Below are 57,671 nucleotides of genomic sequence, written 5' to 3'. Positions count from 1 at the left end.
ACCCTCGCGTCGCCGTCGTCGGCGGCGGGCTCGCCGGCATCACGGCCGCCCTGCGGCTGGCCGACGCCGGCTGCCGGGTCACCCTGCACGAGGCGAAGCCGAAACTCGGCGGCCTGACCCACTCCTTCCCGCGTGACCTGGGGGACGAGCGGCTGTGGGTCGACAACGGTCAGCACGTCTTCCTCCGCTGCTGCACCTCCTACCGCGCACTCCTCGACCGCCTCGGCGTCACGGGTCAGGTCACGATCCAGGACCGTCTCGACGTCACCGTCCTCAGCGGTGCGTACGTCGGCACCGGCCGTCTGCGCCGGAGCGGGCTGCCGGCGCCGCTCCACCTGGGCGCCGCGCTCGCGACGTACCGCTGGCTCTCGCCGCTCGACCGGCTCAAGGTCGTCCCCGCGGCGCTGGCGCTCGGCCGCGTCGACCGGAAGGCGCCGGTCACCGACGACCAGAGCTTCGGCGACTGGCTCGCCCGGCACGGACAGAGCGACCGCGCCGTCGAGGCGGTCTGGGACCTCATCGGCGTCGCGACGCTCAACGCGCCCGCCGCGCGGTCCTCGCTCGCGCTGGCGGCGACGGTCTTCCAGCTCGGGCTGCTCGACGAGCCGGGCGCCGCGGACATCGGCTGGTCCGACGTCCCGCTCCAGCAGCTCCACGGTGACGCCGCCGCGAAGGCGCTCGCGGACGCGGGGGTCGACGTACGCCTGGGGGCGAAGGTCGTCTCCCTCGACGACCTGGACGCTGAGGCCGTCGTCGTCGCGACCACCGCCCCGGAGGCCGCGCGCCTGGCCGGTGACGTCATCCCCGACGCGCACCCCGCCGACTGGGCCGACGAGCTCGGCAGCGCGCCGATCATCAACCTCCACCTCGTCTATGACCGGACCGTCCTGGACGAGCCGTTCGTGGCCGCCGTCGACAGCCCGCTGCAATGGGTCTTCGACCGGACGGCGCACGCCGGGCTGAGGCAGGGGCAGTACGTCGCGGTCTCGATCTCGGCCGCGGACCAGCTCGTCGACCTGCCGGTGGCGACGCTGCGGGAGCGCTTCGTGCCGCACGTCGAGGCGGTGCTGCCGCGTGCCCGGGACGCCGAGCTACGCGACTTCTTCGTGACGCGCGAGCGTCACGCGACCTTCCGGCCGGCGCCCGGCAGCGGGCGGCTACGGCCGGCGACGCGCACGACGAGTGCGCGGGTGTATCTAGCCGGAGCATGGACGGCCACCGGGTGGCCGGCCACGATGGAGGGTGCCGTCCGCAGCGGTGAGGCTGCCGCCGACGCCCTTCTGGAGACGAGGAGTCCGTTGGAGGTGGGCGCATGACGACGGCCCGTGCATGGCTGACCGCGGCGAAGGGTCTGTGGGACCCGGGGCTGCGCGCGGCCGTCGACCGGCTCGACCCGCACATGCGGACGGTCGCGGCCTATCACTTCGGTTGGGTCGACCGGGACGGCAACCCGGCGGACGGCTCGGCGGGCAAGGGCCTGCGCCCCGGACTCGCACTGCTCGTGGCCGACGCGCTCACCGGCGCGCCGGAGAAGGCACTCGCGGGTGCGGTCGCGGTGGAGCTGGTCCACAACTTCTCGCTGGTCCACGACGACCTCATCGACCGCGACGAGGCGCGCCACCACCGGCCGACCGTGTGGAGCGTGTGGGACGACACGACCGCGATCCTCGTCGGTGACGCGATGCTCTCGCTGGCTCACGAGGAGCTGGGGCTCAGCGGGTCGCCGTACGCCCTTCCCGCGAGCCTCGCGCTGACCGCCGCGACGCGGGAGCTGATCCGCGGTCAGGCCGAGGACGTCCTCTTCGAGTCCCGCGCGGACGTCACCCTCGACGACTGCCTCGGCATGGTCGCCGGCAAGACCGGCTCGCTGCTCGCGGTCAGCGCCGCGATCGGGGCGATCCTGGCCGGCGCCGACCAGCGGACGGTCGACGCCTGCCACACCTTCGGCTTCGAGCTCGGCCTCGCCTTCCAGATCGTCGACGACCTGCTCGGGATCTGGGGCGCCACCGAGGTGACCGGCAAGCCGGTCTTCGCGGACCTGGCGGCCGCCAAGAAGACGCTGCCCGTCGTCTGGTCCCTCGACCGGGGCGGTGACGCGGGGGAGGAGCTCGGTCGGTGGTTCTCCGGGCGCACCGCCCGGGACGCCGCCGATCTCGCCGAGCTGCAGTACGCCGCCGACCTGATCGAGAAGGCCGGCGGCCGCCGCTGGGCGGCCGAGCAGGCCGACGCCCATGTCACCGCGGCGCTCGCCGCGCTCGACCCGGTGGGGATGTCGGAGGACGGTCTCGCGACGCTCACCGATCTCGCCCATTTCGTCACGGAGAGGAAGTCATAAATGACCGCTGAGAAGCTCGAGCCAGCCGAGACGCCTTCGGTCGACACCCCCTCCGTCGCCCCGAAGGCCGATCGCCCGGTCCGCGCGGCGCTCGACGCCGCGGTCGCCCATCTCCGCGCGCGCCAGCACGCCGAGGGCTGGTGGAAGGGTGAGCTCGCCACCAACGTGACGATGGACGCCGAGGACATGCTGCTGCGGCACTTCCTCGACATCGTCGATCCCGACGCGCAGGAGCGCAGCGCCCGCTGGATCCGCTCCCAGCAGCGCGAGGACGGCACCTGGGGCGACTTCCCGGGAGCGCCGCCGACGCTCTCGACGACCGTTGAGGCATGGGTCGCGCTGCGGCTCGCCGGCGATCCGGCCGACGCCGACCACATGGAGCGCGCGGCGGAGTGGATCCGCGCCAACGGCGGCCTGGAGAAGGCCCGAGTCTTCACCCACATGTGGATGGCGCTCGTCGGCCTCTGGTCGTGGGACGACTGCCCGACGCTCCCGCCGGAGATGATCTTCCTGCCGTCGTGGGCGCCGCTCAACATCTATGACTGGGGCTGCTGGGCCCGGCAGACGATCGTGCCGCTCATGATCGTCAGCGCGAAGCGGCCGGTCCGGCCGGTGTCCTTCGACGCCGAGCCGATCCGCACCCACGCGACGCCGGACCGCTTCGACCCGCTGTGGAGCATCGCGGGCGTCTTCCAGCGGCTCGACATCGGCGTACGCCTCTTCGGCAAGCTGCCGTTCAACCCGGTCCGCAAGCTCGCCCTGAAGCACGCCGCGGAGTGGATCCTGGCGCGCCAGGAGTCCGACGGCGGGTGGGGCGGCATCCAGCCGCCGTGGGTCTATTCCGTGCTGGCGCTCAACCAGCTCGGCTACTCGCTCGACCACCCCGCGCTGCGCGCGGCGATGAAGGGTCTCGACGACTTCTTCGTCGAGGTCGAGCACGGGCCGGAGGGGCCGATGCGCTGGCTCGAGGCCTGCCAGTCGCCGGTGTGGGACACCGGACTGTCGCTCCAGGCGCTCCTCGAGGCGGGAGTCGCACCCGACGACCCGGCGGTCCTCACCGCTGCCGACTGGCTGCTGGGGGAGCAGGTCACCGCTGACGGCGACTGGCAGGTGCGCCGTCGCGACCTGCCGTCGGCCGGATGGTCCTTCGAGTTCGCCAACGACGTCTACCCCGACACCGACGACACCGCCGAGATGGTGCTCGCGCTGCGCGGTGTGCGCCACCCCGAGCCGGAGCGTCTGCGGGCCGCCCTCGACAAGGCCGTCACCTGGACCGCCGGCATGCAGTCGAAGGACGGCGGCTGGGGGGCCTTCGACGCGGACAACACCCGTGAGCTGGCGACCAAGCTGCCGTTCTGCGACTTCGGCAACGTGATCGACCCGCCCTCGGCGGACGTCACCGGCCACGTCGTCGAGATGCTGGCCGCCGAGGGGCTCGCCGACTCCGCCGAGTGTCGCCGTGGCGTCGCCTGGCTGCTCGACCACCAGGAGGCGGACGGCTCGTGGTTCGGGCGTTGGGGCGCCAACCACCTCTACGGCACCGGCGCCGTGGTCCCCGCGCTCGTCGAGGCGGGCGTCTCGCCGCAGGACCCGCAGGTCCGGGCCGCGGTGCACTGGCTCGAGCAGCACCAGAACGTCGACGGCGGCTGGGGCGAGGACCTCCGCTCCTACACCGACGACGCCTGGATTGGGCACGGCGACTCCACTCCGTCGCAGACCGCCTGGGCGCTGCTCGCGCTCCTCGCCGCCGGGGAGGAGTCTGAGGCCGTCGAGCGCGGCATCGCCCACCTCGTCGAGACCCAGCGTCCCGACGGAGGCTGGGACGAGGACCTCTACACCGGCACCGGCTTCCCGGGCTACTTCTACATCGGCTACGAGATGTACCGCCAGGTCTTCCCCATGTGGGCGCTGGGCCGCTACGTGCGACGCGCCGAGAACCGCGGGGGAACGGCATGAGCGAGCGTCAGCGAGCGACCGTCGGTGCTGTCGTGCCGCCGCGTCCGTATCGTTGTTCTTCTGGCACGGAGGCGGGGGCATGACGGGAGTCGTCTGCACGCCGCTGCGCACCGAGTGGCTGGCGGTCTCGCCCGGGCTCTCCGGGGGTGCGCTCCGCACCGGCCGGTCGCGCGCCGGACACGACCTGCCCGTCGCGCCGCGTCTCATCACCGGTGTCGCCGGTTCCCTGCGCCCCGACGTCGCGCCCGGCGACCTCGTCGTCGCGAGCGAGGTGCGCCACGCCGTCGACGGCACCGTGACGCCCTGCCCGGCCTCCGCGCTGCTCGTCGGCGCGCTCCGCCGCGCCGGCCACACCGTCCACCACGGCCCGGTCGTCACGACCGAGCGGGTCGTCGACGACCCGCTCGAGCGGGCCGCGCTGGCCGCGGACGGCGCACTCGCGGTCGACACCGAGTCGGCGCTGCTGCTCCCCGGTGTCCCGGAGGGCCAGGCCGTCGTCGTACGCGCGATCGTGGACACGCCCGAGCAGCGGCTCTTCTCCCTCGGCACGGCGCCGCGCGGGATCAAGGCGCTCCTCAGTCTGCGCAAGGCCGCCCCCGTCCTCGAGGACTGGGTCCGTGCCACGGCCGACCGGGAGGTCGTGCTCGCCTCGCCGCGGTCCTTCTGCGCCGGCGTCGAGCGGGCCATCGACATCGTCGCGGCCTCGCTCGACAAGTTCGAGGGGCCGGTCTACGTGCGCCGCCAGATCGTGCACAACCGCCACGTCGTGGCGGAGCTGGAGGCGAAGGGCGCGATCTTCGTGGAGGAGGTCGAGGAGGTGCCCGAGGGCAGCGTCGTCGTCCTGGCTGCCCACGGCGTCACGCCGACCGTCCGTCAGGACGCCGCCGCGCGCCACCTGCGGGTGGTCGACGCGACCTGCCCCTTGGTGACGAAGGTGCACAACGAGGTACGCCGCTTCGCGGGCCTCGACCACACCGTCTTCCTCATCGGGCACGCCGACCACGAGGAGGTGGTCGGGACGTACGGCGAAGCGCCGGGCAACGTCGTCATCGTGGAGGGCCCCGACGAGGCCATGACCGTCGAGGCCACCGACCCCGCCAAGGTCTCCTACGTCATGCAGACGACCCTCGCGGTCGACGAGGCGGAGAAGACCGCCACGATCCTGCGGGAGCGCTTCCCGGCGCTCAGCGCCCCGCGCAAGGACGACATCTGCTATGCGACCACCAACCGCCAGCAGGCCGTGCGGGCCGTCGCCCGCGACAGCGACCTGGTGATCGTGCTGGGGTCGCGCAACTCGTCCAACAGCCAGCGACTCGTGGAGGTCGCCCGCGGGGAGGGCACGCCGGCGTACCTCGTCGATGACCTCTCCGAGGTCGACCTCGGTTGGCTGTACGGCGCCGGTCGGATCGGCCTCACCGCCGGTGCGTCCGCGCCACCCCACCTGGTCGACGAGGTCGTCGCCGGTCTGGCCGGCCTCGGCCGGCTCGATGTCCACCAGACCGAGGTGGTCTCCGAAAGCGTGCGGTTCACGCTGCCCCGCGAAGTGATCTCCGAAGTGATCCGAGAGAAGTGAGCTGATTCCATGTCAATGCCTCTGCATCAGTCCATCAAGATCGGCACGTATCTGATGAAGCAGAAGGTGCTGCGCAAGAAGAAGTTCCCGCTCCTCATCGAGCTCGAGCCACTCTTCGCCTGCAACCTGAAGTGCAACGGATGCGGCAAGATCCAGCACCCGGCGTCGGTGCTCAAACAGCGCATGCCGGTCGAGCAGGCCGTCTCCGCGGTGGTCGACTCGGGTGCCCCGATGGTCTCGATCGCGGGCGGCGAGCCGCTCATGCACCCGCAGATCGACGAGATCGTCCGGCAGCTCCTCGACCGCGGCAAGATGGTGTTCCTGTGCACCAACGCGGTGCTGCTGCCCAAGCACGTCCACAAGTTCACGCCCCACAAGAACTTCGCCTGGATGGTCCACATCGACGGCCTCGAGGAGCGCCACGATGCCTCGGTGAGCAAGGAGGGCGTCTTCACGCAGGCGGTCGACGCGATCCGACTGGTCCAGGAGAAGGGCTTCCGGGTCATGACCAACACGACCTTCTTCGACACCGACAGCCCGCAGGACGTCATCGACGTGCTCGACTACCTCAACGACGAGCTCAAGGTCGACAACATGCAGATCTCGCCGGGCTTCGCCTACGAGAAGGCGCCCGACCAGACGCACTGGCTCGGCACGACCCAGACCAAGGAGCTGTTCAAGAAGGCCTTCTCCGACGGGCGGCGCAAGAAGTGGCGCCTCAACCACAGCCCGCTGTTCCTGGACTTCCTCGAGGGCAAGGTCGACTTCGACTGCACGGCCTGGGCGATCCCGTCGTACTCCCTCAAGGGCTGGCAGAAGCCCTGCTACCTCATGGAGGACGGCTACGTCGACACCTACGACGAGCTGATCGAGACGACCGACTGGGACGCCTACGGCCGTGGCAAGGACCCGCGCTGCGCCAACTGCATGGCCCACTGTGGCTACGAGCCCACCGCGGTCCTCGCCACCATGTCGTCGCTCAAGGAGTCGATCCGCGCCGCAGTCTCCGTCTGAGCCGAGAGGTCACCCGTTCCCCGCGAGAGGTCACCCGTTCCCCGCGAGAGGTCACTCGCTCCGCGCGAGAAGTCGGTCACTCCGCCCGAGAGGTCATTCGGTACGCCGCCGGGTGGCCTCTCGGCGTCAATGAGCGGCCTCTCGGCGGAGGGCCGGGCGGAGTAGCGTGGTCCCATGACCAATCTGGAGACGCGCCCCGCGGAGGTCGTCTGCGAGGGCAAGGAAGGGGCCGACGTCCAGGTCATCGGCCCGCGTGACGTCCCTCTCGGCGGCCCCCGGGCCATGAACGTACGCCGGACGCTCCCCTCCAAGGAGAGGTCACTCGTCGGCGCGTGGTGCTTCCTCGACCACTACGGTCCGGACAACGTCGCCGAGACCGGAGGCATGGTCGTGCCGCCGCATCCCCACACCGGTCTCCAAACCGTCTCGTGGCTCTTCACCGGCGAGATCGAGCACCGCGACAGCGCCGGCAACGTCGCGATGGTGCTGCCGGGCGAGGTCAACCTCATGACCGGCGGCCGCGGCATCAGCCACTCCGAGAACACCCTCGAGAACGGCAACCCGGTCCTCCACGGTGCCCAGCTGTGGGTGGCGCTGCCCGAAGACGCGCGCGACACCGCACCGGCGTTCGCCCACCACAAGCCGGAGCCGATCAAGGGCACCGGTTGGCAGGTGCGGGTCTTCCTCGGCTCTCTGCTCGGCGACACTTCGCCGGTCGAGACCTTCACGCCGCTGCTCGGCGCCGAGATCCTGCTCCAGCCGGGCGTCATCCTCGAGCTTCCGGTCGATGAGACCTTCGAGCACGGCGTCCTGGTCGACACCGGCAACGTCGCGCTCGGCGTCGACGGCCACGAGGGGACGCTCGTCCACAAGGACTCGCTGGCCTACACCCCGCCCGGCTCGGCCACCCTCACCCTCGAGGCCACCGAGCGCACCCGGCTCCTGCTCCTCGGTGGCCCGCCGTTCGGTGAGTCGATCGTCATGTGGTGGAACTTCGTGGGCCGCACGCACGAGGAGATCGTGGGCTACCGCCAGGAGTGGCAGGACCAGATCACCCGTGGTGGCTCGGACGCCGACGTCGTCGACGACTCCCAGGACGTCCTCGACGGCCGGTTCGGGATCGTGAAGGACAACCACCAGCGCCCCATCCCGGCGCCGCCGCTGCCCAACGCCCGGCTCCGCTCACGGCAGTAGCGCCGGCCTCTCGGCGGAGAAATGTGAGCACGATCACCTCTCGCCATTGCGTCCGCCCCTCGCACGCCCTAGCGTTCCATGGAACAGAAGATTGATTCCACGATGCGAAATACCGCAGGTTGGAGTGCGAGATGGATGTTCCCGCAGGCGTCGAGATCGCCGGCACGATCGGTGAGCGGTACGACGAGATCCTGACCCCGCAGGCGCTGGAGCTGATCGCCCTGCTCCACCGCGAGCTCGAGAAGCGCCGCGAGGACCTGCTCGCGCGCCGTGGGCAGCGGGTGCAGGGGCTCGCGGCCGGCGGGACGCTCGACTTCCTCCCGGAGACCAGGGAGATCCGCGAGGACCCGAGTTGGCGGGTCGCGCCGCCGGCGCCCGGCCTGGTCGACCGCCGGGTCGAGATCACCGGCCCGACCGAGCGGAAGATGACCATCAACGCGCTCAACAGCGGTGCGAAGGTGTGGCTGGCCGACCACGAGGACGCCAACACCCCGCTGTGGGAGAACGTCGTCGGCGGCCAGCTCAACCTGCTCGACGCGATCCGCGGCACGATCAGCTTCGACGACGCCAAGAGCGGCAAGCACTACGAGGTCACCGCCGCGGAGCAGCCGACGATCGTCGTACGCCCACGGGGCTGGCACCTGCCGGAGAAGCACCTCCTCGTCGACGGGGCACGCACCAGCGGTGGGTTGGTCGACTTCGCGCTCTACCTCGCGACCTGTGGGCAGCTGCAGATCGACCGCGGGCAGGGGCCCTACTTCTACCTGCCGAAGATGGAGTCCCACCTCGAGGCCCGGCTGTGGAACGACGCCTTCAACCTCGCTCAGGACTTCCTCGGCATCCCGCGCGGCACGATCCGGGCGACGGTCCTCATCGAGACCTACCCCGCGGCGTTCGAGATGGAGGAGATCCTCTACGAGCTGCGCGACCACTCCGCAGGGCTCAACGCCGGCCGCTGGGACTACATGTTCAGCGTCATCAAGTGCTTCCGCACCCGCGGCACGGAGTTCCTGCTCCCCGACCGCAACAGCGTGACGATGACGGTGCCGTTCATGCGCGCCTACACCGAGCTCCTGGTCCGCACCTGCCACAAGCGCGGCGCGCATGCCATCGGCGGGATGGCCGCCTTCATCCCCAGCAAGGACCCGGAGGTCAACGAGGTCGCGTTCGCCAAGGTCCGTGACGACAAGACCCGGGAGGCCAACGACGGCTTCGACGGCTCCTGGGTGGCCCACCCGGGCATGGTGGCCACCTGCAAGGAGGTCTTCGACACGGTGCTCGCCGAGCGGGGCCTCGGCGAGAGCCCGCACCAGCTCGACCGGCTCCGCGAGGACGTCCACGTCACCGCCGAGCAGCTGCTGGACGTGAAGGCCACCCCCGGGGACATCACCGAGGCCGGCCTGCGCAGCAACATCTCGGTCGGCATTCAGTACGTCGAGTCGTGGCTGCGCGGCATGGGCGCGGTGGGCATCAACAACCTCATGGAGGACGCCGCGACCGCCGAGATCTCCCGCAGCCAGGTCTGGCAGTGGCTCCACAACGGCGTGACGCTCTCGAACGGCACGACGGTCACCCGCGAGCTCGTCGAGCGGCTCATCGACGAGGAGATGGCGAAGATCGCCGAGCGCACCGACACGACGCAGGGGCGCTGGGCGGACGCGCGCAGGACCTTCACCGAGATCTCCCTCGCTGAGGAGTACGCCGAGTTCCTCACCCTGCCCGCCTACGAGCAGATGCCGTGATCCCCGTCGAGCCCCGCGAGGCGGCGATCGGGCGGCTCACCGCCCGGGCGCGGGAGCTGCTGCGCCCCGAGGGGGTGATCACCGACCGGGCGCGGCTGCGCACCTACGAGTGCGACGGGCTCGCGCACTACCGCGTCACGCCGGCCCTGGTCGTCATCCCCGACGACGCCACCCAGCTCGCACAGATCGTCCGGGCCTGCGCCGAGCTGGGCGTCCCGTACGTCGCCCGCGGCTCCGGCACCGGGCTGTCGGGAGGGGCCCTGCCGCATGCCGACGGCGTGCTGATCGTCACCTCGCGGCTGCGCGCCATCAAGGAGGTGCGGGTGGAGGACCAGCGGGCGGTCGTCGAGCCGGGTGTGGTCAACCTCGACGTGACGCGCGCGGCGACGCCGTACGGCTACTACTACGCCCCCGACCCGTCCTCCCAGCAGGTCTGCTCGATCGGCGGCAACGTCGCGGAGAACTCCGGCGGTGCCCACTGTCTCAAGTACGGCTTCACCACCCATCACGTCACGGGCGTCGAGATGGTCACGCCCGACGGCGAGGTCGTCAGGCTGGGCGGGGACGCGCCGGACACGCCGGGCTACGACCTCCTCGGCGCGGTCGTCGGCTCGGAGGGCACGCTCGGTGTCGTCACGGAGGTGACCCTGCGGCTCACCCGGCTGCCGGAGAAGGTCGTCACGGTCCTCGCCGGGTTTCACTCGACCGATCATGCGGGCGCGGCGGTCTCGGCGATCATCGCGGCGGGCGTCGTCCCGGCCGCCATCGAGATGATGGACGCGCTCTCGATCGAGGCGGCCGAGGCTGCCGTCCAGTGTCACTACCCGGTCGGGGCCGGCGCGGTCCTCGTCGTCGAGCTCGACGGGCCCTCGTCCGACGTCGATGCGGAGTACGCCGACATCACGCGGCTCTGCGAGGAGAACGGCGCCTTCGAGGTGCGCACGGCGACCGACGCCGTCGAGCGGGCGCTGATCTGGAAGGGCCGGAAGTCGGCGTTCGCCGCGGTGGGCCGGATCAGCCCCGACTACATCGTGCAGGACGGCGTCATCCCGCGGACGGCGCTGCCCGAGGTCCTGCGCCGGATCGCCGCGCTCGCGGAGAGCTCGGGGGAGTCCGGCGTGCGGGTCGCGAACGTCTTCCACGCGGGCGACGGCAACCTCCACCCGCTCGTGCTCTTCGACGACGCCGTCGCAGGGGCGGGCGAGGCGGCCGAGGCGGTCAGCCGCGCGATCCTCGATCTGTGCATCGAGCACGGCGGCTCGATCACGGGCGAGCACGGCGTGGGGCACGACAAGGCGCCCTCCATGGCCCGCATGTTCGGCGAGGACGACCTCGACACGATGCAGCTCGTCCGATGCGCCTTCGACCCCGACCGGATCTCCAACCCGGGCAAGGTCTTCCCGACCCCGCGGTTGTGCGGTGAGCGTCCCGGCCGCCGCCAGGGCGTCCATCCGCTGCAGGAAGCCGGCCTCGCGGAGGTCTTCTGATGGAGCGGACGGCCGGCCGGCTCGGGACCACCGCGGTCGACGGTGTCCCTGCCGGGCGCGTCGAGCGGCCGACGAGCACGACGGAGGTGTCCGCGCTGCTGCGCGAGACCGCGGCCGCCAAAGAGACGCTCGTGCCGTGCGGTGCCCGGACCAAGCTCACCTGGGGGCTGCCGCCGGACTCCGCCGACGTGCTGCTCGACCTGTCCGCGTTGCGCGGCGTGGTCGAGCACCAGGCCGGCGACCTCATCGTCACCGCCCGTGCGGGCACCCCGCTCCGCGAGGTCCAGGAATGCGTCGCCGCGACCGGCCAGCGGCTCCTCGTCGACGAGACACTCCCGGGAGCGACCGTCGGCGGCACCCTCGCCACCCATGCGAGCGGCCCCCACCGGCTCGTCGGTGGCACGATGCGCGACCTGCTGATCGGCGTCACGCTCGTGCGCGCGGACGGCGTCGTCGCCAAGGCGGGCGGGAAGGTGGTCAAGAACGTCGCCGGGTACGACGTCGGCAAGCTGCTCGTCGGGTCCTACGGCACCCTCGCGGTGGTCACGGAGTGCACCTTCCGCCTTCACCCCGTCCCCGCGGCCCGACGCTGGCTCACCGCGCGGGTCGGCTCGGCCGAGGAGGCGCAGGAGCTCACCCGGGCGGTGGTCCACGCGCAGGTCGTGCCGGCGGCGGTCGAGATCGCGCTCGACCCGGCCGGCGACGGGGCGCTCTCGGTCCTCCTCGAGGGGCGGCCCGACGGCGTGGCGGGCCGGGCCGGCGTCGTACGCGAGCTGTGGGGAGGGCCGGCCGAGTCCGGCGACGCGCCGGAGGGCTGGGGCGCCTACCCGTGGGACCCGAGCGTGACCGGCGAGGACCGCGCGGTCGCGCTCAAGCTGGCCTTCCGGCTCTCTGGGCTCCGCGATGTGCTCACCGAGGCGCGTGGGCTCCGGATCCGCGGATCGGCCGGCGCCGGCGTGCTCTATGCGGCGCTCGGGGTCGAGGCGGGCCGGGGGAGTCACGAGGAGGTCGCAGCCACCGTCGAGCGGCTCCGCGGCGTCTGCGCCCACCACCACGGCAGCCTCGTCGTCCTCGACGCCCCGGGCTCGCTCAAGCCGGCGCTCGACATGTGGGGACCGGTGCCGGCGCTCGGACTGATGCAGCGGGTCAAGGACGAGTTCGACCCCGACCACCGGCTCTCCCCGGGCAGATTCGTAGGAGGGATCTGATGACCGCCGTGGACCCCGTGCCGGGTGAGGCCGGGTCGATCGCCGACCCGCGCAGCTACGCCTCGGGGGCGTTCGACGACCACCGTCCACCGGACGCCGCGCTGCTCGGTGACTGCGTCCACTGCGGGTTCTGCCTGCCGACCTGTCCCACCTACGTGCTGTGGGGCGAGGAGATGGACAGTCCCCGCGGGCGGCTCTACCTGATGAAGGAGGGCCTCGACGGCGCTCCGCTCGACGACGCCATGGTCGAGCACTGGGACAACTGCCTGGGCTGCATGTCGTGCGTGACCGCCTGCCCCTCGGGCGTCCGCTACGACACCCTCATCGAGCAGACCCGCGCTCAGGTCGAGCGACACCACGAGCGCCCGATGAGGGAGAAGGCACTGCGCGGACTGGTCTTCGCGCTCTTCCCCCACCCGGGTCGCCTGCGGCTCCTGCGCGGTCCGATCCGCGCCCTGCAGCGGACCGGGCTCGACCGGGCGCTGCGCCGCAGGGTCACCAAGCCGGGGGGCCTCCTCGAGCGGATGGCGCCCCACCTCGCCGCCATGGAGCGACTCACCCCGCCGCTGCAGCCCGCGGAGCGGATGCCCGCACGGATCCCGGCCCAGGGGACGAGGCGGGCCACGGTCGCGATGATCACCGGCTGTGTCCAGGACGCGTTCTTCCCCGAGGTCAACGCCGCGACCGCGCGGGTCCTCGCCGCGGAGGGGTGCGAGGTCGTCGTACCTGCCCACCAGGGCTGCTGCGGTGCGCTCTCGGTCCACAACGGCCGCGAGGAGGAGGCCCAGCGCTACGCACGGGCCATGATCGACACCTTCGAGAAGGCCGACGCGGCGCACGGGCTCGACGGGGTCGACTACGTCGTCATCAACGCCGCCGGCTGCGGCTCGACGCTCAAGGACTACACCCGACTCCTGGCCGACGACCCGGCCTACGCGTCGCGGGCGGCCGCCTTCCAGGGCAAGGTCCGCGACATCGCCGAGGTCCTCGACGAGCTGGGACCGGCGGCCGAGCGTCACCCACTGCCGCTGACCGTGGCCTACCACGACGCCTGCCACCTCGCGCACGCCCAGGGCGTGCGGGCGCAGCCGCGGCGGCTGCTGGCCGGCATCCCAGGCCTGGAGGTCCGCGAGATCGCCGACCCGGAGATCTGCTGCGGGTCGGCGGGGGTCTACAGCATCCTCCACCCCGAGGCGGCCGCGGAGCTGGGCAGGCGCAAGGCCGCCGCCATCGTCGACACCGGCGCGGAGGTCCTCGTGACCGCCAACCCGGGCTGTCTCCTGCAGGTCGCCTCGTCGATCCCGGCCAGTGCTGACCTCGGTGCGCACGCCATGGGCATGGCCCACCTGGTCGAGGTGCTCGACGCCTCGATCCGGGGCCTCGCTCCCGACCGGCTCAGGTCCGCCCGGTCGACGGACACCTCCTAAAAGAACCATCCCCGCAAGGGAGAGTCACCATGTTCCAGCAAGATCTCGACCCGGTCGGTGGGTCGCTCGGGCTCAGCGCCCTGTGCGCCGCGATCCCGCTCCTCGTGCTGTTCGTGCTCCTCGGCGGCCTGCGCATGCGCGCCTGGCTGGCCGGGATCATCGCCCTGGTGGTCTCGCTCGTCGTGGCGGTGGCGGCCTTCGACATGCCCACGACGCAGGCGCTCCTCGCCGGCAGCGAGGGCGCGGCGTACGGATTCTTCCCGATCCTGTGGATCGTCGTGAACGCCATCTGGGTCTACAACCTCACCGTCGCCACCGGCCACTTCGCGGTGCTGCAGCGGACCTTCGCCAAGGTCAGCCCCGACCAGCGGATCCAGGCGATCATCGTCGCGTTCTGCTTCGGGGCGCTCCTGGAGGCGCTCGCCGGCTTCGGCACGCCCGTCGCCATCACCGTCGTCATGTTGATGGCGCTCGGCTTCAAGCCGCTCAAGGCGGCCGTCGTGGCCCTCGTCGCCAACACCGCGCCGGTGGCGTTCGGCGCGATGGCCGTGCCGATCACGACGCTCTCCTCGGTCGCCATGGGGGCCAACAACGACCCGCGCCTCGACGTCGACACGCTCGGCTCGATGGTCGGCCGTCAGACGCCGATCCTGGCGGTCATCGTCCCGCTGTTCCTCGTCCTCATCGTCGACGGCCGCCGCGGGTTGGCGCAGACCTGGCTGCCGGCGCTCGTCACCGGTCTCGCCTTCGGCGTGGGCCAGTTCGTCTCCGCCAACTTCGTCTCCGTCACGCTGGCCGACATCGTCGCCTCGCTCTTCTCCGCGCTGGTGCTCGTCGGCTTCCTCCGGGTCTGGCACACGCGGGAGGTCGTCGCCCCCACCGTGCACGCCCCGGTGCCGCGCGGCGGCGACCGCGTCGTGGTCCCTGACGGCGTCGCGATGGCCGGCAGCAGCATCGGCGGTACGACGGCCGCCAGCGTCCCGGGTCGCACGGGTCGCACGGGTCGCGCCGGTCGATCCGACGGGGCCGGCGGTGGCCGCCGCGTCGGCGGTACGCCGGACGCCGGGTCGGGCACGGGCGGCGCCCATGCCGCGGCGGCGGGCACGGACGGCGCCCCGGGTGACAGCCGGCGCGACGTGCTGCTCGCCTATGCGCCGTACGCCGTCATCATCGTGCTGTTCGTGGTCACCAACATCACCGCGGTCAAGGAGCAGCTCGCCAAGGAGCCGTGGACCCATCCGGTGCACTGGCCCGGCCTCAACGTGCTCAACACCGCCGGCGACCCGGTGTCGACGACGACGTTCGCCCTCAACTGGCTCCCCGCGGCGGGCACGATCCTGCTCATCTCGGGCCTGATCACGACCGCGATCCTGCGGATCACGCCGACGGTGGCCGCGCGCACCTACGTGAAGACCTACGTCGACCTGCGCTCGGCGATCATCACGGTGATGGCGGTCCTCGGGCTGGCGTACACCATGAACCTCTCCGGCCAGACCGCCTCACTCGGGTCCTGGCTGGCGGGCGCGGGCGGGGCGTTCGCGGTGATCTCGCCGGTGCTCGGCTGGATCGGCGTGGCCGTGACGGGGTCGGACACCTCGTCGAACGCGCTCTTCGGGGCCCTGCAGGTGCAGACCGCGTCGAAGGCGGGCCTGGACCCGCTGCTCATGGCGGCCGCGAACTCCTCCGGTGGTGTCCTCGGCAAGATGATCAGCCCGCAGAACCTCGCGATCGCCGCGGCCGCCGTCGGCCTGGGCGGCCGGGAGGGCGACATCTTCCGGCGGGTGGTCGGCTGGAGCCTGGTGATGATCGCGTTCATGTGCGCCCTCGTGGGGCTCCAGGCCACCGGCGTCCTGGCCTGGATGGTCCCGTAGGGTCGGGCCATGGTCGAGAGCATGTCCCGCCCGGCCGGGGCGGTGCAGTCGCTCGACCGTGCGCTCGACCTCCTCGAGGAGCTCGCCCGGGCCGAGGGCCCTCGGGGCGTGGGCGAGCTCAGCGAGCTCACCGGGCTGGCGCAGGGCACGGTCCATCGGCTCCTCCAGGGGCTGCACGTGCGGGGCTATGTCCGCCGGGACGCCGCCCGGAAGTACTCCCTGGGGACCGCCTCGCTGCGTCTCGCCGACGCTGCCCACCGCTCCCTGGTCCGCACCGCCCGGCCCTATCTCGCCGAGCTCGTACGGCTCTCGGGAGAGACCGCCAACCTCGCCGTCCTGGAGGGCGACGACGTCGTCTACGTCGGTCAGGTCCCCTCGCCGCACACGCTCCGCATGTTCGCCGAGGTCGGGCGGCATGTCCCGCCCCACTCCACCGCGGTCGGCAAGGTCCTTCTCGCCGACCAGCCGGTCGACCGTACGACGGCGCTGCTGCGCCGCACCGGCCTGCCGCCGCGGACACCGACGACGATCACCGACCTCGCCGCCTTCCTGACTGAGCTGGCGCAGGTCCGCGAACGCGGCTGGGCGGTCGACGAGCAGGAGCAGGAGACCGGGGTGCGCTGCGTCGCCGTCCCCGTCGGTCCGCCGGGCAGCGTCGTCGCCGCGCTCTCCGTCTCGGGGCCGGCCGACCGGTTCGCCGAGGAGGCGACCGACGGGCTGATCGCGACGATGCAGCGGATCGGACAGGAGCTGGGAGCAGGATGAAGGACCTGGTCAGGTGCGCATGGGCCGGGAGCGCGGGCGTCATGCAGGACTACCACGATGCCGAGTGGGGCGTGCCGGTCACCGGCGAGGCGGCGTACCTCGAGCGCCTCACCCTCGAGGCCTTCCAGTCCGGGCTGTCCTGGTCGACGATCCTCCACAAGCGCCCGGCCTTCCGGGCCGCGTTCGAGGCCTTCGAGGCCGACGCGGTCGCGGCGTTCACCGACGAGGACCAGGCGCGGTTGATGCAGGACGCCGGCATCGTCCGCAACCGTCTCAAGATCGCCGCAGCGGTCACCAACGCCCGCGCGACCGTCGCGCTCCGCGAGGACGGCGGACTGGAGCGGTTCGTGCTCTCCTTCGCGCCCGAGCGGGAGGTGGCGGCGACCGAGACCGTCTCGCCGGAGTCCACCGCGCTCTCCAAGGCGCTCAAGAAGCGCGGCTTCGTGTTCGTCGGACCCACCACCATGCACGCGCTCATGCAGGCGATCGGCATCTTCGATCCGCACGACCCCGCCTGCTTCCGGCGCGGGTCGTGAGGCCGCCGCGGCGCGCGGTCGTCTAGGGATGCAGACGAATGCGCACTCCCCGTGCGGAACTCCGCTAGGGGAGCGACCGTTCGGCTGCATCCCTGGCTGAGCAGTCGTCGGCGTCTAGACCTGAGCGTCGCGCACGCCGCGCCTCCTCAGCGCAGCGTGGCCGCCTCGTGCGCGAGCACGGTGACCCGCGCCCAGTCGCCGGCCGCGAGGACGTCCCTCGGCGTGAGCCAGGAGCCGCCGACGCAAGCGACGTTGGCGAGGGAGAGGTACGCCGGCGCGTTGGCCGCGCTGATGCCGCCGGTCGGACAGAAGACGGCGTCCGGGATCACCGTGGGCAGCGTGGAGAGGTAGCCGACGCCCCCCGACGCCTCGGCCGGGAAGAACTTCATCGTCCGGTAGCCCGCCTCGAGCACGGCGATCGCCTCGGAGACGGTGGCGGTCCCCGGCAGGAAGGGCAGGCCGGTGTCGGCCATGGCGGCGAGCAGCGTCGGCGTGCAGCCGGGGGAGACGAGGAACTGGGCGCCGGCGTCGAGCGCCTGCTTCGCCGCGCCGGGCGAGGTGATGGTCCCGGCGCCGACCGCCACCTCGGGCACCTCGGCGGCGATGGCGCGGATCGCGTCGAGGGCGACCGGGGTGCGGAGGGTGAGTTCGACGAGGGGCACGCCGCCGGCGGCGAGCGCGCGAGCGACCGGCACGGCCTGCTCGACGGCGTCGACCACGACGACGGGGACGACCGGGGAGAGGGCGAGGACGTCAGACGCGCTGGGCAACGGGGGACTCCTGGGGCTGCGTGAGGGCGGTGAAGACGGAGGCGCCGGTGTCGGCGGAGCCGACGGTGGCGCGGAACGCCGAGAAGAGCTCCCGTCCGGTGCCGGTGAGCTCCTCGTCGTGGGGCGCGCGACCGGTCGAGGGCCGGGCGGCGAGCTCCTCGGTGGCGACGTGGAGGACGAGCCGGCCGGCGTCGGCGTCGACGGTGATGAGGTCGCCGTCGACGACCCGCGACAGCGGGCCTCCGAGAGCGGCCTCGGGCGTCACGTGGATGGCGGCCGGGACCTTCCCCGACGCGCCCGACATCCGCCCGTCGGTCACGATCGCGACCCGGAAGCCGCGGTCCTGCAGCACGCCGAGCGCCGGGGTGAGCTTGTGGAGCTCGGGCATGCCGTTGGCCGCCGGGCCCTGATAGCGGATCACCGCGACCAGGTCGCGCCCGTCGCACTCGCCGTCCTGGAAGGCGGCGAGGAAGTCGGCCTGGTCGTCGAAGACCATCGCCGGCGCGGTCACCACGCGGTGCTCCGGCGCGACCGCGGAGGTCTTGATGACCGCCGTACCCAACTCGCCGTGGAGGACGCGAAGCCCGCCGTCCGGGGAGAACGGGTCGTCGGCGGGGCGGAGGACCGCACGGTCGCCGGACACCGACGGGCCGTCGACCCAGGTGACCTCCCCGTCCGCGGCGAGGCGCGGTTCGCAGGCGTACGCCGCCAGCCCGCGCCCCAGCACGGTGCGGACGTCCTCGTGGAGGAGGCCGTGCTCCAGCAGCGTGCGGATCAGGAAGGCGATGCCGCCGGCCGCGTGGAAGTGGTTCACGTCGGCCTGCCCGTTGGGATAGATCCGGGCGAGCAGCGGCACGACCGCCGAGAGCTCGGCCAGGTCGTCCCAGGTCAGCACGATCCCGGCGGCGCGGGCGATGGCGACCAGGTGGAGCGTGTGATTGGTCGAGCCGCCCGAGGCGAGCAGCGCGACGCAGGCGTTGACGACCGCCCTCTCGTCGACGATCTCGCCAATGCCGGGCGCACCCTCGAGCGACAGCCGGGTGACGCGCGCGGCCGCGGCCCGGGTGAGGGCCTCGCGCAGCGGCGTGTCGGGGCTGGTGAAGGAGGCGCCCGGGAGGTGCAGCCCGAGGACCTCCATGAGCAGCTGGTTGGAGTTGGCGGTGCCATAGAACGTGCACGTCCCGCGCGAGTGGTACGACGCCGACTCCGCCTCGAGCAGCTCCTCGCGCCCGACCCTGCCCTCCGCGAAGAGCTGCCGGACGCGCGCCTTCTCGGCGTTGGGCAGCCCGGACGCCATCGGCCCGGCCGGGACGAACACCGTCGGCAGGTGGCCGAAGGAGAGCGCGCCGATCAGCAGGCCGGGGACGATCTTGTCGCAGACGCCGAGCATCAGCGTGCCGTCGAACATGTCGTGGGAGAGCGCGATCGCGGCCGACATCGCGATGACGTCGCGGCTGAAGAGCGAGAGCTGCATGCCGTCGCGGCCCTGGGTGATGCCGTCGCACATCGCGGGCACTCCGCCCGCGACCTGGGCGATGCCGCCGGCCTCGAGGACGGCCTGTTTGAGGACCGGCGGGTAGTCGGCGTACGGCGCATGCGCGCTGAGCATGTCGTTGTAGCTCGTGACGATGGCGACGTTGGGCTTGAGGCCGGCGCGCAGCGCCGCCTTCGCGGTCGGGTCGGCCGCGGCGAAGCCGTGGGCGAGGTTGCCGCAGCCGAGTCGGCCACGGGCGGGGCCGCGCGAGGCGGCGGCACGGACCCGGTCGAGGTAGGCCGAGCGACCGGCCGCCGAGCGGTCGGCGATGCGCCGGGTCACGGCCTCCACGACGGGGTGCACAGGCGAGGGTGGGATCACAGATACTCCTGCCACGAGCGGCCGTCGCGCTCGATGAGCGTGAAGGCCGCGGACGGACCCGGCGTCCCCGCCGGGTAGGGCTTGGGTGGCAGCCCGGAGGCTGCCCAGTGCTGCAGGATCGGCTCGCACCACGCCCAGGCGGCCTCGACCTCGTCGCGACGCATGAAGAGCGTGGGGATGCCGCGGATGACGTCCATGAGCAGTCGCTCGTAGGCGTCGGGGGAGCGGTTGGCGAAGGTGGTGGCGTAGCTCAGGTCGAGCGACACCGGCCGCAGCCGGTAGCCGCCGGGGCCGGGCTCCTTGGCGGTGAGGTGGAGCTGCATCCCCTCGTCGGGCGAGACCCGGATGGTGAGCTTGTTGGGCTCGGTCAGGCCCTCGCGGTGGGGGAAGACATCGGTGGGGGTGGCCTTGAAGACGATGACGATCTCGGAGAGCCGGCGGTCGAGCCGCTTCCCGGTCCGCAGGTAGAACGGCACCCCGGCCCAGCGCCAGTTCGAGACCTCCGCGCGCAGCGCCACGAACGTCTCGGTGGTGCCGTCGCCGGCCTCGAGAGCCGCGATCTCCTCGTCGTACGCTGGCACCGGCCGCCCCTCGACGTAACCGCTGCGGTAGCGGCCGCGCACGACGTCGTGGTCGACGTCCTCGGGCGTCATGGGCCGGAGCGCCTGCAGCACCTTGAGCTTCTCGTCACGCACGTCCTCGCGGCCGACCTCGAGCGGCGGCTCCATCGCGACGAGGCAGAGCAGTTGGAGCAGATGGTTCTGCACCATGTCGCGCAGCGCCCCGGACGCGTCGTAGTAGGCCGCGCGGTCGCCGACGCCCAGGGTCTCGGAGACCGTGATCTGGACGTGGTCGATCCACTGGCTGTTCCACAGCGGCTCGAGGAAGGTGTTGGCGAAGCGGGTGACCAGCAGGTTCTGCACGCTCTCCTTGCCGAGATAGTGGTCGATCCGGAAGATCTGCGACTCGGCGAACACGCTGCCGACGGCGTCGTTGACGACTCGCGCGGAGGCGAGGTCGTGGCCGATCGGCTTCTCCAGGACGACGCGGGACGGATCGGCGGCCACCCCACCGCTGCCGAGGTGGCGGCAGATCGTCTCGTAGAGCACGGGCGCCACGGCGAGGTAGAAGACGCGGACCGTCCCCGCGAAGTCCCGGCGGTCCTTGAGTCGGCCGTAGAGCGCGTGCCAGTCGTGGTCGTCGGTGACGTCGAGGGTGAGGTGGTGGAGCCGGCCCAGGAGTCGCTCGACGACGGTGAGGTCGTGCTGCTCCGCGGGGACGTGCTCGGCGAGGGCCGTGCGAGCGATCGCGCGGTAGGCGTCGTCGTCGTACGCCGCCCGGCTCAGCGCGAGGACGCGGGTGTCCTCGGGCAGGCGGCCCTCGCGGTCGCACTGATAGAGCGCCGGCAGCAGCTTGCGGAGCGCGAGGTCGCCGGTGCCGCCGAAGACCGTGAAGTCACAGTGCTCGGGAAGCGGATGGCTGGCCGGGGCAGCGCCGCGGGTTCGGGTCATGTGACTACCGTCGCATCGATATTTGATCGATACAAGCACCAGAAAGGTATTTTTAAGGCAGAAGTCACCACCTTATGATGCGCGAGTGACCGAGATGTCGACCGCTGGTGACGTGCTCCAGCTGATCCGTACCGGCCAGGCCGCGACCCGCACCGACCTGCGCCGTCTCACCGGCCTCTCGCGCACCGCCGTGGTCGCGCGGGTCGCCTCCCTCGTCGACGCCGGGCTCGTCGTGCTCGGCGAGGAGCTGGCCTCGACCGGTGGTCGTCCGCCGGGGGCGCTCGTGTTCAACCAGGACGCCGGTGTCGTCCTGGCCGTCGCGGTCGGGCGCAGCCGCAGCCAGCTGGCGATCTTCGACCTCGACGGCCGTGAGCTGGTGGGGGACACCCGCGACCATGCGGTCGGCATCTCCGCGGAGGAGCTCATGCCTCAGCTGGTCGAGCGGCTCCACAAGATGATGGAGAGCGTCGACCCGCCGGTCCTCGGCATCGGCATGAGCCTGCCCGGCATCGTCGACCCGGTCCGTCGGGTGAGCGTCGACTCGCCCGTCATGGGCGGCTGGGACGGGGTCGAGCTGGCGCCGTACTTCGCCGAGCTCACCGACGCGCCCCTCGTGCTCGCCAACGACGCGGAGACGCTCGCCCGCTCCGAGCTCTTCGGTCCCGGGCCCCATCCGCGGGACGCGCTCGTCGTGAAGGCCTCCACCGGTCTCGGTCTCGGTCTCATCGCCGAAGGGCAGGTGGTCCACGGTCATCTGGGCGCGGCCGGCGAGATCGGCCACACCCGGCTCGAGGCCGCCGGCGACCGGCCCTGCCGGTGCGGCTCGTCCGGCTGTCTCGAGACCGTCGCCGGCGGATGGGCCCTCGTCCAGCGGCTGGTGGAGTCGGGGGTCGACGCCGGCCACGTCCGCGACCTCGTCACCTCCGCGCTCGCCGGTGACGCCGTCGCTCGCGGCCTGCTGCGTGAGAGCGGCCGGTACGTCGGCGAGCTGCTCGCCATTGCGATCAACCTGCTCAACCCGGAGGTGGTCGTGATCGGCGGCGACATGGGGGCCGCATTCGACCTCTACACCGCCGGGGTCCGGGAGAGTGTCTATGCGCGCTCCACCGCCCTCGCCACGCGGGAGCTGGTCTTCCAGCCCGCCCGTCATGCGGACTCGGCCGGGCTGGTCGGCTGCGCGGCGATCGCCATCGAGCACGTCCTCGCCCCGGCCACCATCGACCGCCGCCTCAGCGCGTCGCTCTGAGGAGTCGCCCGTTCCGCGCGAGGAGTCACCCGTTCTGCGCGAGGAGTCACCCGTTCCGCGCAAGAGGGCGCCCGTTCCGCCCGAGAGGTCACCGATTCTCCGCGCGGGGTCGCCGTCCGGCGTACTGACTTCTCGGGACGATCCGGCGGCCTCTCGCCGGGCGCTGGCGTCGGGTCGCTAATTTGTCGACATGGCTCGTGTGCATGCGTTCACGGACGATGCTCTCGGCGCGCTGGACGCGGTCGGCGTGTGCGAGGCGATCCAACGCCGCGCGATCTCGCCGAGCGAGGCCGTGGAAGCGGCCATCGCGCGGATCGAGCGGGTCGACCCGGAGCTGGGTGGGATGGCCTATCGCACCTTCGACCGGGCCCGCGTGGAGGCCGCGGGCCCGAGGACCGGGTTCTTCGCCGGCGTGCCCACGCTCATCAAGGACAACGTCGACGTCGCCGCCGTGCCGACGCGGCACGGCACCGACGCGTACGCCGCCCGGCCGGCACGCCGCAACGGCGAGCTCACCAAGATGCTGATGAAGATGGGCCTGGTCTCGCTCGGCAAGAGCCAGCTCTCGGAGTACGGCTTCTCCGGGACGGCCGAGCATCCTCGCCTGGGCGCCGTGCGCTGCCCCTGGGACACCGACCGGGTGGCGGGCGCCTCGTCGGCGGGCGCCGGCGCGCTCGTCGCGGCCGGTGCCGTCCCGATCGCCCACGGCAACGACGGTGGCGGCTCCATCCGGATCCCGGCGAGCGTCAACGGACTCGTCGGCCTGAAGCCGACGCGCGGCCGGGTCGCTCAGGACCGGTTCTTCCAGCTGCTGCCGCTGCGGATCGTCGCCGACGGGGTCCTGACCCGCACGGTCCGCGACACCGCCGTCTTCCTGCGTGAGGCGGAGAAGGTCCACCGTGACCTCTCCCTGCCGCCGGTGGGCGACGTCGCCGGTCCCGGCCGCAAGCGGCTGCGGGTCGCGGTCTTCACCGAGGCGCTCGGCCGCAGTGCGAGTCCGGAGGTCGCCGACCTCGCGCTCAAGACCGCCGCGCTGCTCGAGGAGCTCGGTCACGTCGTCGAGCATGCCGTCGCACCGCTCCCGCCGACCCTGCCGGAGGACTTCGTCCTCTTCTGGGGATCCCTCGCGCTCACGCTCGTCAGCACCGGTCCCGTCCGCGGCCGGACCTGGGACAAGGCCAGGCTCGACAACCTCACACTGGGGCTTGCGGCCCACTGCCAGCGCAACCTGCGCCACCTCCCGGGCGCCGTACGCCGGCTCCGGGCCATCGAGGCGGCGATGGAGGACTTCCACCAGACCTACGACGTCGTCCTGACGCCGACCGTCGCCCATGAGACGCCGGAGGTCGGCTACCTCGCTCCGACCCGCGACTACGAGACCGTGATGGGGAGGCTCATGGACTGGGTCGCCTTCACTCCGCTGCAGAACGTCACCGGCGGGCCGGCGGTCTCGCTGCCGCTGCACACCACCGCGGCCGGCCTGCCCCAGGGGATGATGCTGGGTGCGGGGCGTGGACAGGAGGCGACCCTCCTCGAGCTGGCCTTCGAGCTCGAGCAGGCGCGTCCGTTCGCCACGCTCGCGCCGTGACCGAGACGGGGTCGGTGCGGGCCGGAAAGCACCTCTGACCTGGGCGGACGACGTCGAGTGCGGCTCGATTTGTCGCCCTCGCGGGACCCCTGTAATGTTCTCGCCCGTCGCCCCTTTAGCTCAGTCGGCAGAGCGTCTCCATGGTAAGGAGAAGGTCTACGGTTCGATTCCGTAAAGGGGCTCGAAGCAGGCGGTCCGCCGGTTCGTTCCCGCAAGGAATAGATCGGCGGTCGCAGGCTGTTAGAGGCGGGGTAGCTCAGGCGGTTAGAGCGCACGACTCATAATCGTGAGGTCGCGGGTTCGATCCCCGCCCCCGCTACCAGCCCAACCGCACCGATCAGCAACAAGAGGACTTCCCGTGGCCAGCAAGAGCAGCGACGTTCGCCCCAAGATCACTCTCGCCTGCGTTGAGTGCAAGGAGCGCAACTACATCACGAAGAAGAACCGCCGCAACGACCCCGACCGGATCGAGCTGGCGAAGTTCTGCCCCCGCTGCCGCAAGCACCAGCCGCACCGCGAGACCCGCTGAGCCTCGCGACTCGCTGATCGTCGCAGCAGGTCTTCACCAGAAGGGCCCGTCCACGGTGGACGGGCCCTTCTGGCATCTGCGACGGCCGTCGATGCACGAGCCGTCCGCCGCGGAGCCTCGAGGCCGGCGCGCCGACCGCACTCACTAAGGTGGATCCATGCCTGTCGACCAGTCGCTGGTGGGTCGTGTCTTCCCGCCCACCAGGCCCTACCGGGTCTTTGAGGAGAAGGTGCGTGAGTTCGCCGCGGCGAGCGGAGCCGGGTGGGAGAGCGGCGACCCGGTGCCCGCGACCTTCCCGATCGTGCTCGCCTTCGAGGCGATGAACGCCTTCCTCGACGAGGTCGGGGTGGAGCTCTCCCGGATCGTCCACGGTGAGCAGCGGTTCGCCTACGCGCGCCCCGTCGTCCCCGGCGACGTGCTCACCGCGACGCTCTCTGTCGCCAGCCTGCGTCAGATCGGCGGCAACGACATCATCGGCACGGTCTCCGAGCTCACCGACGACCGCGGGGCGCTGGTCTGCACCGCGACGGCGACGCTCGTCCACCGCGGCCCCGAGGAGGAGCAGTGACCGAGCAGGTCCTCGAGCAGGGGCAGACCTTCGGGCCGACGACGTTCCCCGTCACCCGTGCGGCGCTCGTCCGCTACGCCGGCGCGAGCGGTGACTTCAACCCGATCCACTGGTCCGATCGGGTCGCGACCGCGGTCGGCCTCCCGGGCGTGATCGCGCACGGCATGTTCACCATGGCGCTGGTCGCGCGTGCGGTCTCGGAGTGGACCGGCGGTGCCGAGGTGGTCGAGCTCGGCGGGAAGTTCACCAACCCTGTCGTCGTCTCCGATGACGAGGACGGCACCACTGTCACGGTCGCGGGCACGGTGAAGACCCTGGCCGACGGCCTGGCGACGATCTCGCTGGAGGTCACCAGCGCCGGACAGAAGGTCCTCGGGATGCCGAAGGCCGTCGTCCGTGCCTGAGCTGCTCGCCGACCACACCACCCTGCGGCTGGGCGGTCCGGCGGCCGAGCACATCGTCGCGACGACCGAGGCGGAGCTCACCGAGGCGGTCTCGGCGGCGGACGCCGCCGGGCGACGCGTCCTCGTCCTCGGCGGCGGCAGCAATCTGGTGGTGGCCGACGAGGGCTTCGACGGCACGGTCGTCGAGGTCGCGACGTCGGGCATCACCCCGGACACGGACGACCCCTCGTGTGGCGGCGTCCTGGTCACGGTCGCGGCCGGCGAGACCTGGGACGACCTCGTCGCGCTCGCCGTCGACAAGGGCTGGGTGGGCGTGGAGGCACTCTCCGGGATCCCCGGGCGGGTCGGCGCGACGCCCATCCAGAACGTCGGTGCCTACGGCCAGGACGTCTCCCAGACGATCTGGTCGGTCCGGGTCTGGGACCGCACGCTGCGCGGCATCCGCACCTTCGCCAACGCCGACTGCGGCTTCGGCTACCGCTGGTCGCGGTTCAAGGCCGACCCCGACCGCCACGTCGTGCTGTCGGTGACCTTCCAGCTCACCCTCGGCGATCTCGGCGATCTCGGCGCTCCGGTCGCCTACGCCGAGCTGGCGCGCGCCCTCGGTGTCGCGCCGGGCGACCGGGTTCCCGCACGCGACGTACGCGCGGCGGTGCTGGGCCTACGCCGCGGCAAGGGCATGGTGCTCGATGCCGACGACCATGACACCTGGTCGGCCGGCTCGTTCTTCACCAACCCGGTGGTCGATCCCACGCTCGTGCCCGACGGCGCGCCGTCGTACCCCCAACCGGACGGCACGGTGAAGACCTCCGCCGCCTGGCTCATCGACCATGCCGGCTTCGGCAAGGGGTATCCCGGCCACGGTCCGGTCACCCTCTCCACCAAGCACACCCTCGCCCTCACCAACCGCGGCGATGCCACGACCGCCGACCTGCTCGCACTCGCCCGCGAGATCCGGGACGGTGTCCGCGACCGGTTCGGGATCACCCTGGTCAACGAACCGGTGCTCCTCGGCGTCACCCTGTGAGGCCGACTCGGCGCGGATGGTGCGGATCACCGCTCCAGGAGGACGAGGACCTCGTGGTGGGGCGTGTTGGGGAACATGTCGAGCAGCCGGGCGGAGACGGGCCGCAGCGACGGCATCGCGGCCAGGTCGCGCGCCAGCGTGTCGACGTTGCACGAGGAGTAGACGACGTGACCGACGCCTGACGCCTCGAGCCAGCCGGCGAGCGTCGGGCCGATCCCGCGCCGGGGCGGGTTGACCACGACCAGGTCCGGCGCCTTCCCGGCTCCCGCTTCGAACGCGTACGACGTCGCGTCGCCCGCCAGCCAGGTCGTGCCACCGATCCCGAGGCTCGCGGCGCTCGCTGCCGCGGCCTCGACCGCCGCTTTGCTGGACTCGACCCCGGTGACGGACCGCGCCGGCGAGGCGACGTGCAGGCCGAAGCCGCCGACGCCGCAGTAGAGGTCCCACACGGTCGTCGGCGAGGCGGCGTCGACGAGGTCGCGGGCATGCCGGTAGAGCGCGGCCGCCACCTCGGTGTTGGTCTGGAAGAAGCTGTGCGGGCGGAGGTGGAGGTCGATCCCGTTGACCCGCATGGTGAGCGCCTCACGCTCGGTCAGGAAGATCTCCTCGGGGCCCTCCAGGATGGCCTTGTGCTCCGGCTGCAGGTTGACGGACGCGACCGCGACCGGCAGTTCCTCACGCAGTGAGGGAAGGTGCTTCCGGATCCGTCCGACCGCCTCGGTGGAGCGCAACACCCATCGGACCATCAGCTCGCCGTCGGTCGACTCGGTCGCGATGACGTGCTTGAGCTCGCCGCGCCGCTCGGGCACGGAGTACGGCGTCAGCCCGGCCCGCGTCACGAAGCGACGCAGCGCCGGCAGGGCCGCTTGGAGCCCGGGTGCGTGCAGGCCGCAGGCGAGCAGGTCGACGCCCCGGCCGGCGTGGTCGAGGATGCCGAGCGTCGGCTCCTCGACCGTGCCGGCCACGACCATCTTCGCCTTGTTGCGGAACCCCTCGTCCGGGCTGCGGACCGGCTCCTCCCAGCGCAGGGGCGCCACCGCGGCCAGGGCCTGGGACACCCGCTCCTGCTTGCGGGCCAGTTGGTCGTCGTACGCCTGGCCGAGCCAGTGGCACGAACGGCAGACGCCGGCGTCGAAGTAGGAGCAGCGCATCAGGTGGTGGGGGAGCGGTTCAGCGGGGGAGGGCGAGCGCGGCCAGGGCGTTGTAGTCGTAGGTGTTGTCGTAGTCGTAGCTGCTCGACCCTCCGTCGGAGGCCACGGCGACGATGATGATGAGGATGATCGCGATGATCGCCAGCGCCAGCAGGACACAGCCGATGATGCCCAGCACGAAGCCGGTCTGCGCCTCCGAGCGCCCCATGAGCCGCCCGCCCGAGGCGTCGATCCGCTTCTTGGAGTTCAGCCCCATGACGAGCGCGACCGGCGAGAGCAGGATCGTCACGCCGCAGATGAACATCCCGCCCACCGCGACGATGCCGAGGACCATCGCCGTCGTCGCGCTGCCGTCCTTCTGCGGGAGGTTGCCGTACGGCGTCGCCCCGTAGGGCTGCTGCTGGCCGTACGCCGGCTGCCCGTACGGCTGTTGGCCGTAGGACGGCTGCCCATAGGGCTGCTGGCCCTGCTGGCCCTGCTGGCCGTAGGGCGGTTGCTGCCCGTACGGCGTGCCGTAGGGGCTCGGCGGCGGGGTGGCGGGGCCGCCCTTGCCGAGGTCCACGCGGGGCTCGTCGGGCTGCTGGTCGTCAGGCTGGGGGTCGTAGGGGTTCCCGGTCATGGTGGTCAGTCTTCCGTAGTCGGCGGGTTTCAACCCTGCTGGAGCCAGGTGTCGATGTCGGCGAGGATCGCGGCGGTCACGGACTCCGGCGCGGCGGACGCCCGCACGGACATCCGGGCGAGCTCGGCGAGCGTCTCGTCCGAGAGGTCGTGGGCCGCGCGCATGGTGGCGTACTGTCCGGCCAGCCGCGACCCGAAGAGCAGCGGGTCGTCCGCGCCCAGCGCCACCGTCGCACCGGCATCGAGCAGCGTCGGCAACGGCACCGAGGAGAGGTCGGTGTAGACCCCGAGCGACACGTTGGAGGTCGGGCAGACCTCGAGGGTGATCCCGGCCGCGGCGACGAGATCGAGCAGCTCGGCGTCCTCCGCCACGCGTACGCCGTGGCCCAGCCGGTCCGCGTGGAGCGCGTCGATCACGGTCCGGATGTGCTCGGGTCCACGCAGCTCGCCGCCGTGAGGCACGAGGAGCAGACCGGCGCGCTCCGCGATCGCGAAGGCGTGGTCGAACTCCTCCGTGCGGCCGCGGCGCTCGTCGTTGGAGAGACCGAACCCCACGACCCCACGGCCGGCGTACTGGGCGGCGAGCCGGGCCAGCGTGCGCGCGTCGAGCGGGTGGCGGGTCCGGTTCGCGGCGATGACGAGCGTGATCCCGAGGCCGGTCTCGCGGGACGCCTCGGCGACGGCGTCCAGCACGAGCTCGGTGAATGCGGTGACCCCGCCGAAGCGCGCGCCGTAGCCCGAGGGGTCGACCTGGATCTCCAGCCACCGCCCGCCGTCGCGCACGTCGTCCTCGGCGGCCTCGCGCACGAGCCGGCGTACGTCGGCCTCCGTGCGCAGGACCGAGCGGGCGACGTCGTAGAGCCGCTGGAAGCGGAACCAGCCCTTCTCGTCGGCGGCGCTCAGCCGCGGCGGCCACTCCGCCACGAGCTGGTCGGGAAGGTGGATCCCGTCGCGCGCCGCGAGCTCGAGCAGCGTGGCGTGCCGCATCGCCCCGGCGAAGTGCAGGTGCAGGTGCGCCTTCGGCAGCGCCCGAAGATCGCGCAACTAGCTGAACAGCTTCTGGAGGCGGGTGATGCCCTCGACGATGTCGTCGTCGCCCATGGCGTAGGAGAGCCGGAGGTAGCCCGGCGCTCCGAACGCCTCGCCCGGGACGATCGCGACCTCGGCCTGCTCGAGGATGAACTCGCTCAGCTCCGCGGAGGTCTCGATGACCTTCGGGCCGGCCGCGGTGACGTACTCCTTGCCGAGCAGGCCCTTGACGGACGGGAAGGCGTAGAACGCGCCCTTCGGGGTCGGGCAGACGACGCCGGGGATGTCGTTGAGCATCGAGACGATGAGCGTGCGTCGCCGGTCGAACGCCTCCTTCATCACCTCGACGGCCGAGAGGTCGCCGGAGACCGCGGCGAGGGCGGCGCGCTGAGCGACGTTGTCGACGTTGGAGGTGGCGTGCGACTGCAGGTTGGTGGCGGCCTTGACGATGTCGGCCGGGCCGATGAGCCAGCCCACCCGCCAGCCGGTCATGGCGTAGGTCTTGGCGACGCCGTTGAGGACGACGGTGTAGTCGGCGACCTCGGGGCACAGCACCGGGAGCGAGCCGGTCTCCACGCCGTCGTAGGTCAGGTGCTCGTAGATCTCGTCGGTGACGACCCACAGACCCTTCTCCGCGGCCCACGCGCCGATCGCCTGGATCTCGGCGGTGGTGTAGACGGCGCCGGTCGGGTTGGACGGGGAGACGAAGAGCAGGACCTTCGTCTTCTTCGTCAGGGCCGCGTCGAGCTGCTGAGGAGTGACCTTGTAGTCCTGGGTCTCGTCGGCGAAGACCTCGACCGGGACGCCGCCGGCGAGCTTGATCGCCTCGGGATAGGTCGTCCAGTACGGCGCCGGCAGGAGCACCTCGTCGCCCTCGTCCAGCAGGGCCGCGAACGCCTCGTAGACCGCCATCTTGCCGCCGTTGGTGACCAGCACCTGCGCCGCCGTGACGTCGAGCCCGGAGTCACGCTTGGTCTTCGCCACGATCGCGTTCTTGAGCTCGGGGAGCCCGCCGGCGGGGGAGTAGCGGTGGTTCTTCGGGTCGCGCGCCGCCTCGACCGCCGCCTCGACGACGTAGTCGGGGCTCGGGAAGTCGGGCTCGCCGGCGCCGAAGCCGATCACGGCGCGGCCCTCGGCCTTGAGCGCCTTCGCCTTCGCGTCCACCTTCAGCGTGGCGCTCTCGGCGATGGCGCCGATCCGCGCAGAGACTCGTCGTTCGCGAGGCAGAGAGGTCATGCGCCCATGCTACGGGGAGCGGCCGGTCTGGCGAGCATCGGTTTCGGCCCGTCGTACGCCGCCGGCGACCGAGCCCGCGACGCGGCCCGCACGGGCGCCGCAAGCCCCGATATGCCCCCACTTTTGGTGTCGGGACCGCCGGCCCCGTAGACTCCACGCTTGGTGGTTTCGCCACATGCTGAAGCGCGCCCTCAACCAGCGCTCCCAGCCGTGTGATCCATCGAAGGGCACTAGCTCAACTGGCAGAGCATCGGTCTCCAAAACCGAAGGTTGGGGGTTCAAGTCCCTCGTGCCCTGCAAGACCCGGAAGTTCTAGGAGAGGTGACGGACGTGACGGACAGCAAAGCGGTCCCCACGCCGCGCGAGCGCAAGAAGGACGAGCGCACGACTCTCCCCGTCTTCTACCGGCAGGTCGTCGCCGAGCTGCGGAAGGTCGTCTGGCCGACGCAGCAGCAGCTGACGACGTACTTCCTGGTCGTGCTGGTGTTCGTGGTCGTGCTGATGGCGATCACGTCGGCACTCGATCTGGGCCTGGGCAAGCTGGCGTTCTGGGTCTTCGGCGGCCGGGACTGACCGGTCGGAAGACCGCCTGAGCGAACCTGGAAGTGAATGGCAATCGAAGGTATGGAGCAGCGCGTGTCTGAGCAGGACTACACCGACGAGACGGTGACCTCGGGGAGCCCCGAGGCCGAGCCGTCCCTCGACGCGACCGCCTCCGAGGAGATCGCGGAGGCCGGCGACGTGGCGGCCGAGGCCGACGAGGTCATCGAGCCCGACACCTTCGACGCCGAGCTCGACGACGCCGTGGACGGTGTCGAGGACGACGCCGAGACCGGTGACGAGGCCGAGCCGGCCGCCGACGAGAACGACCCGCTCGAGGCGTTCCGCCGCGAGCTGTGGGCCAAGCCCGGTGACTGGTTCGTGATCCACACCTACTCCGGCATGGAGAACCGGGTGAAGTCGAACCTCGAGAACCGCATCGTCTCCCTCAACATGGAGGACTACATCCACGAGATCGTGGTCCCCACCGAGGAGGTCGCGGAGATCAAGAACGGCCAGCGCAAGATGGTCAAGCGCACCGTCCTCCCTGGCTACGTCCTGGTCCGCATGGATCTCACCGACGAGTCCTGGGCGGCCGTCCGCCACACCCCGTCGGTGACGGGCTTCGTGGGCCACAGCCACCAGCCGGTTCCGCTGTCGATGACCGAGGTCGAGAACATGCTCGCCCCCGCCGTCGTCGCGCAGGCCGAGGCCGAGGCTGCGGCCGCCGGTGCCGCCGCCGCGGCCGGTGCCACCACCGCGAAGAAGCCGGTCGAGGTCGCCGACTTCGGCGTCGGTGACTCGGTCATGGTCGTGGACGGCCCGTTCGCCACACTCCACGCGACGATCACCGAGCTCAACGCCGAGTCGCAGCGCGTCAAGGCCCTCGTCGAGATCTTCGGCCGCGAGACGCCGGTCGAGCTCAGCTTCTCGCAGATCCAGAAGGTCTGAGTCCTCCCGGGGCTCGCGCTCCGGATTTCACGCTGAGCCCGATGGGCGCGGACAATGTCCGGGTTGCTCAGCAACAGCCAGGTGGCAGAGGGGTACGTCGTACCTCTCGTCATGACCACGGGAAGAAAGAGAACAAGGAATGCCTCCGAAGAAGAAGATCGCAGCGCTCGTCAAGGTGCAGCTGCAGGCCGGCGCCGCGACCCCGGCTCCGCCGGTCGGTACGGCCCTCGGTCCGCACGGCGTCAACATCATGGAGTTCTGCAAGGCGTACAACGCCCAGACGGAGTCCATGCGCGGCAACGTGATCCCCGTCGAGATCACCATCTACGAGGACCGCACCTTCACCTTCATCACGAAGACCCCGCCGGCCGCTGAGCTGATCAAGAAGGCCGCGGGTCTGCAGAAGGGCTCCTCCGTCCCGCACAAGGACAAGGTCGGCAAGCTGACCAAGGACCAGGTGCGCGAGATCGCCCAGACCAAGATGCCCGACCTCAACGCGAACGACATCGAGGCGGCCATGAAGATCGTCGAGGGCACCGCCCGCTCGATGGGCGTCACCACTGACTGACCGTGGGAGGGCCGCGCTGGCCCGCTAACCACGACTTTCGAGAGAGAAGAGAAAGCATCATGCAGCGCAGCAAGACCTACCGCGCGGCTGCGGAGACGTTCGACAAGAACGCCCTCCACGCGCCGCTCGAGGCGATCAAGATCGCCAAGAACTCCAGCAAGAAGAAGTTCGACGAGACCGTGGACGTCGTCATGCGTCTCGGCGTCGACCCCCGCAAGGCCGACCAGATGGTCCGCGGCACGGTCAACCTGCCGCACGGCACCGGCAAGACCGCCCGCGTGCTCGTGTTCGCGCAGGGCGACAAGGCCGAGGCCGCTCGTGCCGCGGGCGCCGACTTCGTCGGCAGCGACGACCTCATCGAGAAGGTCGCCGGCGGCTGGCTCGACTTCGACGCCGTCGTTGCGACGCCGGACCTGATGGGCAAGGTCGGCCGACTCGGTCGCGTCCTCGGCCCGCGGTCGCTCATGCCGAACCCGAAGACCGGCACGGTCACCCCCGACCCGGCCAAGGCCGTCTCGGACATCAAGGGCGGCAAGATCGAGTTCCGCGTCGACCGCCACGCCAACCTGCACTTCATCATCGGCAAGGCCTCGTTCTCCGAGGTCCAGCTCGCGGAGAACTACGCCGCGGCGCTCGACGAGGTGCTGCGTCTCAAGCCGGCCAGCTCCAAGGGCCGCTACGTCAAGAAGGTCACCGTCTCGACGACCATGGGTCCCGGTGTCCAGGTCGACCCCAACCGCACCAAGAACGTCGCGGTCGAGGACGAGGCCTGAGCCTGGCTCACCCCTGAAGGCCCGTCGCCCCTGGTGGGTGGCGGGCCTTCGGCATGTCGTACGCCGCCGGCCGGCTCCGCGCGTGGTCACTTGTGGCAACCGCCGGTGCGTTCGCGGCGCCACCAGTGACCACTCGTGATGGGATGAGAGTGTGGACGGGAATGGACGTCGCCGCGTGGTGGTCGCACTGACCCTGGCGGCGCTCGCGCTGAGCGGGTGCGGAGCCACCTCAGAGGGGCCCGCCGCGATGCCAGCCCAGGAGCCGACCACCTCGCAGCCGCCGCTCAGCGCCGGGCCGCCGAGCGAGGCCGAGCTCCCTCCGGACTGGGACCAGCCGGGCGACGGCCCCTTGCCGACTGCGGATGCGAAGCTTGGCGACGCAGCTCTGAGGGCGCTGCTCAGGACCCGTGCCTCCGAGCCGGACGCCGCCGACCGGTGCGGGCCCGACGAGGCGAGCGCGCGTCTTGAGGGGTTCGACGCCGCGGCCGGCCATCGCTACACCGGCATCCGGGTCACCAACACCTCGTCGCGGCCGTGCACCGTGTCGGGGGTCCCGGGCATCGGTGCCAGGGGCGAGTGGGGGCACCGCTTCACCCTCACCGTCGAGCGCGGCGCCCCGAGTTCCGGTCACGCAGGTCCGGTGCGGCTGGCGCCCGGCGAGGAGGCCGTCTCCACACTCGAGTGGACCGGCGAGCTCGCTGGCCACGACGCCGAGCGCGCGTCGATGCTCGTTGTCCAACTTGCCGCCGCCCAGGTGCCCGTGAGGGTCCCCGCGCGGATCGAGGGCGACACCGTTCCCCTCGATGTCGGCATGCTCACGACGCTCCGGGTCGCCCCCTTCAAGCCGGCAGAGGACGGGCTGTGACCGTGGCCGGTGCGGTCCGCGCGGGCGTGTCCCCGTGCGAAGGCGCAGGCGGTGCCCGCGATTTGTCGGGGCGCCCAGTGCGCCCGCATACTTGTCAGCGAAACCAGAGACCGCCGGTCGTCAGGTGCGCACGCACTCGATCGAAGGTTCCGCCAGGAGGCGGACGCCAGCGTAGGTGAAGAGCACGAGACACGAATGTCCGACGCCCTGAGCCTGCGCTCGGGGCGTCTTCCTCTTCCAGGGCCCTTCCCGGTGGACTCGTAGTCCGGAAGGAGACCCATGGCGCGGGCAGACAAGCAGGCCGCCGTCGCGGAGATCACTGACGAGTTCAGTGCCGCGTCCGGTGCCGTGCTGACCGAGTACCGCGGTCTCACCGTCAAGGAGCTGAAGGACCTCCGACGCTCCCTCGGTGAGAACGCCAACTACGCCGTGGTCAAGAACACGCTCGCCAAGATCGCTGCCAAGAACGTCGGCATCGATGGCTTCGACGACCTCCTGACCGGCCCGACCGCCATCGCCTTCATCAAGGGCGATGTCGTCGAGGCCGCCAAGGGTCTGCGTGACTTTGCCAAGGCGAACCCGAACCTTGTCATCAAGGGCGGGGTCTACGAGGGCAAGGCTCTCGACGCTGCCGAGGTGGCCAAGCTGGCCGACCTCGAGTCGCGCGAGGTCCTCCTGGCCAAGCTGGCCGGCGCGATGACCGCGTCGCTCTCGCAGGCGCTCTACGTCTTCAACGCCCTCCCGAGCAAGGCGGCCCAACTGGCCGCGGCGCTGCAGGAGAAGGCCGCGAACGACCCCACGATCCTCGCAGGTGGTGCGGGCACGCCCGTCGCCGCCGAGGAGGCCCCGGCCGAGGCTGCTGCCGCGGACGAGGCCCCCGCTGACGAGGCGGCCGCGGCCGCCTCCGACGAGGGCGACTCCGCCGAGGCCTGAGGCTTCCTCAGCCCTTCGGCAACCACCACCTGAAACCCCGACCTGGGGCCACGACGGCCCGGGTCACCCGAGAAAGGACACGCCATCATGGCGAAGCTCACCACCGACGAGCTGCTCGACGCGTTCAAGGAGCTCACCCTCATCGAGCTCTCCGAGTTCGTGAAGGCCTTCGAGGACACCTTCGGCGTCACCGCCGCCGCTCCGGTCGCCGTCGCGGCTGCTCCCGCTGCCGGCGGTGCCGGTGCCGAGGGCGGCGCCGAGGCTGCCGCCCAGGACGAGTTCGACGTCATCCTCGAGGCTGCCGGCGACAAGAAGATCAACGTCATCAAGGAGGTGCGCGCGCTCACCTCCCTCGGCCTGAAGGAGGCCAAGGAGCTGGTCGAGGGCGCCCCGAAGCCGGTTCTCGAGAAGGTCGCGAAGGACGCTGCGGAGAAGGCCAAGGAGGCCCTCGAGGGCGCCGGCGCCACCGTCACCCTCAAGTGACCTCGTGCGGGGTCACGCCCCGCGCTCTGATCGGTCAGGCCGCGTAGCAGTACCGCGATCACACCGCCCGAGGGCGGCCACCTGTCACGGGTGGCCGCCCTCGGCCCATTTGCGAGCGGCGTACGACACACCCGGCGTACGCCGCCGGCACCGTCCCGCCATGGGGGCGGCCGCCCGGCGGGCGGCGGGACTTCTGTAGCGTCGGGCCCTCGCGTCGCGGCGTCCGCCGGGTTACCCGCGAGTGACGTCCGTCGCAACTGGCCCGTAACCTCGGTCACAGACCTCCGTTGTTACTGGTCAGTGAGGGATGGAGGGACCTCGCGACTCGAGGAAGGGAGCTGCCCTGTCATGGGTGTGGACATCGTGATCGACGGCTTGACGAAGAGCTTCGGCAAGCAACTGATCTGGGGCGACGTGACGTTGACCGTCCCGGCGGGAGAGATCTGCGTGATGCTGGGCCCCTCCGGGACCGGCAAGTCGGTGCTCCTGAAGACCTTGATCGGGCTCATCAAGCCCGATCGCGGCTCGGTCTTCATCGAGGGCGTCGACATCGCCAACTGCTCCGAGCGCGAGCTCTACGAGGTCCGCAAGCTCTTCGGCGTCCTCTTCCAGGACGGTGCGATGTTCGGGTCGATGAACCTCTTCGACAACGTGGCCTTCCCGCTGCGCGAGCACACGAAGAAGTCCGAGTCCGAGATCCGCAACATCGTCATGGAGAAGATGGACCTCGTCGGCTTGGTCGGCATGGAGGACAAGCTCCCCGGCGAGATCTCCGGTGGGATGCGCAAGCGCGCCGGCATCGCCCGCGGGCTCGTCCTCGACCCCGAGATCGTCCTCTTCGACGAGCCCGACTCCGGTCTCGACCCGGTGCGCGTGGCGTTCCTCAACCAGCTGATCGTCGACCTCAACGCGCAGATCGATGCGACCTTCCTCATCGTCACCCACGACATCAACAGCACCCGGACGGTGCCGGACAACATCGGACTGCTCTACCACAAGCACCTCGCGATGTTCGGTCCCCGCGAGATGCTGCTGAGCTCGGAGGAGCCGGTGGTGCGCCAGTTCCTCAACGCCCAGCGCGTGGGGCCGATCGGCATGTCCGAGGAGAAGGACGCCGACCAGCTCGCCGCGGAGAAGGACATGGACCTTCCGCCGCTGCCGCCGATCCCCCTCCAGCTCGAGCCGTCCAACGGCATCCCGCGGCGCAGCCAGCGGCCGCCGGGCGAGTGGTGCCGCGAGAACGGCGTGACCCCGCCGCCGGGCTCCTTCCAGCCTGACGCGATCCTCGCCGGCGGTGCCAGTCTCTGATGTCCGCGATCACCTCGGCGAAGGTGCTGAAGCCGATCGGGACGGCCGGCAGCCTCTTCGCGTTTGGTCTCGACGTGTTCCGAGGCATGTTCCGGCGGCCGTTCCAGCTGCGGGAGTTCATCCAGCAGGCGTGGTTCATCGCGTCGGTGACGATCGTGCCGACGGCGCTCGTCGCGATCCCGTTCGGTGCTGTCATCGCCCTCCAGGTCGGTGGCCTGATCAAGCAGTTCGGCGCCCAGTCGTTCGTCGGATCGGCGAGCGTCCTGGCCGTTGTGCGCGAGGCGGGCCCGATCGCGACCGCGCTGCTGGTCGCCGGGGCGGGCGGCTCCGCCATCGCCGCCGACCTCGGCGCCCGCAAGATCCGCGAGGAGCTCGACGCGATGATGGTGCTGGGCATCGACCCGATCCAGCGTCTCGTCGTGCCCCGGGTCCTGGCGGCCATGCTCGTCTCGGTCTTCCTCAACGGCCTGGTCAGTGTCGTCGGCGTGGCCGGCGGCTACGTCTTCAACGTGATCATGCAGCACGGCACGCCGGGCGCCTACCTCGCCAGCTTCACCGCCCTGGCCCAGATGGCCGACGTGTGGCAGGGCTTGGTCAAGGCGCTCGTCTTCGGCCTCATCGCGGCCATCGTGGCGGCCTACAAGGGCATGAACGCGGGCGGCGGCCCCAAGGGCGTGGGCGACGCGGTGAACGAGTCCGTCGTCATCACCTTCCTGCTGCTCTTCATCGTCAACTTCGTGATGACTGCCATCTACTTCCAGCTCGTCCCGAGCAAGACAGGATGACCGGAATGCCGAACCTCAAGGCGGTCTACGAGAAGCCCGCGAAGTCGCTCGACGAGCTCGGTGGTCAGCTCAGCTTCTACCTGCGCGCCCTCGCGTGGGCGCCGCGGACGCTGCGGCGCTACAAGAAGGAGATCCTGCGCATCCTCGCGGAGGTCACGCTGGGCTCCGGTGCCCTCGCCGTCATCGGCGGCACGGTCGGCGTCATCGTCGCGATGACGTTCTTCACCGGCACCGAGGTCGGTCTGCAGGGCTACGCCGCGCTCAACCAGCTCGGCACCTCGGCGTTCTCCGGCTTCGTGTCGGCCTACTTCAACACCCGCGAGATCGCGCCGCTGGTCTCCGGCATCGCCCTCGCCGCGACCGTCGGCTGTGGCTTCACCGCCCAGCTCGGCGCCATGCGGATCTCCGAGGAGGTCGACGCGCTCGAGGTCATGGCGATCCCGTCCTTGCCCTTCCTCGTGACCAGCCGGATCATCGGCGGCCTGGTCGCGATCGTGCCGCTCTACGTGCTGGGTCTGCTGTCGTCGTACGTCGCGACGCGGCTGACCGTCACCTGGGTCTACGGCCAGAGCACCGGCACCTACGACCACTACTTCAACGAGTTCCTGCCGCCGGGCGACGTGCTCTGGTCCTTCGGCAAGGTGCTCGTCTTCTCGGTGGTCGTGATCCTGATCCACTGCTACCACGGCTACAACGCCTCGGGCGGTCCGGCCGGTGTGGGCGTCGCGGTCGGCAAGGCCGTGCGGACCAGCATCGTGTCGGTCGCGGTCATCGACCTCTTCCTCTCGATGGCGATCTGGGGCACCTCGACGACGGTGAGGCTGGCCGGATGAGACTGCTCGGCAACCAGCGCTTCAAGGTCCTCGGCGTGGTCTTCCTCTGCCTCCTGCTGGTGGCGGTGTGGCTGACCTACGCCCTGTTCACGAAGAAGTTCAGCCACTACGACCGGATCACCCTCGAGACCGACCGGGTCGGGCTGCAGCTGCCCGATCGCGCGGACGTGAAGATCCGGGGTGTCCTGGTCGGCGAGGTGCTCGACATGAAGGCGACGGCGACGGGGGCGAAGCTCACCCTCGGCATCTACCCGAAGCAGCTCGACACCATTCCGGCCGACGTCACCGGAGCGATCCTCCCGAAGACGCTCTTCGGCGAGAAGTACGTCTCGCTCGTGGCGCCGAAGGCGAAGACCCAGAGCCACATCGAGCCCGGTGCGGTGATCGAGAAGACCCACGTCGCCATCGAGCTCGAGCAGGTGCTCAGCGACATCTACCCGCTGCTGCGCACGATCCAGCCGGCCGACCTCAACGCGACCCTCAACGCGGTCGCGACCGCGCTCGAGGGGCGGGGGGAGAAGCTCGGCAGCACGCTCGAGACGCTCGACACCTATCTCAAGAAGCTCAATCCGCAGGTCCCGCAGCTCGTCGCCGACCTCCGGATGGCGGCGAAGGTCTCCGACACCTATGACGCCGCGCTCCCGGAGATCTCCCAGATCCTGCGCAACAGCATCACGACGGCGACCACCCTCCAGGACCACTCCCAGCAGCTGCGGACGCTGCTGACCGACGTGACGTCGTTCTCCGACACGGCCAACCAGTTCCTGGCGCAGAACGGCGACAACCTCATCCAGCTCGGCCAGGTGACCGCGCCGGTGGTGAAGACGCTGGCGCGCTACTCGCCCGAGTTCCCGTGCCTCCTGGGCGGCATGGACAACCTGGCTGGTCGCGTGTCCGACGCCTTCCGCGACTACACCCTCCACATCACGCTCGAGACGCTCCCGCGTCAGCCGCGTGCCTACACCTCGAAGGACAAGCCGCGGTACGGCGACGACCGCGGTCCGGACTGCCTCCACCTGCCCAGCCCGCCCTGGAGCCAGAAGAACCCGCTCAAGGTGGTGCCCAACATCGACGACGGCGTCGACGAGCCGACCGGCAAGGGGACCGACCGCGCGGCGACGACCTACGCCGAGCCGACCGACGTCGACGGCAGCGCCGCCGGCGGCATGAGCTACGCGGGTACGCCGGCCGAGACCGCCATGCTGGACCAGCTGCTGGCGCCTGGGCTCGGCGTGTCGGCGGACCAGGTGCCTGACCTGGGCGCGCTCCTCATCGGTCCGTTGACCCGCGGCGCGAAGGTGGGACTGCAGTGAAGCTCCTCGACAAGAAGACCACCAGCGACCTGTGGAAGGTCGTCGTCTTCGCTGTGGTCACGACGCTCGCGACGGGCCTGCTCGTCATCACGATCGGCAACGTGTCCTTCGGGAGCTCGAAGGACTACAAGGCGCTGTTCTCCGACGCCACCGGCGTGAACCCGGGAGACGACGTCCGCATCGCCGGCGTCAAGGTCGGCACGGTCAAGAAGATCGAGATCGAGGACAGCCGGGCGCTCGTCACGTTCAGCGTCGACGCGGGGGAGCGGCTGGCCGCGAAGACCCACGCCACGATCCGCTACCGCAACCTGGTCGGTCAGCGCTATGTCGCGCTCACCGACGAGATGAGCGAGGGTGCGGCGCTCCACCCGGGGCAGACCATCCCGATCGGTCAGACCACGCCCGCGCTCGACCTGACCGTGCTGTTCAACGGGTTCAAGCCGCTGTTCCAAGCGCTGTCCCCCAACGACATCAACACACTGTCCTATGAGATCGTCCAGGTCTTCCAGGGCGAGGGCGGGACCCTCGACAGCCTGCTGGCCCACACCGCGTCGCTGACCGGCACCCTCGCCGACCGCGACCAGGTCATCAACCAGCTGATCGACAACCTCAACCAGGTGCTCGCCCACGTCGGCAAGCGCGACAAGCAGCTGTCGTCGCTGATCGTCACGTTCCGCAAGTTCGTGCACGGTCTCGCGGGGGACCGCAACGCGATCCTCGGCTCCCTCGACCAGATCTCCGACCTGTCGGTCCAGGCCGCTGACCTGGTCAATGGCATCCGCAACCCGTTCGTCGAGGACATCAAGCAACTCAAGACGTTCGCCGGACAGGTCAACGACGACAAGGCGCAACTCGACAAGGAGCTCCAGATCGAGCCGATCAAGCTCAACAAGATCGGTGGCACCGCGACCTATGGCTCGTGGTTCAACTTCTACCTGTGCGGCGTCAAGGGCAACGTGATCCTGCCGGGTGGGTCGAAGCTGCCGGTGAACTACAACGTCGGGTCTGCGAGGTGTCATCTGGGATGATTCCCTTCCGTCAGCGCAACCCCGTCAAGATCGGCGCGGTCTCCCTCATGGTGATCGCGCTGCTCATCGGGATCTCCTTCAAGGCCGACAGCCTCCCGCTGATCGGCGGCGGCACGACCTACTACGCCGACTTCTCCGAGGCCGGCGGGCTCAAGTCGGGCGACGAGGTCAGGATCGCCGGCGTCCGGGTCGGGAAGGTCTCCTCGATCGACCTCGACGGCGACCACGTGAAGGTGGCCTTCAAGGTCAAGACCGACGCGCCCTTCGGCGACAACACGGGCGCGACGATCAAGATCAAGACCCTGCTCGGCGCGATGTTCCTCGACCTGCAGCCGGCCGGTGACGGCCAGCTGGCCAAGGGAGCCACGATCCCCGTGAGCCGGACCCAGTCGCCGTACGACGTCGTCGACGCGTTCACCGGGCTGGCCGACACGGCCGGGAAGATCGACACCGACCAGCTCGCCAACGCCCTGACGACGTTGTCGGACCTGACCCGGTCGACGCCGGCGTCCTTCCGCAACGCGCTCAGCGGAGTCTCGCGGCTGTCGAAGAACCTCGCGTCGAAGGACCAGCGGATCAACACGCTGCTCAAGAACCTCGACACCGTAACGAGCACGCTCGACGCGCGTGACCAGGACATCGTCGGGCTGATGGGGGATGCCACCACCCTCTTCGACGCCCTGGTGAAGCGTCGGCAGGCGGTCCACAACCTGCTGGTCTCGACGACGACGCTCTCGAAGCAGCTCAACGGCCTGATCAACGACAGCCGCGCCGACCTGAAGCCGGCTCTGTCCAACCTCGACAGCGTGGTGAAGGTGCTCAACAAGAACGAGGACAACCTCGACCAGACGCTCCGCCTGGCCGGCCCGTTCTATCGCGTGTTCGCCAACGTGCTCGGCAACGGGCCGTGGTTCGACTCCTACATCCAGAACCTGCCTCCGATCCCGGCGGTGTCGCGATGAGCCTCAACAAGTGGGTCGCGCCCCTCGTGATCGCCGCCCTTGCGCTCGCCTCCGGCGTGTGGCTCCTGACCCGCGATGGTGGCGAGAAGGAGCTGGTCGCGCACTTCCCGCGGACCGTCTCCATCTATCAGGGCAGCGACGTCCGGGTGCTCGGCGTCCCGGTCGGCAAGGTCGACAAGGTGACGCCGGACGGCACCTCGGTCGTCGTCACGATGCACTACGACCGTGACGTGAAGGTGCCCGCCGACGCGAAGGCCGTCATCGTGGCCCCCTCGATCGTCGGTGACCGCTACGTGCAGCTCACGCCGGCGTACACCAAGGGCGCCGTGCTCGCCGACGGTGCCGTGCTCTCGACCGACCGTACGGCGGTGCCGCTCGAGCTCGATCAGATCTACGGCAGCCTCGACAACCTGCTCGTCGCGCTCGGCCCGACCGGCGCCAACAAGAACGGTGCGCTGACCGACCTGCTCAACCAGACCGCCCGCAACTTCGGCGGCCAGGGCACGAAGGTCAACCAGACGATCCATGACCTGAGCACGCTCACGAAGACGCTCGACGACAACAAGGGCCAGCTCTTCGGCTCGGCCCGCCAGCTGGAGTCGTTCGTGAAGACGCTGGCCGACAACGACACGACGGTGCGTCAGTTCACCACCTCGCTCGACAACGTCGCGACGATGCTGGCGGGTGAGCGCAGCGACCTGTCGACGGCGATGCACAACCTGTCGGTCGCGCTCGGCAACGTGACGAACTTCGTCAAGGACAACAAGACGCTGCTGCGCTCCAACATCAAGGGGCTCAACCGGGTGGCGAAGGTGCTGGTCAAGCAGCGCGACTCGCTCAGCGAGACCCTCCGCGTGGCCCCGCTGGCGCTCACCAACCTGGAGCAGACCTACAACCCCGACACCGGAACGCTCGACACCAACGCCAACCTGACGATGATCGCCCAGCAGATCACGTCCGACCCCTCGACGTTCCTGTGCGGGATCCTCGACCAGGCCGACAAGAGCGGCAAGGCGTGCAACTCGGTCAAGGGTCTGCTGCCGCGTGGCGTGCCCTTCGGCGCCGGCACCGGCTCGTCGTACGGCGTGCCGACCGACCCGTCGCTCGGCGGACTCGTGGAGGTGAAGAAGTGAAGCGCCTCGTGTCGCTGGTCGTGGTCCTGCTCGTCGGCTCGCTGACCCTCGGCGGCTGTGGGTTCTCCGTCTACAGCCTTCCGCTGCCCGGCGGCGCCGACACGGGCAAGGACCCGTTGACGGTCAAGGTTCAGTTCGCCGACGTCCTCGACCTCGTGCCGCAGTCGACCGTCAAGGTCGACGACGTCACGGTCGGCAAGGTGACCAAGGTCCAGCTCGACCACGGTGTCGCCGTGGTGACGCTGCAGCTGCGCAAGGACACCAAGCTGCCGTCCAACGCGCGCGCGGAGATCCAGCAGACGAGCCTGCTGGGGGAGAAGTACGTCGCCCTCTCCGCGCCGTCCGACCCGAGTCCCACACCATTGAAGGACCACGCGACCATCACGCTCGCCCACACCGGTCAGAACCCCGAGATCGAGGAGGTGCTCGGCGCGCTGAGCCTCATCCTCAACGGCGGCGGTGTCGCCCAGCTCAAGACGATCTCGACCGAGCTCAACAAGGCGCTCGGCGGTCGTGAGGACTCGGCGCGCTCGGTCCTCAACGAGGTCAACCAGCTGGCCACGAGCCTCGACGACAACAAGCAGGAGATCGTCCACGCGATCGAGTCGGTCAACAAGCTGTCGAAGTCGATCCACGGCCAGGAGAAGACGATCGACAAGACCCTCGACGAGCTGCCGGCGGCGCTGACGAGCATCAACTCCCAGCGCAAGGACCTCGTCACGATGCTCAAGGCGCTCGACAAGCTCGGCGACACCGGCGTGAGGGTCATCAACGCCTCGAAGACCAACACGATCCAGATCGTGCGCGACCTGCAGCCGGTGCTCACCGAGCTCACGAACGCGGGCGACCACTTCGTGAACTCGTTCAACACGCTGCTCACCTACCCGTTCGTGGACGCCGCGGTCGGCACGAACCCGCAGGTGGCGCGCAACCTCCACATGGGCGACTACGTCAACCTCGACATCACGCTCGACCTCGGCCTCGACTCGCTCAAGCAGCTGCCGGGCGCCGGGAGCGCGGTCTGCACCGTCAGCAGCGCGCTGACCAGCCAGATCAAGAACGCGAAGACCCCCAAGCAGCTCCAGCAGCTTCTCGACAAGCTGTCGGGCACGTTGGGCTCCGCGGCCTGCGGCGAGGTGAAGAAGCAGGTCGACGCCTGCCAGCAGGCGATCGAGTCGGCGCTCACCGGCGGCAACCCGTCGGCGACCGCCTGCCAGGACGTGCTTCCCAGCCTCACCAAGACGCTGCAGAGCTCGCTGAACGACCTGCTGGGCGGTGTGCTCGGCGGGGGGAGCGGGGGCTCCTCGAGCGGCGGCTCGGACGGCGGCCTGGTGGGTGGACTGCTCGGCGGCCTCCTCGGCGGCGCCGGACGTGCCCCGACCGACTATCGGCCCCAGCGCGTCAGCGTGGCGCAGCTGGACGCGGCGTACGACCCCACGCTGGTCCAGCTCCTGGTGCCGGGCATCGACGCCGGTGACGCGACGGAGGGAGGGAGCCGATGATCACCCGACGGACGAAGGTCCAGCTCATCATCTTCGTGCTCATCACGCTCGTCGGCGTGAGCTTCGTGGGCGCGCGCTACGCGAAGCTCGGGTCGCTGTTCTACAAGGACCACTACACGGTCGTCGCCCACCTGGCGCAGTCCGGCGGGATCTACCAGGGCGGCGAGGTCGACTACCGCGGGGTCCAGATCGGGAAGGTCGGCAAGCTCGCCCTCTCCCAGGACGGCGTCGACGTCTACCTCGACATCGCCAACAAGTGGGACTCGATCCCGGCGGACACGCTCGCGGTGGTCGGCAACCGATCGGCCGTGGGGGAGCAGTACGTCGAGCTGCAGCCGCAGACCGACAAGGGGCCCTACCTCGCCGACAACTCCCAGATCGCCCAGCGCGACACCAGCACGCCGCTCCCGACCGAGAAGCTGCTCGGTGACGCGGCGCGGACGGTGTCCTCGGTCAACAAGAAGTCGCTGACCGTGACGATCGACGAGCTCGGCAAGGCGCTCCAGGGCACCGGCGACGACCTCGGACAGATCCTCGACACCGGCACGTCGTTCATCCAGACCGCCAACGACAACTTCGACGTGACCACGGCGCTGCTGCGCGACAGCAACACGGTGCTGCGGACCCAGGTCGACAGCGAGTCCGCGATCAAGAGCTTCAGCAAGAACCTCGCGCTCTTCAGCGGGACCCTCGCCGGCTCCAACGACGACCTGGTCTCGCTCATCCGCAACGGTGCGGCGGGGGCGACCGAGCTCCGCACGTTCCTCGACGAGAACAAGGTCGACCTCAGCGAGCTGCTCTCCGAGGTCGTCACGACCGGCAAGATCCTGCGGCAGAACCTCCCCGGCCTCCGCGAGGTCCTCGTCGTCTACCCCTACGTCGTCGAAGGCGGCTTCACGGTGGTCGACCGCAACAGCGACGACGGGCACTACAACGCCCACTTCGGCCTGATCCTCAACACGCAGCAGGTCTGTCACAAGGGCTACGAGAGCACCAACACGCGGCCGCCGCAGGACACCGCGGACCGTGACTTCAATACGAATGCCCATTGCGCCGAGCCGGCGTCGCAGAGCAACGCCCGAGGCGCCCAGAACGCTCCGCGCGCCGGTGCCTCCTACCGCGCGCCGGTCGTGGCGTCCTACGACGAGGCGACCGGGAAGGTCACCTGGGGCGACGACGGCTATGCCGATGCCAGCGGCCTCGACAGCGGGGCGACCGGGGCCGGCTCGGCGGCGCCTGCCACCCTGGGGAGCGACAGCTGGAAGTGGCTCTACCTCGAACCTCTGACTGGGAAGTGATCCATGCCCACCGCAACCGATCCGAGCGACCTGAGCGGTGCCGGGACGACCGAGAAGACCTCGCGGCCGGGGGTCTCGCCGGCGTCGGCCGGGCTGCGTTGGGGGACGCTCGCCGTCCTCGTGGCGGTGCTGTGCGCCTCGGCGGGGGTCCTCGGGTGGCGTCTCACCCGCGGTGACGACCAGGACTCCTCGCTCGTCTCAAGCCGCGAGAGCGCGATGGCGCTCGCGAGCCGGTTCATGGTCACGGTCAACACCTACGGCCCGCAGATGCTCGGCAAGGACGGCAAGACGATGCCGTCCTACCGAACGGCCGTGGAGAAGATGCTGACGGCGAAGTTCACCACCCAGTTCGAGCAGGGCGTCGTCTACGCCGAGGCGACCGTGGCCGGCAACAAGATCGGCCGCACGGCCAAGGTCTACCAGACCGGCGTCGCGGCGATCGACGACGACACCGCCACCGTGCTGGTGGCCGGCCAGATCAGCGTGACGGTCCCGAAGAAGGGCACCACGAAGCGCACGGTCGCCGGGCGCGAGCTCTTCCGGGTCGACGTCGATCTCGTGAAGACCCACGGCGCCTGGAAGGTCGACAACTGGGCCTCGGCCGAGCCCGCCTCCACTGGGACGGGCTCGTCGGGGGTGGCACAGTGACCTCCACGATGATGACTCCGACCTGGTACGACCTCCTCGACGTCGAGCCCACGGCCTCGACCGACGAGATCCGCGCTGCCTGGAAGGCGGCCGTCGCCGACCTCGACCCCACCGACCGGCGCTTCCGCACGCTGAGCGAGGCCGCCTCGGTGCTGCTCGACGAGAAGAAGCGCGCCGCGTACGACGGTGAGCTGGCCACCCGCGAGGCGGAGGCCGCCGAGGCAGCGGAGCCCGAGGAGTCCGACGAGTCGGACGCGGCGGAGAGCCTCGCCACCTCGACCGAGCCTGTCGCGGCCGAGGACGCCGTGCCAGGCAGCGACGCTCACCAGGCGCCCACCGACGAACCGGCGGACGGCACGAGCGACCGAGGGGAGACCCGGCAGGCCGGCGTACGCTCGGCGCCGCCGTTCTGGGTCCTGGCCGCCGTCGGCGTGGTGGCCGTCGCCGCCGCCGTGGCCGCGGTGATCGTGCTCGTCAGCGGTGGATCCTCGGAGACGAAGGTGATCACCGCGGAGAACAAGAACACCACCACGAGCACCCTCGACGGCAGCTACGGCAAGCCGCTGACCCACGACCACGTGACCCTCGTCGAGGAGCACGCCGCGGCCGCGCTTCAGGCGGCGAAGGCGGCGGTCGTGCCGATCCTGTCCTACGACTACCGCCACCTGGCGAAGGACGAGCAGCGTGCGCACGCCTACATGACGTCGTCGTACCGGAAGAAGAGCTACGACCCGCTGTTCGCCGAGATCAAGAACAACGCTCCGCACCTCAAGACCGTGGTCACCACGAACCCGCCCGTGGACGCCGGCATCGTCCGGGTCTCGAAGGACCGGGTGCAGGTGCTGGTCTTCGTCGACCGGCCGACGACGAACGCGAAGACCTCGAAGCCGATCGCCTACCAGAACTACGTCACCTTGACGATGGTCGACGAGGGCGGCCGGTGGCTGGTCGACAACATGGAGACGTCCGCGGCAGGGGAGTGACAGACGACGCCGTGGAGTCGGCGAGGGCGGGGGAATCGCCCTCCGGATTCACCGGATGTGCTTGACCTGAGGACCCGGACGGCGCATCATCGTCGGCGACGAACGTCGCCCACCGATGTCGACCGGGCTTCCGGTGTTGAGCCGCGCCGTCTTCTCGGGTAGTGTTGCGCTTTGCGCATGCCCTCAGATGCCCGTCTGCCTGCCCGGTGGCGGATGGAGTGGGGGGCAGTGCTATTCCACCTGCGAACCTCGTCGAAGGATTCCTCTTGGCCGCGCGCAGCACCTCCTCGGGTTCTCACAACCCTCGCCGCATCTCTTTCGCAAAGATCCAGGAGCCTCTCGAGCTCCCTCAGCTCCTCGCTCTCCAGACCGACAGCTTCGATTGGCTGGTCGGCAACGAGCGCTGGCAGGAGCACGTCCAGTCCCGCCTCGACGCGGGTGAGGACGTCAGCACCAAGTCCGGCCTCGAGGAGATCTTCGAGGAGATCTCCCCGATCGAGGACTTCTCCGAGACGATGTCCCTCTCGTTCGAGAACCCCGTGTTCTACGACCCGAAGTACACCGTCGAGGAGTGCAAGGTGAAGGACTTCACCTACTCCGCGCCGCTCTACGTCTCCGCCGAGTTCACCAACAACGACACCGGTGAGATCAAGGGCCAGACGGTCTTCATGGGCGACTTCCCGCTCATGACCGACAAGGGCACCTTCGTCATCAACGGCACCGAGCGTGTCGTCGTCTCGCAGCTCGTCCGCTCGCCGGGCGTCTACTTCGAGCGCACCGCCGACAAGACGTCCGACAAGGACATCTACACCGCCAAGCTGATCCCGAGCCGAGGTGCCTGGCTCGAGTTCGAGATCGACAAGCGGGACCTGGTCGGTGTCCGCCTCGACCGCAAGCGCAAGCAGAACGTCACGGTTCTCCTCAAGGCCCTCGGCTGGACCAACGAGCAGATCCGCGAGGAGTTCGGCGAGTACGAGTCGATGATGCTGACCCTCGAGAAGGACAGCGTCGCCGACCAGGACGCCGCGCTGCTCGACATCTACCGCAAGCTGCGTCCGGGCGAGCCGCCGACGCGCGAGGCCGCGCAGACGCTGCTCAACAACTACTACTTCAACCCGAAGCGCTACGACCTCGCCAAGGTCGGCCGCTACAAGGTCAACAAGAAGCTCGGCCTGACCGAGGCCTTCGACCAGCAGACGCTGACCGTCGACGACATCGTGGCCGCGATCAAGTACGTCGTGGCGCTCCACGACGGCCGCACGCAGCTGGAGATGCCGGCCGGTCCGACCGACGTCCTGGCCGACGACATCGACCACTTCGGCAACCGTCGCATGCGCACGGTCGGCGAGCTGATCCAGAACCAGCTCCGCACCGGCCTCGCCCGCATGGAGCGCGTCGTCCGTGAGCGGATGACCACGCAGGACGTCGAGGCGATCACGCCGCAGTCCCTGATCAACATCCGCCCGGTCGTTGCGGCGCTGAAGGAGTTCTTCGGGACCTCGCAGCTCTCGCAGTTCATGGACCAGAACAACCCGCTCGCGGGCCTGACGCACAAGCGTCGTCTCTCGGCCCTCGGCCCGGGTGGTCTCTCCCGTGACCGCGCCGGCATGGAGGTCCGCGACGTCCACCCGTCGCACTACGGCCGCATGTGTCCGATCGAGACCCCTGAGGGTCCCAACATCGGTCTGATCGGCTCGCTCGCCTCCTTCGGTCGGATCAACCCGTTCGGCTTCGTCGAGACGCCGTACCGCAAGGTTGTCGACGGCCGGGTCACCGACGAGATCGACTACCTCACCGCCGACGACGAGGACCGCTACGTCATCGCCCAGGCCAACGCGCAGCTCGACGACGAGGGTCGCTTCGTCAACGAGCGCGTCCTGGTCCGCCAGCGCGACGGTGAGGTCGCCGAGATCCTCGCGAACGAGATCGACTACATGGACGTCTCGCCGCGCCAGATGGTCTCGGTCGCGACCGCGCTCATCCCGTTCCTCGAGCACGACGACGCCAACCGCGCGCTGATGGGCGCCAACATGCAGCGCCAGGCCGTTCCGCTGGTCCGCAGCGACAGCCCCCTCGTGGGCACCGGCATCGAGTACCGCGCAGCGGTCGACGCCGGTGACGTGCTGGTGGCGAGCAAGGCGGGTGTCGTCAAGGAGGTCTCGGCCGACCTGATCGAGACCCTCAACGACGACGGCACGTACACGACGTACCGCCTCGAGAAGTTCCAGCGCTCCAACCAGGGCAACTGCGTCAACCAGCACCCGCTGGTCGACGAGGGCGACCGCGTCGAGGTCGGCACCCCGCTGGCCGACGGCCCGGCGACCCAGGGTGCCGAGATGGCGCTGGGTGCCAACCTGCTGGTCGCCTTCCAGTCGTGGCAGGGCCACAACTACGAGGACGCGATCATCCTCAGCCAGCGTCTGGTGCAGCAGGATTACCTCACCTCGATCCACATCGAGGAGCACGAGGTCGACGCCCGCGACACCAAGCTGGGCCCCGAGGAGATCACCCGGGACATCCCGAACGTCTCCGAGGAGATGCTGGCCGACCTCGACGAGCGCGGCATCATCCGCATCGGTGCCGAGGTCACGACCGGGGACATCCTGGTCGGCAAGGTCACCCCGAAGGGCGAGACCGAGCTCACCCCCGAGGAGCGCCTGCTCCGGGCGATCTTCGGTGAGAAGGCGCGCGAGGTCCGCGACACCTCGATGAAGGTGCCGCACGGCGAGGAGGGCACCGTCATCGGTGTCCGCGTCTTCGACCGCGAGGAGGGCGACGAGCTCCCGCCGGGTGTCAACCAGCTGGTGCGCGTCTACGTCGCGCAGAAGCGCAAGATCTCCGTGGGTGACAAGCTCGCCGGCCGCCACGGCAACAAGGGCGTCATCGCGAAGATCCTGCCCGTCGAGGACATGCCGTTCATGGAGGACGGCACCCCGGTCGACGTCCTGCTCAACCCGCTCGGTGTTCCGCGTCGTATGAACATCGGCCAGGTCCTCGAGCTCCACCTCGGCTGGCTCGCCCAGCAGGGTTGGGACCTCAACCTGTCCGGCGATCCCGACGACGCCGAGTGGAAGCAGCGCCTGATCAAGATCCACGCCGACAAGGCGGAGCCGGGCACCAAGGTGGCCACCCCGGTCTTCGACGGTGCGCGCGAGGACGAGATCACCGGCCTGCTCAGCGCGACGCTGCCCAACCGCGACGGCATGCGCGTGGTCGGCACCGACGGCAAGGCCCGGCTCTTCGACGGCCGCTCCGGCGAGCCGTTCCCGGAGCCGGTCGCGGTCGGCTACATGTACATCCTCAAGCTCCACCACCTGGTGGACGACAAGATCCACGCGCGCAGCACCGGCCCTTACTCCATGATCACGCAGCAGCCGCTGGGCGGTAAGGCCCAGTTCGGTGGCCAGCGGTTCGGCGAGATGGAGGTCTGGGCGATGGAGGCGTACGGCGCCGCCTACGCCCTCCAGGAGCTGCTCACGATCAAGTCGGACGACGTCCCGGGCCGCGTGAAGGTCTACGAGGCGATCGTCAAGGGCGAGAACATCCCCGACTCGGGCATCCCGGAGTCGTTCAAGGTCCTCGTCAAGGAGATGCAGTCGCTGTGCCTCAACGTCGAGGTCCTGAGCCAGGACGGCACGTCGATCGAGCTGCGTGACGCGGAGGAGGACGTCTTCCGCGCCGCCGAGGAGCTCGGCATCGACCTGTCGCGCCGCGAGCCCAGCACGGTCGAAGAAGTCTGAGGTGACGCCGTCGCCGTGCTCCGGGAGGTCGTCCAGCGACCTCCCGGAGCACGGGGCGGGCCCTCGGTCAACACAGTCTTTGCTCTACAGAACTAACGAAGGACAACAGCCATCGTGCTTGATGTGAACTTCTTCGACCAGCTGAAGATCGGCCTGGCCACTGCGGAGGACATCCGCGCCTGGAGCCACGGCGAGGTCAAGAAGCCGGAGACCATCAACTACCGCACGCTCAAGCCGGAGCGTGACGGCCTCTTCTGCGAGAAGATCTTCGGTCCCACCCGGGACTGGGAGTGCTACTGCGGCAAGTACAAGCGCGTCCGCTTCAAGGGCATCATCTGCGAGCGCTGCGGCGTCGAGGTGACGCGCTCGAAGGTGCGTCGTGAGCGCATGGGCCACATCGAGCTCGCCGCTCCCGTGACCCACATCTGGTACTTCAAGGGCGTCCCGTCGCGCCTGGGCTACCTGCTCGACCTCGCGCCGAAGGACCTCGAGAAGGTCATCTACTTCGCGGCCTACATGATCACCTACGTCGACGAGGACGCGCGTCACCGCGACCTGTCCTCGCTCGAGGCCAAGGTCGACCAGCAGCGCAAGATGCTGACCGGCCGCCTCGACGTCGCGGTCAACGACCGCGCCGCCAAGCTGGAGGCCGACCTGGCCGCGCTCGAGGCGGAGGGCGCCAAGGCCGACGCCAAGCGCAAGGTCAAGGACGGCGCGGAGCGCGAGATGAAGCAGCTCCGTGACCGCACCGAGCGTGAGGTCTCGCGCCTCGACGAGGTGTGGGAGACGTTCAAGAACCTCAAGGTCCAGGACCTCATGGGTGACGAGCTCCTCTACCGCGAGATGAAGAACTGGTTCGGGAAGTACTTCGAGGGCCACATGGGCGCCACGGCGATCCAGAAGCGCCTCGAGACCTTCGACATCGACGCCGAGGTCGACAACCTGCGCGACACCATCGCCAACGGCAAGGGTCAGCGCAAGGTCCGCGCGCTCAAGCGCCTCAAGGTCGTCGACGCCTTCCGCAAGACCGGCAACAAGCCGGTCGGCATGGTGCTCGACGCCGTCCCGGTCATCCCGCCGGACCTGCGTCCGATGGTCCAACTCGACGGTGGCCGTTTCGCGACCTCCGACCTCAACGACCTGTACCGCCGCGTCATCAACCGCAACAACCGCCTCAAGAGGCTCCTCGACCTCGGCGCGCCCGAGATCATCGTCAACAACGAGAAGCGGATGCTGCAGGAGGCCGTCGACTCGCTCTTCGACAACGGCCGTCGCGGTCGCCCGGTCACCGGGCCGGGCAACCGGCCGCTGAAGTCGCTGTCCGACATGCTCAAGGGCAAGCAGGGTCGCTTCCGTCAGAACCTGCTCGGCAAGCGCGTCGACTACTCGGGCCGGTCCGTCATCGTGTCGGGTCCGCAGCTGAAGCTGCACCAGTGCGGTCTGCCGAAGCAGATGGCGCTGGAGCTCTTCAAGCCGTTCGTGATGAAGCGGCTGGTCGACCTGAGCCACGCGCAGAACATCAAGTCCGCGAAGCGGATGGTGGAGCGCGCCCGACCGGTCGTGTGGGACGTCCTCGAAGAGGTCATCACCGAGCACCCGGTCCTGCTCAACCGCGCGCCGACCCTGCACCGCCTCGGCATCCAGGCGTTCGAGCCGCAGCTGATCGAGGGCAAGGCCATCCAGCTGCACCCGCTCGTCTGCACCGCCTTCAACGCGGACTTCGACGGCGACCAGATGGCGGTCCACCTGCCGCTGTCGGCGGAGGCGCAGGCCGAGGCCCGCGTCCTGATGCTCTCGACCAACAACATCCTCAAGCCGTCGGACGGTCGTCCGGTGACCATGCCGACCCAGGACATGATCATCGGTCTGTTCTTCCTGACCTCCGACCGCGACGAGCAGCCGGGTGAGGGGCGCGCCTTCTCGTCGCCGGCCGAGGCGATCATGGCGTTCGACCACGGCGAGATCACGCTGCAGTCGAAGATCAGGATCAGGCTCGACGACATCGTCCCGCCGCTCGGGCTCGCCCTCCCCGAGGGCTGGACCGAGGGCGACGCGATCGTGCTCGAGACGACGCTCGGCCGGGTGGTCTTCAACGACACCCTGCCCGCGGACTACCCGTTCGTGAACTACGAGGTCGGCAAGAAGCAGCTCGGCGCGATCATCAACGACCTGGCCGAGCGCTACACCAAGGTCGAGGTCGCGGCGTCGCTGGACGCGCTCAAGGACAACGGCTTCCACTGGGCCACGCGCTCGGGCGTCACCGTCTCCATCGACGACGTGACCACGCCGCCGGACAAGGCCGAGATCCTGGCCGAGTTCGAGAAGCAGGCCGAGAAGGTCCAGAAGCAGTTCGAGCGCGGTCTCGTCACCGACGAGGAGCGCCGTCAGGAGCTCGTCGAGATCTGGACCGAGGCGGCCAAGAAGGTCGGTGAGGCCATGGAGAAGGCCTTCGACCGCAAGAACCCGATCTTCATGCAGGTCACCTCGGGTGCGTCGGGCAACTTCAACCAGATCCGCCAGGTCGGCGCCATGCGTGGTCTGGTGGCGAACCCGAAGGGCGAGATCATCCCGCGGCCGATCAAGTCGAACTTCCGCGAGGGTCTCTCCGTGCTCGAGTACTTCATCTCGACGCACGGTGCCCGCAAGGGTCTGGCCGACACCGCGCTCCGTACGGCGGACTCGGGCTACCTCACCCGTCGTCTGGTCGACGTGTCGCAGGACGTCATCATCCGTGAGGACGACTGCGGCACCGAGCGCGGCCTGCCGAAGACCATCGGTCGCGTGGACCCCGACGGCACCGTCGTCAAGGACGAGAACGCCGAGACCGCGGCGTACGCCCGGGCCGCGGCGGAGGAGATCCTCCACCCGCAGACCGGCGAGGTCCTCGCCGGCGCCGGTGAGGACCTGGGCGACGTGAAGATCAACGAGCTCGTCGCCGCGGGCATCACCGAGGTCAAGGTCCGCTCGGTCCTCACCTGCGAGGCCCGCACCGGCACCTGCGCGAAGTGCTACGGCCGCTCCCTGGCGACCGGCAAGCTCGTCGACATCGGCGAGGCGGTCGGCATCATCGCCGCCCAGTCGATCGGTGAGCCCGGCACGCAGCTGACGATGCGTACCTTCCACACCGGTGGTGTGGCGTCGGCCGACGACATCACGCAGGGTCTGCCCCGCGTCGTCGAGCTGTTCGAGGCGCGTACGCCGAAGGGTGTCACTCCGATCAGCGAGGTCGCCGGCCGGATCGAGATCGAGGAGACCGACAAGGCCCGCAAGGTCCTGGTCACCCCCGACGACGGTTCGGACGTCCAGGAGTACGTCGTGTCGCGCCGTAGCCGCCTCCGGGTGGCCGACGGCGACCACATCGAGGTCGGCCAGCCGCTCACGGTCGGTACCCCCGACCCGAAGGAGGTCCTCCGCATCCTCGGTGTCCGGCGCACGCAGCAGCACCTCGTGGACGAGGTCCAGGCGGTGTACCGCAGCCAGGGGGTGTCGATCCACGACAAGCACATCGAGATCATCGTGCGGCAGATGCTGCGCCGGATCACGGTGCTCGAGTCGGGTGACACCAACCTGCTGCCGTCCGACCTGGTCGACCGGACCGACTTCGAGGCGGAGAACCGCCGCGTGGTCTCCGAGGGCGGTCGCCCGGCCTCGGGTCGTCCCGAGCTGATGGGCATCACCAAGGCCTCGCTGGCCACGGAGTCCTGGCTGTCGGCGGCCTCCTTCCAGGAGACCACCCGCGTCCTCACCGACGCCGCCATCAACGGCCGCTCGGACTCGCTGCGCGGTCTGAAGGAGAACGTGATCATCGGCAAGCTGATCCCGGCGGGTACCGGCCTCGAGCGGTACCGCAACATCCGGGTGGAGCCCACCGAGGAGGCCCGCGCGGCGGCGTACGCCGTCACGGGCTACGACTCCTATGACTATGAGTTCGGTGCCAACGGCGGCCAGGCCGTCGCGCTGGACGACTTCGACTTCGGTTCCTATCAGAACTGAGTCCTGACAGCAGGCCCCCGTCACCGACGTCGGTGACGGGGGCCTGCTGCGTCTCGGCAACCTCCCACACGGTTCTCGCGTCCCAGCAAGCGTGGGGCAACGCGGCCCCACGTGGATGCGAGGGAGCGAACCTGATGAGGTACGCACACACGGCCGCCGCAGCGGTGGCCCTCGGCACGATCGGCGCCGGTCTCGTCGGCGTCACCGCTGCGCAGGCGAGCGACACCCCGGCCTGCGGCAACACCGACCTGAAGGCGAGCTACCGCTACAGCGACGCGGGTGCCGGCCACCGCTACGGGTGGATCGTGCTCACGAACGTCTCGGGGCACGCCTGCCGGACGGGCGGCTTCGGCGGTCTGTCGTACGTCGGCAAGGGGAACGGCACCCAGATCGGAGCAGCCGCGGACCGGATCGGGAAGGCCTACACGCTCGTCGTCAAGCCCCAGAAGACGATCCGCAGCGCCGTGGATGAGGTGGTGGCGGCGAACTTCCCGAAGAAGGCGTGCACGCCGACCCATGTCGACGGCTTCCGCGTCTACGTCCCGAACGCGACGAAGTCGCAGTACGTCGTGCATCCGACCACCGGGTGCGCCAAGGCGAAGGTCCACCTGCTGTCGCACCACTCCTACCGGCACCCGTGACCGGCCCCGGCGGGCGGCCGGTAGCCTTCCCGCATGACCGCCACGCTGCCCGCCGCGACCGACGTGCTGGTCGTGGGCGCCGGGCCCGCCGGCTCCGCGGCCGCCGCCTGGCTGGCGCGGTCGGGGGTCGACGTACTCCTGACGGACGCGGCGACGTTCCCGCGGGACAAGACCTGCGGCGACGGCCTCACCCCACGAGCGATCGGTGAGCTGCTCGGCCTCGGCCTCGAGGACTGGCTCCGGGCCCATACCGTCAACCACGGCCTGCGGGCCCACGGCTTCCAGCAGACCCTCGAGCTGCGCTGGCCGGGCGGCACCCTGCCCGACTGGGGGTCGGCGGTGCCGCGCACCGAGCTCGACGACCACCTCCGGACGGTCGCGATCAAGAGCGGCGCTCGCGCCGTCGACGGCGTGCGCGCCCTCGGGGTGCGGCGTGACGGTGGCCGGGTCGCCGCGGTGATCTTCGCGGTCCCGTCGGCCGGGGGAGCGGACGAGACTGTCGAGGTCCGCTGCGAGAGGCTCGTGGTCGCCGACGGCGTCCGCTCACCCCTCGGCAAGGCGCTCGGTCGGGAATGGCACCGCGACACGGTCTATGGCGTCGCCGGCCGGTCCTACGTCGCCTCGCGCAGGTCCGACGACCCGTGGATCAGCAGCCACCTGGAGCTGCGTGACCAGAGCGGTGCGGCGCTGGCCGGCTACGGCTGGATCTTCCCGCTCGGCAACGGTGAGGTGAACCTCGGCGCGGGCACGCTTGCGACGGCGAAGCGGCCGGCAGCGGTGGCGATCAAGCCGCTCATGCGGCACTACGCCGAGCAGTGTCGCGAGTCCTTCGAGCTCGACGGCGAGCTGCGTGCCCAGGCCTCGGCGCTGCTGCCGATGGGCGGCGCCGTCTCGGGCGTGGCCGGGCCCAACTGGGCGCTCATCGGGGACGCCGCGGCCTGCGTCAACCCGCTCAACGGCGAGGGCATCGACTACGGGCTCGAGACCGGCCGGATGGTCGCGGAGATGCTGGCCGAGCGTGACGACCTCGCGACGTCGTGGCCGGCGCTGCTGCGCCACCACTACGGCGAGGCGTTCTCGATCGCTCGCCGCCTCGCCGGGATCGCGACGGTGCCCCGCCTCGTCCCGGCGCTCGGCCCCGCCGGCATGCGGTCCGACCGGCTCATGACACTGGCACTGCGGTGGATGGGCAACCTGGTCACCGACGACGACCGCGACCGCTCGGCGCGGCTGTGGCGCTGGGCCGGGCGTCGCTCGATCGCCCTCGACCACCGGCCCCCGTTCAGCTGATGGCCGGTCGGGCTCCCGGGCGCCGACGGCGGCTGCCCGAGGTGCAGCGGGTGGGGGCCTACGCCGTGATCCTGCGCGGCGAGGGCGAGCGGACGAGCATCCTGCTCAGCCGCCTCGCCGAGTCCGTCACGTCCGACCAGCTCTGGACGCTTCCCGGCGGCGGACTCGACCACGGGGAGGATCCGCGCGACGCGGTCGTGCGCGAGGTCTACGAGGAGACCGGGCTGCCCGTGACGGTCGGCGAGACCGCCCGTGTCTACTCCGTCCATCAGGCGCGCGCCTGGCGGTTCGGCCGGCGCGTCGACGCCCACAGCCTCCGCATCGTGTACGACGGCTGGGTGCCGCACGACGCGCCCGACCCGCACACGACGGAGATCGGCGGGTCGACCGCGGAGGCCGCCTGGATCCTCCTCGACGACGTCGTCGCGGGCTGTGTGCCCACGGTCACGCTGGTTCGGGAG

General features: G+C 70.3%; 49 protein-coding genes and 3 tRNA genes (1 of these 52 running past the window's edge). 45 read left to right on the top strand and 7 right to left on the bottom strand.

Going from position 1 to position 57,671, the window contains the following annotated elements; translation table 11 throughout:
- The 13 genes from hpnE to AB3X52_RS06880 all read left to right on the top strand — a co-directional run.
- Positions 1–1,316 carry the 3' portion of a hydroxysqualene dehydroxylase HpnE gene (gene hpnE, locus AB3X52_RS06940; protein WP_367992633.1) on the top strand. Its footprint begins 40 nt before the window's first position, so the window shows 1,316 of its 1,356 coding nt (coding positions 41–1,356); its start codon lies beyond the left edge, outside the window; the stop codon is at positions 1,314–1,316.
- Entirely contained in the window at positions 1,313–2,335 is a 1,023-nt protein-coding gene (locus AB3X52_RS06935) for a polyprenyl synthetase family protein (protein WP_367992631.1), read from the top strand. The genes hpnE and AB3X52_RS06935 overlap by 4 nt, the downstream gene beginning before the upstream one ends.
- The gene (gene shc / locus AB3X52_RS06930; RefSeq protein ID WP_367992629.1) at positions 2,336–4,291 is read left to right on the top strand and encodes a squalene--hopene cyclase; all 1,956 of its coding nucleotides are present in this window, start codon (positions 2,336–2,338) and stop codon (positions 4,289–4,291) included.
- Between the two features lie 79 nt (positions 4,292–4,370).
- Positions 4,371–5,864 carry a 4-hydroxy-3-methylbut-2-enyl diphosphate reductase gene (ispH, locus tag AB3X52_RS06925; protein WP_367992627.1) on the top strand — a complete coding sequence of 498 codons (1,494 nt, stop codon included), beginning with the start codon at positions 4,371–4,373 and terminating at the stop codon, positions 5,862–5,864.
- A 9-nt stretch (positions 5,865–5,873) separates the two neighbouring features.
- A complete protein-coding gene (gene hpnH / locus AB3X52_RS06920; protein ID WP_367992625.1) occupies positions 5,874–6,878 on the top strand; it encodes an adenosyl-hopene transferase HpnH in 1,005 nt (334 codons plus the stop codon).
- A 174-nt stretch (positions 6,879–7,052) separates the two neighbouring features.
- The gene (locus tag AB3X52_RS06915) at positions 7,053–8,072 is read left to right on the top strand and encodes a pirin family protein (RefSeq protein ID WP_367992623.1); all 1,020 of its coding nucleotides are present in this window, start codon (positions 7,053–7,055) and stop codon (positions 8,070–8,072) included.
- A 131-nt stretch (positions 8,073–8,203) separates the two neighbouring features.
- Entirely contained in the window at positions 8,204–9,814 is a 1,611-nt protein-coding gene (gene aceB, locus AB3X52_RS06910; RefSeq protein ID WP_367992621.1) for a malate synthase A, read from the top strand.
- Entirely contained in the window at positions 9,811–11,301 is a 1,491-nt protein-coding gene (locus tag AB3X52_RS06905) for an FAD-linked oxidase C-terminal domain-containing protein (RefSeq protein ID WP_367992619.1), read from the top strand. The genes aceB and AB3X52_RS06905 overlap by 4 nt, the downstream gene beginning before the upstream one ends.
- Positions 11,301–12,509: an FAD-binding oxidoreductase gene (locus tag AB3X52_RS06900; RefSeq protein ID WP_367992617.1), complete on the top strand. Its 1,209-nt coding sequence runs from the start codon at positions 11,301–11,303 to the stop codon at positions 12,507–12,509. Before AB3X52_RS06905 ends, AB3X52_RS06900 begins: the two co-directional genes overlap by 1 nt.
- Positions 12,509–13,936 (top strand): (Fe-S)-binding protein, encoded by a 1,428-nt coding sequence (locus AB3X52_RS06895; protein WP_367992615.1) that lies wholly within the window; start codon positions 12,509–12,511, stop codon positions 13,934–13,936. Before AB3X52_RS06900 ends, AB3X52_RS06895 begins: the two co-directional genes overlap by 1 nt.
- Positions 13,937–13,965: 29 nt before the next feature.
- Positions 13,966–15,807, top strand: a complete 1,842-nt coding sequence (locus tag AB3X52_RS06890) for an L-lactate permease (protein ID WP_367992613.1) — start codon at positions 13,966–13,968, stop codon at positions 15,805–15,807.
- A gap of 9 nt (positions 15,808–15,816) precedes the next feature.
- Positions 15,817–16,572 (top strand): IclR family transcriptional regulator, encoded by a 756-nt coding sequence (locus AB3X52_RS06885; protein WP_367992611.1) that lies wholly within the window; start codon positions 15,817–15,819, stop codon positions 16,570–16,572.
- Positions 16,569–17,108, top strand: coding sequence for a DNA-3-methyladenine glycosylase I (locus AB3X52_RS06880; protein WP_367992609.1), 540 nt, complete (start codon positions 16,569–16,571; stop codon positions 17,106–17,108). The genes AB3X52_RS06885 and AB3X52_RS06880 overlap by 4 nt, the downstream gene beginning before the upstream one ends.
- Before the next feature lie 146 nt (positions 17,109–17,254).
- Here the strand turns inward: AB3X52_RS06880 and eda are convergent, their stop codons facing one another.
- Genes eda through zwf form a run of 3 tightly spaced genes read right to left on the bottom strand, consistent with a single transcriptional unit; the run spans position 17,255 to position 21,244 of the window.
- Entirely contained in the window at positions 17,255–17,878 is a 624-nt protein-coding gene (eda, locus tag AB3X52_RS06875) for a bifunctional 4-hydroxy-2-oxoglutarate aldolase/2-dehydro-3-deoxy-phosphogluconate aldolase (RefSeq protein WP_367992607.1), read from the bottom strand.
- Positions 17,862–19,733 carry a phosphogluconate dehydratase gene (edd, locus tag AB3X52_RS06870; protein ID WP_437440539.1) on the bottom strand — a complete coding sequence of 624 codons (1,872 nt, stop codon included), beginning with the start codon at positions 19,731–19,733 and terminating at the stop codon, positions 17,862–17,864. Before edd ends, eda begins: the two co-directional genes overlap by 17 nt.
- Positions 19,730–21,244 carry a glucose-6-phosphate dehydrogenase gene (zwf, locus tag AB3X52_RS06865; protein ID WP_367992605.1) on the bottom strand — a complete coding sequence of 505 codons (1,515 nt, stop codon included), beginning with the start codon at positions 21,242–21,244 and terminating at the stop codon, positions 19,730–19,732. The genes edd and zwf overlap by 4 nt, the downstream gene beginning before the upstream one ends.
- Before the next feature lie 94 nt (positions 21,245–21,338).
- On the opposite strand from zwf, the gene AB3X52_RS06860 reads away from it, so the two are divergent.
- From AB3X52_RS06860 to AB3X52_RS06825, 8 genes are all read left to right on the top strand, one after another.
- Positions 21,339–22,490 (top strand): ROK family transcriptional regulator, encoded by a 1,152-nt coding sequence (locus AB3X52_RS06860; RefSeq protein WP_367992773.1) that lies wholly within the window; start codon positions 21,339–21,341, stop codon positions 22,488–22,490.
- 190 nt (positions 22,491–22,680) lie between these two features.
- Entirely contained in the window at positions 22,681–24,078 is a 1,398-nt protein-coding gene (locus AB3X52_RS06855; protein WP_367992603.1) for an amidase, read from the top strand.
- A 109-nt stretch (positions 24,079–24,187) separates the two neighbouring features.
- Positions 24,188–24,260, top strand: a tRNA-Thr gene (locus tag AB3X52_RS06850).
- Between the two features lie 63 nt (positions 24,261–24,323).
- Positions 24,324–24,400, top strand: a tRNA-Met gene (locus AB3X52_RS06845).
- Positions 24,401–24,436: 36 nt separating this feature from the next.
- Positions 24,437–24,607: a 50S ribosomal protein L33 gene (gene rpmG, locus AB3X52_RS06840; RefSeq protein WP_367992601.1), complete on the top strand. Its 171-nt coding sequence runs from the start codon at positions 24,437–24,439 to the stop codon at positions 24,605–24,607.
- Between the two features lie 157 nt (positions 24,608–24,764).
- The gene (locus AB3X52_RS06835; protein WP_367992599.1) at positions 24,765–25,175 is read left to right on the top strand and encodes an FAS1-like dehydratase domain-containing protein; all 411 of its coding nucleotides are present in this window, start codon (positions 24,765–24,767) and stop codon (positions 25,173–25,175) included.
- Positions 25,172–25,579, top strand: a complete 408-nt coding sequence (locus tag AB3X52_RS06830) for a MaoC/PaaZ C-terminal domain-containing protein (protein ID WP_367992597.1) — start codon at positions 25,172–25,174, stop codon at positions 25,577–25,579. Before AB3X52_RS06835 ends, AB3X52_RS06830 begins: the two co-directional genes overlap by 4 nt.
- Positions 25,572–26,606 (top strand): UDP-N-acetylmuramate dehydrogenase, encoded by a 1,035-nt coding sequence (locus tag AB3X52_RS06825; protein ID WP_367992595.1) that lies wholly within the window; start codon positions 25,572–25,574, stop codon positions 26,604–26,606. The genes AB3X52_RS06830 and AB3X52_RS06825 overlap by 8 nt, the downstream gene beginning before the upstream one ends.
- A gap of 26 nt (positions 26,607–26,632) precedes the next feature.
- On the opposite strand, the gene rlmC is transcribed toward AB3X52_RS06825, so the two are convergent.
- From rlmC to AB3X52_RS06805, 4 genes are read right to left on the bottom strand one after another with little or no spacing between them, the layout of a single operon-like run.
- The gene (rlmC, locus tag AB3X52_RS06820) at positions 26,633–27,757 is read right to left on the bottom strand and encodes a 23S rRNA (uracil(747)-C(5))-methyltransferase RlmC (RefSeq protein WP_367992593.1); all 1,125 of its coding nucleotides are present in this window, start codon (positions 27,755–27,757) and stop codon (positions 26,633–26,635) included.
- A gap of 19 nt (positions 27,758–27,776) precedes the next feature.
- Positions 27,777–28,376, bottom strand: coding sequence for a DUF4190 domain-containing protein (locus AB3X52_RS06815; RefSeq protein WP_367992591.1), 600 nt, complete (start codon positions 28,374–28,376; stop codon positions 27,777–27,779).
- A 29-nt stretch (positions 28,377–28,405) separates the two neighbouring features.
- Positions 28,406–29,419, bottom strand: coding sequence for an adenosine deaminase (locus AB3X52_RS06810; protein ID WP_367992589.1), 1,014 nt, complete (start codon positions 29,417–29,419; stop codon positions 28,406–28,408).
- Positions 29,420–30,640 carry a pyridoxal phosphate-dependent aminotransferase gene (locus AB3X52_RS06805; RefSeq protein ID WP_367992587.1) on the bottom strand — a complete coding sequence of 407 codons (1,221 nt, stop codon included), beginning with the start codon at positions 30,638–30,640 and terminating at the stop codon, positions 29,420–29,422.
- Positions 30,641–30,864: 224 nt separating this feature from the next.
- On the opposite strand from AB3X52_RS06805, the gene AB3X52_RS06800 reads away from it, so the two are divergent.
- From AB3X52_RS06800 to AB3X52_RS06685, 24 genes are all read left to right on the top strand, one after another.
- Positions 30,865–30,937 (top strand) — tRNA-Trp (locus tag AB3X52_RS06800).
- A 33-nt stretch (positions 30,938–30,970) separates the two neighbouring features.
- On the top strand, positions 30,971–31,213 hold the full coding sequence (secE, locus tag AB3X52_RS06795; RefSeq protein ID WP_367992585.1) for a preprotein translocase subunit SecE: 243 nt from the start codon (positions 30,971–30,973) through the stop codon (positions 31,211–31,213).
- A 51-nt stretch (positions 31,214–31,264) separates the two neighbouring features.
- Complete coding sequence (nusG, locus tag AB3X52_RS06790; RefSeq protein ID WP_367992771.1) at positions 31,265–32,131, top strand: transcription termination/antitermination protein NusG; 867 nt, start codon at positions 31,265–31,267, stop codon at positions 32,129–32,131.
- A 139-nt stretch (positions 32,132–32,270) separates the two neighbouring features.
- Entirely contained in the window at positions 32,271–32,699 is a 429-nt protein-coding gene (rplK, locus tag AB3X52_RS06785; protein ID WP_367992583.1) for a 50S ribosomal protein L11, read from the top strand.
- Between the two features lie 59 nt (positions 32,700–32,758).
- On the top strand, positions 32,759–33,472 hold the full coding sequence (gene rplA / locus AB3X52_RS06780) for a 50S ribosomal protein L1 (protein WP_367992581.1): 714 nt from the start codon (positions 32,759–32,761) through the stop codon (positions 33,470–33,472).
- Between the two features lie 247 nt (positions 33,473–33,719).
- Entirely contained in the window at positions 33,720–34,337 is a 618-nt protein-coding gene (locus tag AB3X52_RS06775) for a DUF4232 domain-containing protein (RefSeq protein WP_367992579.1), read from the top strand.
- Positions 34,338–34,616: 279 nt separating this feature from the next.
- Entirely contained in the window at positions 34,617–35,270 is a 654-nt protein-coding gene (gene rplJ, locus AB3X52_RS06770; RefSeq protein WP_367992577.1) for a 50S ribosomal protein L10, read from the top strand.
- Positions 35,271–35,357: 87 nt separating this feature from the next.
- The gene (gene rplL, locus AB3X52_RS06765; protein ID WP_367992575.1) at positions 35,358–35,753 is read left to right on the top strand and encodes a 50S ribosomal protein L7/L12; all 396 of its coding nucleotides are present in this window, start codon (positions 35,358–35,360) and stop codon (positions 35,751–35,753) included.
- A 348-nt stretch (positions 35,754–36,101) separates the two neighbouring features.
- On the top strand, positions 36,102–37,061 hold the full coding sequence (locus AB3X52_RS06760; protein WP_367992573.1) for an ABC transporter ATP-binding protein: 960 nt from the start codon (positions 36,102–36,104) through the stop codon (positions 37,059–37,061).
- A complete protein-coding gene (locus tag AB3X52_RS06755; protein ID WP_367992571.1) occupies positions 37,061–37,846 on the top strand; it encodes an MlaE family ABC transporter permease in 786 nt (261 codons plus the stop codon). The genes AB3X52_RS06760 and AB3X52_RS06755 overlap by 1 nt, the downstream gene beginning before the upstream one ends.
- A gap of 5 nt (positions 37,847–37,851) precedes the next feature.
- Positions 37,852–38,679, top strand: coding sequence for an MlaE family ABC transporter permease (locus AB3X52_RS06750; protein WP_367992569.1), 828 nt, complete (start codon positions 37,852–37,854; stop codon positions 38,677–38,679).
- Complete coding sequence (locus AB3X52_RS06745) at positions 38,676–39,992, top strand: MCE family protein (RefSeq protein WP_367992568.1); 1,317 nt, start codon at positions 38,676–38,678, stop codon at positions 39,990–39,992. Before AB3X52_RS06750 ends, AB3X52_RS06745 begins: the two co-directional genes overlap by 4 nt.
- Positions 39,989–41,020: an MCE family protein gene (locus tag AB3X52_RS06740; RefSeq protein ID WP_367992566.1), complete on the top strand. Its 1,032-nt coding sequence runs from the start codon at positions 39,989–39,991 to the stop codon at positions 41,018–41,020. The genes AB3X52_RS06745 and AB3X52_RS06740 overlap by 4 nt, the downstream gene beginning before the upstream one ends.
- Positions 41,017–41,982 (top strand): MCE family protein, encoded by a 966-nt coding sequence (locus tag AB3X52_RS06735; protein WP_367992564.1) that lies wholly within the window; start codon positions 41,017–41,019, stop codon positions 41,980–41,982. Before AB3X52_RS06740 ends, AB3X52_RS06735 begins: the two co-directional genes overlap by 4 nt.
- Positions 41,979–43,115, top strand: coding sequence for an MCE family protein (locus AB3X52_RS06730; protein ID WP_367992562.1), 1,137 nt, complete (start codon positions 41,979–41,981; stop codon positions 43,113–43,115). The genes AB3X52_RS06735 and AB3X52_RS06730 overlap by 4 nt, the downstream gene beginning before the upstream one ends.
- Entirely contained in the window at positions 43,112–44,617 is a 1,506-nt protein-coding gene (locus tag AB3X52_RS06725; protein ID WP_367992560.1) for an MCE family protein, read from the top strand. The genes AB3X52_RS06730 and AB3X52_RS06725 overlap by 4 nt, the downstream gene beginning before the upstream one ends.
- Positions 44,614–45,915 carry an MCE family protein gene (locus AB3X52_RS06720; protein WP_367992558.1) on the top strand — a complete coding sequence of 434 codons (1,302 nt, stop codon included), beginning with the start codon at positions 44,614–44,616 and terminating at the stop codon, positions 45,913–45,915. Before AB3X52_RS06725 ends, AB3X52_RS06720 begins: the two co-directional genes overlap by 4 nt.
- A gap of 3 nt (positions 45,916–45,918) precedes the next feature.
- On the top strand, positions 45,919–46,563 hold the full coding sequence (locus AB3X52_RS06715; protein ID WP_367992556.1) for a hypothetical protein: 645 nt from the start codon (positions 45,919–45,921) through the stop codon (positions 46,561–46,563).
- A gap of 8 nt (positions 46,564–46,571) precedes the next feature.
- Positions 46,572–47,546 carry a J domain-containing protein gene (locus tag AB3X52_RS06710; protein WP_367992554.1) on the top strand — a complete coding sequence of 325 codons (975 nt, stop codon included), beginning with the start codon at positions 46,572–46,574 and terminating at the stop codon, positions 47,544–47,546.
- A 266-nt stretch (positions 47,547–47,812) separates the two neighbouring features.
- Positions 47,813–51,286 (top strand): DNA-directed RNA polymerase subunit beta, encoded by a 3,474-nt coding sequence (rpoB, locus tag AB3X52_RS06705; protein WP_367992552.1) that lies wholly within the window; start codon positions 47,813–47,815, stop codon positions 51,284–51,286.
- 114 nt (positions 51,287–51,400) lie between these two features.
- Positions 51,401–55,279, top strand: coding sequence for a DNA-directed RNA polymerase subunit beta' (locus tag AB3X52_RS06700; RefSeq protein ID WP_367992550.1), 3,879 nt, complete (start codon positions 51,401–51,403; stop codon positions 55,277–55,279).
- 134 nt (positions 55,280–55,413) lie between these two features.
- Positions 55,414–55,920, top strand: a complete 507-nt coding sequence (locus tag AB3X52_RS06695) for a DUF4232 domain-containing protein (protein ID WP_367992548.1) — start codon at positions 55,414–55,416, stop codon at positions 55,918–55,920.
- A 33-nt stretch (positions 55,921–55,953) separates the two neighbouring features.
- A complete protein-coding gene (locus AB3X52_RS06690) occupies positions 55,954–57,210 on the top strand; it encodes a geranylgeranyl reductase family protein (RefSeq protein WP_367992546.1) in 1,257 nt (418 codons plus the stop codon).
- On the top strand, positions 57,210–57,671 hold a 462-nt coding region (locus AB3X52_RS06685; RefSeq protein WP_367992544.1), incomplete at its 3' end, for an NUDIX hydrolase. The genes AB3X52_RS06690 and AB3X52_RS06685, both read left to right, overlap by 1 nt.

The sequence above is a fragment of the Nocardioides eburneus genome, assembly GCF_040838215.1.
Lineage (GTDB): Bacteria > Actinomycetota > Actinomycetes > Propionibacteriales > Nocardioidaceae > Nocardioides > Nocardioides eburneus.
Note: the sequence above shows the minus strand (reverse complement) of the source record. Positions and strands in the feature narration are given on the sequence as shown.

What these genes read in the sequence shown, in the direction of transcription:
- AB3X52_RS06890 (WP_367992613.1), top strand. Translation starts at nt 13,966, where the DNA reads ATGTTCCAGCAAGATCTCGACCCGGTCGGTGGGTCGCTCGGGCTCAGC.
- AB3X52_RS06805 (WP_367992587.1), bottom strand. Translation starts at nt 30,640, where the DNA reads ATGACCTCTCTGCCTCGCGAACGACGAGTCTCTGCGCGGATCGGCGCC.
- AB3X52_RS06755 (WP_367992571.1), top strand. Translation starts at nt 37,061, where the DNA reads ATGTCCGCGATCACCTCGGCGAAGGTGCTGAAGCCGATCGGGACGGCC.
- AB3X52_RS06915 (WP_367992623.1), top strand. Translation starts at nt 7,053, where the DNA reads ATGACCAATCTGGAGACGCGCCCCGCGGAGGTCGTCTGCGAGGGCAAG.
- AB3X52_RS06730 (WP_367992562.1), top strand. Translation starts at nt 41,979, where the DNA reads ATGAGCCTCAACAAGTGGGTCGCGCCCCTCGTGATCGCCGCCCTTGCG.
- rplA (WP_367992581.1), top strand. Translation starts at nt 32,759, where the DNA reads ATGCAGCGCAGCAAGACCTACCGCGCGGCTGCGGAGACGTTCGACAAG.
- AB3X52_RS06895 (WP_367992615.1), top strand. Translation starts at nt 12,509, where the DNA reads ATGACCGCCGTGGACCCCGTGCCGGGTGAGGCCGGGTCGATCGCCGAC.
- AB3X52_RS06775 (WP_367992579.1), top strand. Translation starts at nt 33,720, where the DNA reads ATGCCAGCCCAGGAGCCGACCACCTCGCAGCCGCCGCTCAGCGCCGGG.
- AB3X52_RS06720 (WP_367992558.1), top strand. Translation starts at nt 44,614, where the DNA reads ATGATCACCCGACGGACGAAGGTCCAGCTCATCATCTTCGTGCTCATC.
- AB3X52_RS06900 (WP_367992617.1), top strand. Translation starts at nt 11,301, where the DNA reads ATGGAGCGGACGGCCGGCCGGCTCGGGACCACCGCGGTCGACGGTGTC.
- AB3X52_RS06715 (WP_367992556.1), top strand. Translation starts at nt 45,919, where the DNA reads ATGCCCACCGCAACCGATCCGAGCGACCTGAGCGGTGCCGGGACGACC.
- AB3X52_RS06835 (WP_367992599.1), top strand. Translation starts at nt 24,765, where the DNA reads ATGCCTGTCGACCAGTCGCTGGTGGGTCGTGTCTTCCCGCCCACCAGG.
- AB3X52_RS06710 (WP_367992554.1), top strand. Translation starts at nt 46,572, where the DNA reads ATGATGACTCCGACCTGGTACGACCTCCTCGACGTCGAGCCCACGGCC.
- AB3X52_RS06885 (WP_367992611.1), top strand. Translation starts at nt 15,817, where the DNA reads ATGGTCGAGAGCATGTCCCGCCCGGCCGGGGCGGTGCAGTCGCTCGAC.
- AB3X52_RS06735 (WP_367992564.1), top strand. Translation starts at nt 41,017, where the DNA reads ATGATTCCCTTCCGTCAGCGCAACCCCGTCAAGATCGGCGCGGTCTCC.
- hpnH (WP_367992625.1), top strand. Translation starts at nt 5,874, where the DNA reads ATGTCAATGCCTCTGCATCAGTCCATCAAGATCGGCACGTATCTGATG.
- AB3X52_RS06690 (WP_367992546.1), top strand. Translation starts at nt 55,954, where the DNA reads ATGACCGCCACGCTGCCCGCCGCGACCGACGTGCTGGTCGTGGGCGCC.
- AB3X52_RS06695 (WP_367992548.1), top strand. Translation starts at nt 55,414, where the DNA reads ATGAGGTACGCACACACGGCCGCCGCAGCGGTGGCCCTCGGCACGATC.
- AB3X52_RS06815 (WP_367992591.1), bottom strand. Translation starts at nt 28,376, where the DNA reads ATGACCGGGAACCCCTACGACCCCCAGCCTGACGACCAGCAGCCCGAC.
- AB3X52_RS06855 (WP_367992603.1), top strand. Translation starts at nt 22,681, where the DNA reads ATGGCTCGTGTGCATGCGTTCACGGACGATGCTCTCGGCGCGCTGGAC.
- aceB (WP_367992621.1), top strand. Translation starts at nt 8,204, where the DNA reads ATGGATGTTCCCGCAGGCGTCGAGATCGCCGGCACGATCGGTGAGCGG.
- AB3X52_RS06860 (WP_367992773.1), top strand. Translation starts at nt 21,339, where the DNA reads ATGTCGACCGCTGGTGACGTGCTCCAGCTGATCCGTACCGGCCAGGCC.
- zwf (WP_367992605.1), bottom strand. Translation starts at nt 21,244, where the DNA reads ATGACCCGAACCCGCGGCGCTGCCCCGGCCAGCCATCCGCTTCCCGAG.
- shc (WP_367992629.1), top strand. Translation starts at nt 2,336, where the DNA reads ATGACCGCTGAGAAGCTCGAGCCAGCCGAGACGCCTTCGGTCGACACC.
- rplK (WP_367992583.1), top strand. Translation starts at nt 32,271, where the DNA reads ATGCCTCCGAAGAAGAAGATCGCAGCGCTCGTCAAGGTGCAGCTGCAG.
- rlmC (WP_367992593.1), bottom strand. Translation starts at nt 27,757, where the DNA reads ATGCGCTGCTCCTACTTCGACGCCGGCGTCTGCCGTTCGTGCCACTGG.
- AB3X52_RS06880 (WP_367992609.1), top strand. Translation starts at nt 16,569, where the DNA reads ATGAAGGACCTGGTCAGGTGCGCATGGGCCGGGAGCGCGGGCGTCATG.
- AB3X52_RS06760 (WP_367992573.1), top strand. Translation starts at nt 36,102, where the DNA reads ATGGGTGTGGACATCGTGATCGACGGCTTGACGAAGAGCTTCGGCAAG.
- nusG (WP_367992771.1), top strand. Translation starts at nt 31,265, where the DNA reads ATGGAGCAGCGCGTGTCTGAGCAGGACTACACCGACGAGACGGTGACC.
- ispH (WP_367992627.1), top strand. Translation starts at nt 4,371, where the DNA reads ATGACGGGAGTCGTCTGCACGCCGCTGCGCACCGAGTGGCTGGCGGTC.
- rplJ (WP_367992577.1), top strand. Translation starts at nt 34,617, where the DNA reads ATGGCGCGGGCAGACAAGCAGGCCGCCGTCGCGGAGATCACTGACGAG.
- AB3X52_RS06745 (WP_367992568.1), top strand. Translation starts at nt 38,676, where the DNA reads ATGAGACTGCTCGGCAACCAGCGCTTCAAGGTCCTCGGCGTGGTCTTC.
- AB3X52_RS06750 (WP_367992569.1), top strand. Translation starts at nt 37,852, where the DNA reads ATGCCGAACCTCAAGGCGGTCTACGAGAAGCCCGCGAAGTCGCTCGAC.
- rplL (WP_367992575.1), top strand. Translation starts at nt 35,358, where the DNA reads ATGGCGAAGCTCACCACCGACGAGCTGCTCGACGCGTTCAAGGAGCTC.
- AB3X52_RS06935 (WP_367992631.1), top strand. Translation starts at nt 1,313, where the DNA reads ATGACGACGGCCCGTGCATGGCTGACCGCGGCGAAGGGTCTGTGGGAC.